The 57,671-nt window shown below is 43.5% G+C and carries 44 protein-coding genes, 1 pseudogene and 1 other annotated feature (1 of these 46 running past the window's edge); of the genes and pseudogenes, 24 read left to right on the top strand and 21 right to left on the bottom strand.

Annotation, left to right across the window (positions count from 1 at the left end):
• Positions 1-570: the 3' portion of an ArsR/SmtB family transcription factor gene (locus AAC854_RS00225; protein WP_340615357.1), read on the top strand. Its footprint begins 72 nt before the window's first position; the window shows 570 of its 642 coding nt (coding positions 73-642); its start codon lies off the left edge, out of view; its stop codon occupies positions 568-570.
• A 102-nt stretch (positions 571-672) separates the two neighbouring features.
• Here AAC854_RS00225 and mog read toward each other — a convergent pair whose 3' ends face one another.
• On the bottom strand, positions 673-1,248 hold the full coding sequence (mog, locus tag AAC854_RS00220; protein ID WP_340615356.1) for a molybdopterin adenylyltransferase: 576 nt from the start codon (positions 1,246-1,248) through the stop codon (positions 673-675).
• Between the two features lie 111 nt (positions 1,249-1,359).
• Positions 1,360-2,313 (bottom strand): transaldolase, encoded by a 954-nt coding sequence (gene tal / locus AAC854_RS00215; RefSeq protein WP_340615355.1) that lies wholly within the window; start codon positions 2,311-2,313, stop codon positions 1,360-1,362.
• A gap of 172 nt (positions 2,314-2,485) precedes the next feature.
• Between tal and yaaA the strand changes: the two genes are divergently transcribed.
• Together yaaA and AAC854_RS00205 are read left to right on the top strand one after the other, a co-directional pair.
• Complete coding sequence (yaaA, locus tag AAC854_RS00210) at positions 2,486-3,262, top strand: peroxide stress protein YaaA (RefSeq protein ID WP_340615396.1); 777 nt, start codon at positions 2,486-2,488, stop codon at positions 3,260-3,262.
• 347 nt (positions 3,263-3,609) lie between these two features.
• Positions 3,610-4,794 (top strand): Cmx/CmrA family chloramphenicol efflux MFS transporter, encoded by a 1,185-nt coding sequence (locus AAC854_RS00205; protein ID WP_340615354.1) that lies wholly within the window; start codon positions 3,610-3,612, stop codon positions 4,792-4,794.
• A 49-nt stretch (positions 4,795-4,843) separates the two neighbouring features.
• Here the strand turns inward: AAC854_RS00205 and thrC are convergent, their stop codons facing one another.
• From thrC to thrA, 3 genes are read right to left on the bottom strand one after another with little or no spacing between them, the layout of a single operon-like run.
• On the bottom strand, positions 4,844-6,136 hold the full coding sequence (gene thrC / locus AAC854_RS00200) for a threonine synthase (protein ID WP_340615353.1): 1,293 nt from the start codon (positions 6,134-6,136) through the stop codon (positions 4,844-4,846).
• Between the two features lie 2 nt (positions 6,137-6,138).
• Complete coding sequence (thrB, locus tag AAC854_RS00195) at positions 6,139-7,089, bottom strand: homoserine kinase (RefSeq protein WP_340615352.1); 951 nt, start codon at positions 7,087-7,089, stop codon at positions 6,139-6,141.
• A complete protein-coding gene (thrA, locus tag AAC854_RS00190) occupies positions 7,071-9,545 on the bottom strand; it encodes a bifunctional aspartate kinase/homoserine dehydrogenase I (RefSeq protein WP_340615351.1) in 2,475 nt (824 codons plus the stop codon). Before thrA ends, thrB begins: the two co-directional genes overlap by 19 nt.
• Positions 9,546-9,570: 25 nt before the next feature.
• Positions 9,571-9,690, bottom strand: a sequence feature (Thr leader region).
• 683 nt (positions 9,691-10,373) lie between these two features.
• Here thrA and arcA point away from each other — a divergent pair.
• The gene (gene arcA / locus AAC854_RS00185) at positions 10,374-11,093 is read left to right on the top strand and encodes a two-component system response regulator ArcA (protein ID WP_099115120.1); all 720 of its coding nucleotides are present in this window, start codon (positions 10,374-10,376) and stop codon (positions 11,091-11,093) included.
• 101 nt (positions 11,094-11,194) lie between these two features.
• Here the strand turns inward: arcA and creA are convergent, their stop codons facing one another.
• The gene (creA, locus tag AAC854_RS00180; protein WP_084728597.1) at positions 11,195-11,671 is read right to left on the bottom strand and encodes a protein CreA; all 477 of its coding nucleotides are present in this window, start codon (positions 11,669-11,671) and stop codon (positions 11,195-11,197) included.
• A gap of 616 nt (positions 11,672-12,287) precedes the next feature.
• Here creA and robA point away from each other — a divergent pair.
• Positions 12,288-13,169 carry an MDR efflux pump AcrAB transcriptional activator RobA gene (gene robA / locus AAC854_RS00175; protein ID WP_340615350.1) on the top strand — a complete coding sequence of 294 codons (882 nt, stop codon included), beginning with the start codon at positions 12,288-12,290 and terminating at the stop codon, positions 13,167-13,169.
• Here robA and gpmB read toward each other — a convergent pair.
• Positions 13,166-13,813 carry a 2,3-diphosphoglycerate-dependent phosphoglycerate mutase GpmB gene (gene gpmB / locus AAC854_RS00170; protein WP_340615349.1) on the bottom strand — a complete coding sequence of 216 codons (648 nt, stop codon included), beginning with the start codon at positions 13,811-13,813 and terminating at the stop codon, positions 13,166-13,168. The two genes, robA and gpmB, sit on opposite strands and share 4 nt — an antisense overlap.
• A gap of 55 nt (positions 13,814-13,868) precedes the next feature.
• Between gpmB and yjjX the strand changes: the two genes are divergently transcribed.
• On the top strand, positions 13,869-14,396 hold the full coding sequence (gene yjjX, locus AAC854_RS00165; RefSeq protein ID WP_086111514.1) for an inosine/xanthosine triphosphatase: 528 nt from the start codon (positions 13,869-13,871) through the stop codon (positions 14,394-14,396).
• Between the two features lie 211 nt (positions 14,397-14,607).
• Here yjjX and trpR read toward each other — a convergent pair whose 3' ends face one another.
• Together trpR and sltY are read right to left on the bottom strand one after the other, a co-directional pair.
• Positions 14,608-14,928, bottom strand: a complete 321-nt coding sequence (trpR, locus tag AAC854_RS00160; protein WP_099115124.1) for a trp operon repressor — start codon at positions 14,926-14,928, stop codon at positions 14,608-14,610.
• Positions 14,929-14,989: 61 nt separating this feature from the next.
• Entirely contained in the window at positions 14,990-16,909 is a 1,920-nt protein-coding gene (gene sltY, locus AAC854_RS00155; RefSeq protein WP_340615348.1) for a murein transglycosylase, read from the bottom strand.
• A 254-nt stretch (positions 16,910-17,163) separates the two neighbouring features.
• Here sltY and ettA point away from each other — a divergent pair, with 254 nt between their 5' ends.
• Complete coding sequence (ettA, locus tag AAC854_RS00150; protein ID WP_340615347.1) at positions 17,164-18,831, top strand: energy-dependent translational throttle protein EttA; 1,668 nt, start codon at positions 17,164-17,166, stop codon at positions 18,829-18,831.
• A 62-nt stretch (positions 18,832-18,893) separates the two neighbouring features.
• Here ettA and AAC854_RS00145 read toward each other — a convergent pair whose 3' ends face one another.
• From AAC854_RS00145 to serB, 4 genes are all read right to left on the bottom strand, one after another.
• Entirely contained in the window at positions 18,894-19,622 is a 729-nt protein-coding gene (locus AAC854_RS00145; RefSeq protein ID WP_340615346.1) for an ATP-binding cassette domain-containing protein, read from the bottom strand.
• Positions 19,623-20,302: 680 nt separating this feature from the next.
• Complete coding sequence (nadR, locus tag AAC854_RS00140; protein ID WP_340615345.1) at positions 20,303-21,529, bottom strand: multifunctional transcriptional regulator/nicotinamide-nucleotide adenylyltransferase/ribosylnicotinamide kinase NadR; 1,227 nt, start codon at positions 21,527-21,529, stop codon at positions 20,303-20,305.
• Between the two features lie 604 nt (positions 21,530-22,133).
• Positions 22,134-23,519, bottom strand: coding sequence for a DNA repair protein RadA (gene radA / locus AAC854_RS00135; protein WP_340615344.1), 1,386 nt, complete (start codon positions 23,517-23,519; stop codon positions 22,134-22,136).
• A gap of 39 nt (positions 23,520-23,558) precedes the next feature.
• Positions 23,559-24,536, bottom strand: a complete 978-nt coding sequence (serB, locus tag AAC854_RS00130) for a phosphoserine phosphatase (RefSeq protein ID WP_340615343.1) — start codon at positions 24,534-24,536, stop codon at positions 23,559-23,561.
• Positions 24,537-24,651: 115 nt separating this feature from the next.
• Between serB and AAC854_RS00125 the strand changes: the two genes are divergently transcribed.
• Complete coding sequence (locus AAC854_RS00125; protein ID WP_340615342.1) at positions 24,652-25,308, top strand: YtjB family periplasmic protein; 657 nt, start codon at positions 24,652-24,654, stop codon at positions 25,306-25,308.
• Here AAC854_RS00125 and tolA read toward each other — a convergent pair.
• Positions 25,305-26,087, bottom strand: coding sequence for a cell envelope integrity protein TolA (gene tolA, locus AAC854_RS00120; protein WP_340615395.1), 783 nt, complete (start codon positions 26,085-26,087; stop codon positions 25,305-25,307). The genes AAC854_RS00125 and tolA overlap by 4 nt on opposite strands.
• Before the next feature lie 183 nt (positions 26,088-26,270).
• Here tolA and AAC854_RS00115 point away from each other — a divergent pair, with 183 nt between their 5' ends.
• The 5 genes and pseudogenes from AAC854_RS00115 (at position 26,271) to AAC854_RS00095 (ending at position 34,923) form a co-directional block, all read left to right on the top strand.
• On the top strand, positions 26,271-26,804 hold the full coding sequence (locus tag AAC854_RS00115) for an RNA polymerase sigma factor (protein WP_340615341.1): 534 nt from the start codon (positions 26,271-26,273) through the stop codon (positions 26,802-26,804).
• The gene (locus AAC854_RS00110) at positions 26,804-27,781 is read left to right on the top strand and encodes a FecR family protein (protein ID WP_340615340.1); all 978 of its coding nucleotides are present in this window, start codon (positions 26,804-26,806) and stop codon (positions 27,779-27,781) included. The genes AAC854_RS00115 and AAC854_RS00110 overlap by 1 nt, the downstream gene beginning before the upstream one ends.
• A gap of 106 nt (positions 27,782-27,887) precedes the next feature.
• Positions 27,888-30,647: a secretin and TonB N-terminal domain-containing protein gene (locus tag AAC854_RS00105; protein WP_340615339.1), complete on the top strand. Its 2,760-nt coding sequence runs from the start codon at positions 27,888-27,890 to the stop codon at positions 30,645-30,647.
• 37 nt (positions 30,648-30,684) lie between these two features.
• Positions 30,685-32,402, top strand: a pseudogene (locus AAC854_RS00100) (ABC transporter ATP-binding protein/permease).
• Positions 32,392-34,923 (top strand): M16 family metallopeptidase, encoded by a 2,532-nt coding sequence (locus AAC854_RS00095; protein WP_340615338.1) that lies wholly within the window; start codon positions 32,392-32,394, stop codon positions 34,921-34,923. The pseudogene AAC854_RS00100 and the gene AAC854_RS00095 overlap by 11 nt, the downstream one beginning before the upstream one ends.
• A 656-nt stretch (positions 34,924-35,579) precedes the next feature.
• Here the strand turns inward: AAC854_RS00095 and dkgA are convergent.
• The 4 genes from dkgA to metC form a co-directional block, all read right to left on the bottom strand.
• Complete coding sequence (gene dkgA / locus AAC854_RS00090) at positions 35,580-36,410, bottom strand: 2,5-didehydrogluconate reductase DkgA (RefSeq protein ID WP_340615337.1); 831 nt, start codon at positions 36,408-36,410, stop codon at positions 35,580-35,582.
• Between the two features lie 25 nt (positions 36,411-36,435).
• Positions 36,436-36,648 (bottom strand): hypothetical protein, encoded by a 213-nt coding sequence (locus AAC854_RS00085; protein ID WP_340615398.1) that lies wholly within the window; start codon positions 36,646-36,648, stop codon positions 36,436-36,438.
• Between the two features lie 293 nt (positions 36,649-36,941).
• On the bottom strand, positions 36,942-37,613 hold the full coding sequence (locus AAC854_RS00080) for a DedA family protein (protein ID WP_340615336.1): 672 nt from the start codon (positions 37,611-37,613) through the stop codon (positions 36,942-36,944).
• A 182-nt stretch (positions 37,614-37,795) separates the two neighbouring features.
• The gene (gene metC, locus AAC854_RS00075; protein ID WP_340615335.1) at positions 37,796-38,989 is read right to left on the bottom strand and encodes a cystathionine beta-lyase; all 1,194 of its coding nucleotides are present in this window, start codon (positions 38,987-38,989) and stop codon (positions 37,796-37,798) included.
• Between the two features lie 418 nt (positions 38,990-39,407).
• On the opposite strand from metC, the gene exbB reads away from it, so the two are divergent.
• The 4 genes from exbB (at position 39,408) to AAC854_RS00055 (ending at position 43,872) form a co-directional block, all read left to right on the top strand.
• Positions 39,408-40,430: a tonB-system energizer ExbB gene (gene exbB / locus AAC854_RS00070; protein WP_340615334.1), complete on the top strand. Its 1,023-nt coding sequence runs from the start codon at positions 39,408-39,410 to the stop codon at positions 40,428-40,430.
• A 6-nt stretch (positions 40,431-40,436) separates the two neighbouring features.
• The gene (exbD, locus tag AAC854_RS00065; RefSeq protein ID WP_340615333.1) at positions 40,437-40,862 is read left to right on the top strand and encodes a TonB system transport protein ExbD; all 426 of its coding nucleotides are present in this window, start codon (positions 40,437-40,439) and stop codon (positions 40,860-40,862) included.
• A gap of 697 nt (positions 40,863-41,559) precedes the next feature.
• Entirely contained in the window at positions 41,560-42,774 is a 1,215-nt protein-coding gene (locus AAC854_RS00060) for an alpha-xenorhabdolysin family binary toxin subunit A (RefSeq protein ID WP_422824004.1), read from the top strand.
• 45 nt (positions 42,775-42,819) lie between these two features.
• Entirely contained in the window at positions 42,820-43,872 is a 1,053-nt protein-coding gene (locus tag AAC854_RS00055; RefSeq protein ID WP_340615331.1) for an alpha-xenorhabdolysin family binary toxin subunit B, read from the top strand.
• A 67-nt stretch (positions 43,873-43,939) separates the two neighbouring features.
• Here the strand turns inward: AAC854_RS00055 and AAC854_RS00050 are convergent, their stop codons facing one another.
• Together AAC854_RS00050 and AAC854_RS00045 are read right to left on the bottom strand one after the other, a co-directional pair.
• Positions 43,940-46,336: a family 20 glycosylhydrolase gene (locus tag AAC854_RS00050; protein ID WP_340615330.1), complete on the bottom strand. Its 2,397-nt coding sequence runs from the start codon at positions 46,334-46,336 to the stop codon at positions 43,940-43,942.
• Positions 46,337-46,430: 94 nt separating this feature from the next.
• Positions 46,431-47,069, bottom strand: coding sequence for a TetR/AcrR family transcriptional regulator (locus AAC854_RS00045; protein WP_340615329.1), 639 nt, complete (start codon positions 47,067-47,069; stop codon positions 46,431-46,433).
• Positions 47,070-47,636: 567 nt separating this feature from the next.
• Between AAC854_RS00045 and AAC854_RS00040 the strand changes: the two genes are divergently transcribed.
• Positions 47,637-48,785 carry a porin gene (locus tag AAC854_RS00040; RefSeq protein ID WP_340615328.1) on the top strand — a complete coding sequence of 383 codons (1,149 nt, stop codon included), beginning with the start codon at positions 47,637-47,639 and terminating at the stop codon, positions 48,783-48,785.
• A 108-nt stretch (positions 48,786-48,893) separates the two neighbouring features.
• On the opposite strand, the gene rdgC is transcribed toward AAC854_RS00040, so the two are convergent.
• Positions 48,894-49,805, bottom strand: a complete 912-nt coding sequence (gene rdgC / locus AAC854_RS00035) for a recombination-associated protein RdgC (protein ID WP_340615327.1) — start codon at positions 49,803-49,805, stop codon at positions 48,894-48,896.
• Between the two features lie 191 nt (positions 49,806-49,996).
• Between rdgC and mak the strand changes: the two genes are divergently transcribed.
• From mak to AAC854_RS00005, 6 genes are all read left to right on the top strand, one after another.
• On the top strand, positions 49,997-50,902 hold the full coding sequence (mak, locus tag AAC854_RS00030; protein WP_340615326.1) for a fructokinase: 906 nt from the start codon (positions 49,997-49,999) through the stop codon (positions 50,900-50,902).
• A gap of 198 nt (positions 50,903-51,100) precedes the next feature.
• Positions 51,101-51,613 (top strand): hypothetical protein, encoded by a 513-nt coding sequence (locus AAC854_RS00025; RefSeq protein ID WP_340615325.1) that lies wholly within the window; start codon positions 51,101-51,103, stop codon positions 51,611-51,613.
• 62 nt (positions 51,614-51,675) lie between these two features.
• Positions 51,676-53,631, top strand: a complete 1,956-nt coding sequence (locus AAC854_RS00020) for a bifunctional 2',3'-cyclic-nucleotide 2'-phosphodiesterase/3'-nucleotidase (RefSeq protein ID WP_340615324.1) — start codon at positions 51,676-51,678, stop codon at positions 53,629-53,631.
• 67 nt (positions 53,632-53,698) lie between these two features.
• Positions 53,699-54,472 (top strand): ribonuclease T2 family protein, encoded by a 774-nt coding sequence (locus AAC854_RS00015; RefSeq protein ID WP_340615323.1) that lies wholly within the window; start codon positions 53,699-53,701, stop codon positions 54,470-54,472.
• 11 nt (positions 54,473-54,483) lie between these two features.
• Complete coding sequence (locus AAC854_RS00010; RefSeq protein WP_340615322.1) at positions 54,484-56,121, top strand: bifunctional metallophosphatase/5'-nucleotidase; 1,638 nt, start codon at positions 54,484-54,486, stop codon at positions 56,119-56,121.
• Positions 56,122-56,372: 251 nt separating this feature from the next.
• Positions 56,373-57,671, top strand: a 1,299-nt coding sequence (locus AAC854_RS00005) for an ABC transporter substrate-binding protein (protein WP_340615321.1), incomplete at its 3' end; no start/stop codon positions are given.

Here is a 57,671-nt window from a genome sequence, read left to right as displayed (position 1 = left end):
CTGCTTGAATGTTTAGTTAACACTGAACACGCCGTGGAAAAGCTATCAGAGCTTTCCGGTTTGTCAATTGCTAATACTTCGCAGCATCTCCAGCAGCTCAAACGTGCAGGATTACTTCAGTCTCGTAAATCAGGAAAAAATGTGCTTTATCGTCAGAGCGAAGGGCCCATTATGGAAGTTATTTCGGTACTCCAGCAATATGCCGAATTTAACCGCAAAGAAATGCGCAGATTGATCGATGATTCAAACAACCAGGAAATAATTTCATGGGATGAGTTGTTGGACAGAATTAAGGAAAACAGCACGATATTACTGGATGTCAGGCCAAAAGAGGAGTTTGAACAAGGTCATTTGCCGAATGCCATCAATATCCCTGTAGAGGAGCTGGAAAACCGCTTAGACGAGATTTCTTCCAATCAAGATCTTGTTGCGTACTGCCGGGGCCCTTACTGTGTTCTTTCTGCTAATGCTCTTGAATTATTGCGTGCTAAGGGTATTCGCGCCCGGCGCTTTAATAAAGGATTCTCTGGCTGGAAAGATGCTGGAATGAATGTTGAAGTAAAATCTTAAAATCTGTGTAATCAGGCCGATGACTGGCCTGATTACATTAAAATTTGAAATCTACCGGATAGGCATGATCCATTTTTGTGCTGAAATTCTTGCAATAAAATATCAACGGCGCGCACTTTTTGGCCTGAAAGCAGTTACAACGGTTTCATTCGTTTCCACATAAGGGCCATCCAGCAGTTGGATACAATAGGGGACGCTGGCGAAAATTCCTGCGACCAATACCTTACCACTTTCGTCTTTCAACCCTTCCAAAGTTTCCGAGATGGCTTTGGGTTGTCCGGGTAGATTAAGAACTAACGCCTGATTACGGATTACGCCTACCTGACGGGACAGAATGGCTGTTGGAACGAATTGAAGACTGATTTGACGCATTTGTTCCCCAAATCCGGGCATTTCACGATCAGCAATTGCGAGTGTTGCATCTGGTGTGACATCGCGGCGTGCTGGCCCTGTTCCCCCGGTAGTTAGTACGAGATGGCATCCCAGCTCATCGACCAATTCACACAATGTTTGCTCAATCAGAATTTGCTCATCAGGAATAAGACGGGTTTCTATGCTAAAAGGTGTGATAATCGCCTTTGCCAGCCATGTTTCCAGTGCGGGCAGCCCCTTGTCCTGATAAATACCATTGGAAGCCCGATCGGAAACGGACACGAGACCAATGCGTAATACGTTCATACGAACCTCAATTAATGATAAAAATAGAGAAAATGTTATTGATGAAATGAAAAACAAAAGGCGACTCATTATGTCGCCTTGGTATAAGAAAAAATAGCGTCTCGTTTGAAATTACAGCAGATCAGCGATCATGCTCTCAAGTTTGCCTTGGTCTACAGCAAACTTACGGATACCTTCCGCCAGTTTTTCAGTTGCCATGGCATCTTGATGGTGGTTCCAGTAGAACTCAGCTTCAGTTAATGGTTCCGGGCGTGCTTTAATTTCGCCTTCATAACCCAGCTTGCGCTCAATTTCACCTTTTGCTTCAGATAGTTCTTTCAGCAATGCAGGAGAGATGGTCAGTCGGTCACAGCCAGCCAGTTCCAGAATTTCACCAGAGTTACGGAAACTTGCACCCATTACAACCGTGTTATAACCGTGCTCTTTATAGTATTGGTAAATTTCAGAAACAGAAACTACACCTGGATCTTCATGCGGTGCGAATTCTTTCTTGTCGCCATTTGCTTTGTGCCAGTCAAGGATACGACCAACAAATGGAGAAATCAGGTAGACACCGGCTTCTGCACAAGCACGCGCCTGGGCAAAGGAGAACAGCAGGGTCAGGTTACAGTTGATACCTTCTTTTTCCAATTGTTCCGCAGCACGGATGCCCTGCCATGTAGAAGCCAGTTTGATCAGGATGCGGTCATTACTGATGCCTGCTTCGTTGTACAGTTTGATCAGGCGTTTTGCTTTCGCTACGCTTGCTTCGGTGTCATAAGATAGACGAGCATCGACTTCAGTAGAAATACGACCTGGGATCAGTTTCAGAATTTCCAGACCAATGTTAACTGCCAATTTGTCGCCGGCATCGATAATTTGCTGTTCACGGGAATCGCTTTGACCACGCGCCCATTCAACGGCTTCATCAATCAGTTGGCGATATTCTGGGATTTGAGCTGCATTCAAAATCAAAGAAGGGTTGGTGGTCGCATCTTGCGGCTGATACAGTTTCATAGCCGCGATATCCCCGGTATCTGCTACTACTGTGGTCAGTTTACGCAGGGAAGTCAGTTTATCGGTCATGTTTAATATCTCATCGTTATACGTAAAATCTTTGGCAACATTGCCTCGCCATTCCGTGATAATAACATGGTCAAGCGCGGCTGTAAGGTAGGAAAATCCTATCGCTGAGATTCTCCTCTTTCCGTTCTTTTTTGCTAAAGTGGAGAAAGTCTGGATTATTAGGAAAAAAATGATGCTTATTACTATTTCACCTGCAAAAACACTCGATTATGTAAGCCCACTCGCAACAGAAAAATATAGCCAGCCGGAATTACTGGGAGAATCTCAGCAATTGATTGAGGTTTGCCGCACTTTAACTCCTGCACAAATTGGCAGCCTGATGAGCATTAGTGATAAGTTGGCGGGCCTGAATGCTGCCCGTTTTGGTGAGTGGCAGCCAAATTTCACACCAGAAAATGCCCGTCAGGCAATTTTAGCGTTTAAAGGTGATGTCTATACCGGTATGCAGGCCGAAACTTTCTCAGCGAATGATTTTGAATTTGCCCAGACGCATTTGAGAATTTTGTCCGGTTTGTATGGCGTTTTACGTCCTCTCGATTTGATGCAGCCTTATCGCTTGGAAATGGGAATTAAACTGGAAAATTCGCGCGGTAAAGATCTGTATAAATTTTGGGGGGATCGTATCACTGATCAATTAAATGCTTCATTGGAACAACAAGGCGATGAAGTTCTGGTCAATCTGGCATCAGATGAATATTTCAAATCGGTGAATACCAAAAAACTGGCAGCCAGAATTATTAAGCCTGTTTTTCTGGATGAAAAAAATGGCAAGTACAAAGTCATTAGTTTCTATGCCAAAAAAGCCCGTGGGTTGATGAGCCGCTTTATTATTCAGAATCAATTGACTGATCCTGCTCGGCTGGTGGAGTTCAATCTGGAAGGATACGCTTTTGATGAATCCCTTTCTAAAGGGAATGAGCTGGTGTTTAAGCGCCCGGAGCAGAACTAATTACTCCTATTAATTACCCCTATATTATGCTGCTGTGTTTTTGAATTTATTTGAACAATTGATATAACGTTCAGGTTTCAGTTGTCAGATTCACGGCAGCATTTTCAACTATCTAATTTGACCTTATTTAATATTTTGTATCTTCTATTGATATTTAAAGCGTGTCATTAAGTTAATTGATCTGTTTAATCAAAAACAGATTGTATCAAACTTATTAATTGGATTTGTATCTGAGCTGTTATTTCTTTTCCTTTGCTTTTAATAAATACGTCATCAAAATAACATTCAATTGATTGATTTAATATTATCCTGTAACCTGCCTCCAATTAACAACTTTGGAGTTTTCTATGTCTGTTTCAAATGTCATGCAGTCAAAGATCCCCATTGCGGTTTATCTTCTGGGTTTTAGTTTATTCGCGATGGGAAGTTCGGAATTTTTAATCTCGGGTGTGTTGCCGAAGATTGCTGAGGATTTGCAAATTTCTTTACCATCTGCGGGCATGCTAATTTCGGCTTTTGCTGTTGGTGTTTTTCTTGGTGCACCACCATTGGCTGTGGTAACACTGCGCTGGCCGAGGCGTGCAACTTTGTTGGTAAGTCAGGCATTATTTGTTGCAGCTACTGCCATTGGAATGCTTGTACCGGATTACTGGTCATTGTTGGTTGCCCGTATTGTGAGTGGTGTGGCTTACGCTGGGTTTTGGGCGGTTGCAGCGACGACAGCAGTTAATCTGGTGACTCAGGATCGTACCGCAAGGGCACTGTCTATTGTGGTGAGCGGGCTAAGTTTGGCAATGGTGATTGGAGGGCCGTTGGGAACCATGATCAGTGACATGGCAGGGTGGCGCGCCGGTTTTTGGGCTGTAGCGGCTGCGACATCAGTTATTGCGTTTGCTCTGTGGTTCATGTTGCCTGATATACAGAGAAGTAAGGATCAGGAGCCTGTATTACATACTGAATTAAAAGTCATGGCTCAACCTAAACTATGGATTGCCTATGGTACAACCATAATGACAACAGCAGCTTACATGGCGATATTTGGTTTTTTGGGCGCATTGCTTATTGATGTCAGTAAATTAGCTGTTATTTGGCTTCCGGCAGTTCTTTCCCTTTTTGGTATCGGGGCTTTTATCGGGTTGACTATTGGTGGGCGGACAGCCGATAAGTATCCATTCAGGACGCTGATTATTGGAACACTTGGCGTGATGATTATCTCTGTCGCATTGGCCTTGGGAGCAGAAAACTTGATGGCCACAATTTGTTTGGTGTTTATACTCGGCATATTTGGCTTTGTTGTTAACCCTGCGGTCATGAGCCGGATTTACACAATTGCAGCCGATGCGCCGACATTAGCTGGCGCAACCAATGTCTCCGCTTTTCAACTCGGAATTACATTAGCGCCCTTTTTCGCCGGATTATCTATTGGAGCCGGTTATGGGTTATCGTCTGTAGGCTGGGTTGGTGCATTACTTGCGGTGATGGCTCTTGTTCCAATTTTGTTTGATGCCTATTTGCATCGTAAGAAGTCATAGAATTTATCCATGTCACTCCAACAGGAATGCTGGAGTGACAAAAAGGGTGTTATTTCGGTGCTCTTTCCATCAAAAATTCACGCAGGGTAGCAAAGTCCGCAGGCATAAAGTGGGATAACAAGTCCATATCCGCACGTTCAGCCAGCTCTTGTGGCAATGGTAATGTCTGGCCGAGGGTCGCTTCGACGCTTTCTTTGAATTTCGCGGGATGTGCAGTACCCAAGAATAAGCCGTATTCTCCTTCCTGCAATTGATCACGCAGGACACGGTAAGCGACGGCAGCATGCGGCTCAGAAATGTAGCCTTTTTCCGCGAGTTCGCGCATGGTGCTCTGGGTGGTTTTGTCATCCACCACACCGTTAGCCAGGTCACTCAGTACCCAGCCTTTACGCTTGAACAGTTCTTCAATACGTGGCCAGTTATTGGGCTGGCTGACATCCATTGCATTGGAAAGTGTTGCAATGGTTTGGTGCGGTTGCCATGTGCCTTCTGCCAAATAACGGGGAACAGTGTCATTAACGTTGGTTGCCGCGATAAAACGTTTTACGGGTAGCCCTAACGATTTTGCCAGCAACCCTGCGGTTAAATTGCCGAAATTACCGCTTGGCACGGAAATGACTAATTGTTCACGCTTCTCCGCAGGGATTTGGGCAACTGCTTCAAAATAATAACAGATTTGAGCCAACAAACGGCTGATATTAATGGAGTTGGCTGAATTGAGATGCAGGGCATGTTTCAGTTCTTCATCATCAAAAGCCTGTTTGACTAATGCCTGACAAGCGTCGAAATCGCTTTTGATGGCAACCGTGTGAATATTGTTGCCTAGCGTACAGAAAAGTTTTTCCTGTAATGGGCTAATTTTGCCTTCAGGATAAAGGATCACGACCTGAACATTATCCAGACCATAGAAAGCATGGGCAACGGCAGCACCGGTATCACCGGATGTGGCAGTCAAAATAGTGACAGGCTGTTCTCCTGCAATTTGTGCAAGAATTTGTGCCATGAAACGACCGCCAAAATCTTTGAAGGCCAGCGTTGGCCCATGATATAGCTCCAGTGAAGCGATATCATCTTCAACATTTGTTACCGGGGCAGGGAAGGCAAAGGCATTTTTAACCCGGGCAGCCAATTGCTCTGCCGGGATCTCGTCACCAATAAACGCCGCCAGAATTCGTTGGCTACGGCTGATAAAATCTAATTTTAATAATTCGTTGATCTCATCACGGCTGAATTCCGGTAAATCCTGTGGAAAAAAGAGCCCTTGCTGTTTGCCCAATCCCTGCTTTACCGCCTGTGAAAAACTAACCTGCTCGCTGCTGTCTTTTAAGTTATATAGTTTCATGGTTACTCTACCTGTCGTGCGCCTGCGAGATCCAGACGGCAAATATGGACAAAACCTTCATGATTCTGTACGTAATGTTGTTGCAGCCACTGAGCGACGGCCTCTGCTACTGCCATTTCATGACAAACCGCAAAGAGTGTGGGACCTGAACCGGAAATACTGCATGCCAGTGCGCCCAACTTTTTGACTGCTTCGCGTGCATTGGCAAAACCGGGCAAGAGTTGAGTACGATACGGCTCTGCAACAACATCTTTTATCAATTTGGCAGCCAGATCCGATTGCTGGGTATGGCAGGCATGAATGAAACCGGCAAAATAACGGCCGTGATCAATGATGTCCTTGCGGGAGTAATGCTGCGGCAGGATCGCTCTGGCTTCTGACGTGGAAACTTTGATGCCGGGATAAGCCATTACCCATAACCAATTATCAAACGCAGGCACTGTCTGGCAAAGAGGTTCATCCTGAGACAATATCAGCTGTAATCCCCCCAAATAGCAGGGAGCGACATTATCGTAGTGAACACCGCCAGAAATGCGTCCTTCTAATTCTCCCATCATGCCCAGCAATTGGTTGCGGCTAAATGGACGGCCTTCATATTCATTCAAGGCCACCAAACTGGCGACCACAGAACAGGCACTGGAACCTAATCCTGAACCAATCGGCATGTTTTTCTCTAATGTCATAGCAACGGGGAGTTCTTTTCCCAACCGTTGACAAAAAAGCTGCCAGCATTGGTAGACAATATTATGTTTTGGATCGGCAGGTAGTTTGCCGACAAATCGTCCCTTATTATTCAGACTGAAACTTTCAGCTTTACTTACGGAGACACAATCTCCAAGCAATGAGCCATCAACGGGAGAAACCGCTGCGCCGAGCACATCAAATCCGACGCCAACGTTCCCGATAGAGGCAGGCGCATAAACCCTGACAACCATTAAACCCCCAATTTCCATGACAGAGTGCGTAATATATCAGCAAAAACCCCTGCTGCCGTCACATCATTCCCTGCACCATAACCACGCAATACCAGCGGTATGGGTTGATAATAACGGGTATAGAAAGCCAGTGCGTTTTCACCATTTTTGACTTTATAGAGCGGATCGTTGCCATCAACGGCGACAATTTTCACCTTACAACGGTCTTGTTCGATGATGCCAACATAACGCAAAACCTTTCCTTGTTCTGCTGCATCTGCCGCACGTTGGCTGAATTCCTGATCCAACAGCGGTAAATGTTTCAGGAACTCATCGACATTGCCACTGGAATCGAATGAATCTGGCAATACGGGTTCAACATGGATATCTTCCAGCTCCATTTCATAACCTGCCTCACGTGCCAGAATCAGCAGCTTGCGGGCAACATCCATGCCGGAGAGATCGTCTCGTGGGTCTGGTTCTGTAAAGCCTTTTTCTTTCGCCAGCAGGGTGGCCTGTGAAAGTGTCATACCTTCATCCAGCATACCGAAGATGTAGGAAAGAGAACCAGAGAGAATGCCGTTGAATTGGACTAATTCATCACCTGCATTGAGCAGATTCTGTAAGTTTTCAATAACAGGCAACCCGGCACCTACGTTGGTGTCATACAGGAATTTGCGCTTTGATTTTCCTGCGGCCTGACGGATTTGGCGGTAATAGTCCATCGACAGGGTATTGGCTTTTTTATTCGGTGTGACAACGTTAAAGCCGTCACTGAGGAAGCTGGCATATTGCTCTGCAATGGCTTGATTGGATGTACAGTCCACAATGACCGGATTCAGCAAATGATACTCTTTTTCAAGGCGGATCAATCGGCTCAGGCTGAAAGGTTCAGTCGCCTCTGATAGTGCCTGTTGCCAATTATCCAGACAAATTCCTTGCATGTCGGTTAACAAGGCCCGGGAATTGGCAATACCACAAACCCGTAATTCAATCTGTTTTTGTTTGAGCCATGTTTGCTGGCGGCGGATTTGTTCTATTAACGCATTGCCTACACCCCCCACGCCGACAACGAAGACTTCAACCACTTGCGCGGTGTTGAACAGCATTTGGTGACAGAGCCGAACCGCAGTCGTTGCCGCATTATTCTCAATAACAGCGGAAATGGAACGCTCAGAAGATCCCTGTGCAATAGCAATAATGTTGATATTAGCGCGTGTCAATGCAGAGAAGAAACGGGCAGAAATACCCCGCTGCGTGCGCATGCCATCTCCAACCACAGAGATAATGGCAAGGTTATCCATTACGTCAATCGGATCAAGCACTCCATCTTTCAATTCCAGATAAAACTCTTCCGTTAATGCTTTTTGCGCCTTCTCCAGCTCTTTTTGCGGTACACAGAAACTGATGCTGTACTCCGACGAAGACTGTGTGATCAACACGACGGAAATGCCTTTGCGAGACATAACGGAAAAGACCCGTGCTGCCATCCCAACCATGCCTTTCATACCGGGACCGGAAACGTTGAACATTGCCATGTGGTCAAGATTAGTGATGCCCTTAATCGGCATGCTCTCGTCTTTTTGATCACCATTGATGCGTTCATTGCCAATGAAAGTACCCATCGCATCAGGATTGGTCGTATTTTTGATCAGGCAAGGAATTTGAAATTGGGCGATAGGCGCAATGGTACGGGGATGAAGGACTTTTGCACCAAAATATGAGAGTTCCATCGCTTCTTGGTATGACATACTTTTCAGCAGGCGGGCATCAGCAACCGCTCTTGGGTCGCAAGTATAAACGCCATCTACGTCAGTCCAAATTTCGCAGCAGTCTGCCTGTAAACATGCCGCCAGCACTGCGGCTGAATAGTCAGAGCCGTTGCGCCCCAATACCACCAATTCACCGTTTTCATTGCCAGCGGTGAAACCTGCCATCAGGATAATATGGTCAGAAGGAATGTTAAGTTCCGCAATCCTTCTGGAAGACTCAGGAATATCAACGGTAGATTCAAGATAATGCCCATGTGCCAGGAGGCTTTTGACGGAGTCAATCACAGTCACTTTGTGACCACGGGCCTGTAATACCGCTTCCATGATGGCAATCGATAGTTTTTCGCCACAGCAGATCAGAGATGCGTTAATACTATCAGGGCACTGCCTCAGCAAGGAAATGCCATGCAGGGCTTGTTTCAGATAGGCGAGTTCGCGTTCCACGACACCTTTCAGACGTTCATAAGCAAATCCCGCTTGTTGTTCTTTCAATCCCGACAGCAAATCAGCAAAAATTTGGGTTGCATCGCTAATATTGGAAACAATATCTTGCCCTGCGACCGTTTTTTCAATCATCGCCACGAGGTGGTTGGTAATCTTTGCCGGTGCAGAGAGCACCAGGGCAACTTGCCCAAGGAGTAACTCATTCTCGGCGATATTTGCAACGCTCAGTACACGCTGATGATTTGCAACTGAGGTGCCCCCAAATTTCAGTACTCGCATTAACATTCTTCTCCTGATTTTTGTCCAAAAAAAAGCCCGTATCTTGTGGGATACGGGCTTATTATTGTTTTATGTGTATGCGTCAGCCCGCACCGCAACTCATGGTTCCGGTGGTAATCGTAGTGGTGGTTTTTGTAGTAACCATGTTTTTCGGGCTGTTATGGCGCATAGTTTCCTGTCTGTCTTTTAATTTGTCTGACCCCCTATTGGTTAAATTAAACTGTGGTCAATGTCAAATATTTTTTATGGCGAAAGCAGAAAAAAGCGTCATTTTCCGTACTGTAATTATTCAAAATATGACAAAAGGGACACACCATTATCTGGCAGGACTGGTTATTTTCTAGCATTTAATTTTACAAAAAACATATTTTGTAATTGTTTTATCTTTATGATAAAAACATGTGTGTTTAGACGTTTGAGAGCCGAGCTAACCCCTTCAGGCATTCAGGTTTTCATGATGGTTGTTAACATATTTTATTCAAACCAATAACAAAGGTTCTAAATTAAAATTAACAATTACAATTAATGTTAACGTGCTACAATTGATTTTGATATGTATCAACAAAAGTTAGTTTTTTTAGCAGGCAAATGGATTACTAGCTGTTATATTGCTGTTAATAGACTAATATAGTGCCTTGTTTAAATCGGGTTTTTCGGGTATGTACCCTCCAAAAAAAGCAACGCTCGCTTTTAGCGTAAAACATATCAAAACATTTATTTTTGGCATGAGCTGGTTTTCTGTGAATCAGAACAAGATCAGCATATTTTTTTAATAATAACAGCTTATGTCATACAGATTCTGTTTTTTAGCGATTTTAGGTAGCAACCATGCAAACCCCGCACATTTTGATTGTTGAAGACGAAATTGTCACACGCAATACCCTCAAAAGCATTTTTGAAGCTGAAGGGTATGTCGTTTATGAAGCCACTGACGGCTCAGAAATGCACAACATTCTGTCAGATAACGATATCAATTTAGTGATTATGGATATCAATCTGCCAGGTAAAAATGGGTTACTTCTTGCTCGTGAATTACGTGAGCAGGCCAATGTCGCGCTGATGTTCTTAACAGGCCGTGACAATGAAGTGGATAAAATTCTTGGTCTTGAGATCGGCGCTGATGATTATATCACCAAGCCATTTAACCCACGTGAATTAACCATTCGCGCCCGGAACTTGCTTTCTCGGACAATGAATCTGAGTCATTATTCAGATGATGTGCGTCGTCAAATTGAAAGTTACAAGTTCAATGGGTGGACGCTGGATATCAATAGTCGTTCTTTGGTTAGCCCAATGGGAGATCAGTACAAGCTGCCACGCAGTGAATTCCGTGCGATGCTTCATTTCTGTGAAAATCCAGGAAAAATTCAGACCCGTGCAGAATTGCTGAAAAAAATGACGGGCCGTGAACTGAAACCTCACGATCGTACTGTTGATGTCACTATCCGCCGTATTCGTAAACATTTCGAATCGATCCCGGACACCCCGGAAATTATTGCGACCATCCACGGTGAAGGTTACCGTTTCTGCGGTGATTTAGAAGATTAATCAATACCGCCATAGGTATTGTGCTGTATTTGTCAAAAAGCCCCGTATGTCTTATGGCATCAGGGCTTTTCTTTTTGGCTGTTGCCTGATTTGTGGAGTACTTATTCTTTCCACGGCATGATCGGCACGGCGCTGATTGCATTCTTGGGAGAACCATCGATCACTTTGTCAGAGTAAGTTAAATAAATCAGTGTATTACGTGTAGGATCATAGAAGCGCACAACCTGAAGTTTTTTAAATACTAAAGAAGTACGTTTCTGGAAGACAACTTGTCCTTTCTTGGGCGATTTCTTTATCTTCTCTGCCAATTCAATCGGGCCAACCTGTTGACAGGATATAGCTGCATCAGATGTATCTTCAGCCAATCCCAGCCCGCCTTTAATTCCCCCTGTTTTAGCTCGGCTCAGATAACAGGTAACATTTTTAACATCAGGGTCATCAAAGGCCTCTATCACTATTTTGTTATCAGGGCCAAAAAGCTTGAACACGGTATCGACAGAACCGATCTCTTCAGCATGCAGAACTACAGGAGAAAAGAGTAAGGCAGCCGCTATCACTATTTTCTTCATTGTTACCATATTTAGTCCATTTGAATTAAATAAATGCAGTGAAAATATCTACCATTAACATATAATGTAAATCAATAGTTCTAATGTAATCATTTTCACCATGAATGCACTTGTAATAAAAAATCATGGCATTATAGCTGAATATGCACTCAAAACGAGCCGATTGTGGTTTTTTAATCCCCCTCTGTTGGCTGCGTGTCTTTCTTAAATACTCTTAAAATAGAGATAATTTTTAGAAATTCCCCATAGTTGCTGAGGCTAACAGGACATCCAGTCAATTGGTTGTCGATTTATTTTTTATTTAAGTTCATAGTGTTACCTAATCCATCAAGACAGTGCTTGACATATTATCACGTCTGCCATTAATTTATTCCAAGTTTAAACTTGTTTAATTTTGTTGGTGATTTATTTGAAGCATAAGTGTAGCAACGATCGTGCCCTGTCTGAACGGTAGGTAAGCAGTATCCTAAAAATATGTTGTTATCGTTGGGGAAATATAAATATTGGTTATAAATAAGACTACGGAATATATACATTCGGAAAAATATTTTGGTTTTCAGGCTAATAAGTAAGTTGTTTTACATTTATATGATTTTCTTTTTGTCTTAATGACTTAGGGAGATGTATGGATCAAACCAACATCATTCGGGATTTGCTGCATTGGGTAGATAATAACTTAGATCGTCCATTGTCCCTTGATAATGTTGCAGCAAAAGCGGGTTACTCCAAGTGGCATTTACAGCGTATGTTCAAGGATGTGACTGGTCAGGCAATTGGCTCCTATATCCGCGCAAGGCGATTGTCCAGAGCTGCTGTTGCATTACGTTTAACCAGCCGCCCTATTTTGGATATCGCTTTGCAGTATCGCTTTGATTCTCAGCAAACTTTTACCAGAGCTTTCAAAAAACAGTTTGATCGAACGCCAGCATCTTACCGCCGAAGCGACGAGTGGTATGCCAAGGGAATATGCCCGCCTATTTTGTTGGATAATAAACCGCTGCCGGCACACAAATTCGTTACATTGGAAGATAAACTGCTTATTGGTACTGAGCATACGTGTAGCTATGTGCTTGAGCAGTGGTCTGAAGCTTGCAAAAATATGCGTTATAACTTTTGGATTAACTATTTACAGGACGCTGAAGTATTACCACCCAGACTTTATGGGCTGCACCATACTAAGCCTAGTGTGGAGCATGAGGAAGAACAGACCGTTTTCTATACCACTGCGATAGAGCCTGAATACGCTACCTTTGATACCAAAGGCAGTAGCCCGGTTATCCTGCCCGGCGGAGATTATATTTCGTTCAGTTATTTTGGTGATAAAGAGCAATTACAAGAGTTTCTCTTTACGATTTATGGCATTTGTCTGCCTGTATTAAACATCACTCGCAGAAAGGGATACGATGTCGAGCGATATTACCTCACTAACCTTGAATGGAAAAATCTTGGGAATGAGTCTCAAAACCATGTTGTGGAATTTGAGTATCTCATCCCAATTGAGCGTTAACCCTGTAATTCATCCAAGGCGGGCATATCCAGATGCGTAATATCGCCCGCCGTTTCAACAATCCAGCCCGAAGCAAGCCATGGGCTATCCTGATAATCTACCCGTGAGATAGAGCAGTTTCTTAGCCTCAGACGACGTTCTGAATTGGCCGGAAGGCCCAAAATTGAACAGACTAAACTAACCAGTGCTATGCCATGACTCACCAGTAAAGGGCGGCTTCCTGCGGGCAGATTGAGGCAACTTTCTAATGCAGCCCGCATACGCACAGATAATTCATTCATCGATTCACCTTCTGGGATCCGCCCATTTGGTGTACCATCGACAAGACTTTTACGCCAGAATTCTTCTTCCGGTGTGAGGGAATTCAGTTCGCGGTTTTCCAGCACTCCCATATGTAACTCGCGCAAACGCGGTTCCAATATGATGTCGCACCCACAGGCTTTAGCGATGATTTCTGCGGTTTGTCGTGTTCGGCCAAGGTCACTGGTGATAACATGAGTAATGTTTTCTGATTTGACTCTCTGTGCGACCAGATGAGCCTGACGCCGACCAATTTCAGTCAAAGGACTGTCGGATTGCCCCTGAATACGACGGGCCACGTTCCATTCGGTTTCGCCATGACGAACAAGATAGACCTGTAACATAGTTATTTTCCGTTATACTGCATCATGAAATAATTCAAAGGATAATTTATTTATTATGTACCACGTTATTGCAGCAACAACTAACCCTGCGAAAATAAAAGCGATTAGCCTTGCATTCGATGATGTTTTTGGCCCAGGTACTTACCGTATAGAAGATGTCAATGTAGACAGTAGTGTACCTCAACAACCTATTGGCAATACTGAAACCCGTACAGGCGCCCGTCATCGAGTTATGGCCGCCCGTCAGGTTCGGCCTGAAGCTGATTTTTGGGTTGGGGTTGAAGCTGGAATTGAAGATGACATGACGTTTGCCTGGATGGTGGTTGAGCACAAACAAATTCGGGGAGAATCGCGTTCTGCCAGTCTGATGCTGCCTGAAAAAGTACTGGAAGGCATTCGTGAAGGACGCGAACTTGGTCACGAAATGGCTGACGTAGCAGGCATTGATAATATTAAGCAGAAAGGTGGTGCAATTGGATTTTTCACCAACGGTATTTTGACTCGCACCAGTGTGTATCATCAGGCTCTGATACTGGCTCTTGTACCTATCCATCATGAAATTTACAAAGAGTTAAATAACTAGTCTTAACAGTGTGTTATATTTCACGGCACTGTTTCCAATAGCATAGCTTTTTCAGGAACATCGCTTTTCCAGAAACAAAGTTTTTTAAGAAATCGCTTTTTCAAAAACATCGCCTTTCCAAAAAATAAGCTGTTTGGGGTCATGGTTAGATGACCCCGAATAACGTTTGTCCTGCTATCTTACACTGGCTATTTTGATAAATTAATAGTGGTTATTTTAACAACTGCATTTCCAGCCACTCTTTAACATGAGCTGGCGCTGCTTTTAAGCTGTTGGAACCACGCGTAATGGTGGCAATCCCAACACTTAGCTCGTCTTTTAGTTCACGCTGGCTCATTTGCCCACGCATCAATTCCTGAATAATCCGAACCCGGGTTGATAAAGCTGTACGCTCATCGGGGGTCAATAATAGTTGTAAAATAGAATGTTGCAAATTTTGTTCGAATGCTGTTTGTAACAGCCCCACAAAAGTGAGCCAGTCATCACCATCTTCCGGGGAAATAGCCGGATCAATCAAATGATTTTGTGCCATAATTAATTGCCATACTATCTAACTAGTACGGCAGCATATCATATTTGAATTACTTCATAAATTAATAACGTTTTTGCCATTCAGCATCAGTCAGCACGTTCGACATTTTTCCCATAAAATTATGGTAAAACAGATCGTAGGCAAGCACATTTTTGACATAAGAGCGTGTTTCAGAGAAAGGGATGCTCTCAATAAAGGCTATAGGGTCAATGTGTCCGGAAGTATTCGCCAGCCAACGATCAACATTTGTCGGGCCGGCATTATAGGCGGCACTGGCAAGAATACGGTTATTGCCAAAACGCTGGTAAACCGTGTCCAAATAAGCGGTGCCAATTTTAATATTCATGACTGGATTCATTAATTGACGGCTGTTGGCATAGCCTTGAATTTTTTGGCTCTTCACCGTATGTTCGGCGGTTTTTGGCATGATTTGCATTAATCCACTGGCTCCTTTAGAAGAACGTGCTTGTGGATTCCAGGCACTTTCCTGACGGGCAATCGCCATCGCATAACTTTGTGAAATATTTTTGTCTGACGTAAAATTCGCAAACTCGTTTTGCCATGCCAGCGGGAAACGTTCTTCAAGATGATCCCACATTTTTCCCGTAATGGTGGCCTGCACACTCAATCCCGGCCAATGCTGTTCAAACGCATAACGTGCTAATTGCTCCTGCTTCAAGCGATTTTGGGATGAAACCAGGCGAACCCATTCTGAGCGAGCCAAATCATCCATGTTCCAATACAGTAATTCATGGATACGCTTAATTGCAGGCATATTGGCAATAGAAGCATCAGGCCTTTCTGATTTATTGATCATCAAGGGGTAGGAAATATGTAATTTCTGGGCAGCTACCATAGGATAAAAACCACGGTGCTCAGTCAGCTTGCGCAATATCGCATTTCCTTCCGCATTCATCCCTTGGCTGAGCAGGGTCATGGCACTCCAATATTGCCACTCATCTTGCTGCAAACTTGTTTTTGGCAGCAACAAAAGCCATTTCTCAAGATCAGCATAATTATTATCTCGCAATGCCAAACGGGCACGTCGTTCAAGCAATTTAGCAGATTGTGAGTTCTGAATAACCTCATCCCGCCATTTTGCCTGTTCCGGCGTGATATCTCCCATCAATTGCCAGGCTACGATATCTTTTAACTGCTGCCGTTCGGTATCATTCATTTTCTGTGCACGAACAAATGCAGGAATATCAACTCTGGCAAGTTCAGCATCTTTGCGGGCGAAACGCGAAAAGACAGTGATGACAACCGAACGGGTAAAATCTGTTGGTGCCACGGTTGTGGCAAATTGTTCAATCAATACAGGATCTTGTTGCAGTTTGATCAAACGGGAACCTAATTTCTGATAGTCTAATGGCAAGCGTTTGGCAAGATAGGTAACGAGAGCGGTGTTATTTGCCTTCATTGCCAATTCAATACGCTGCAAAATGAGATTTGCAGAGAGATATCCATCGCGCTCCCAAACATCGAACAGCTTATTGCAATTGTCAGGCAATGAATTGCCATTCAGCCAAATCTTTCGGGCACCATTCCATGCAACTTGCTGGTGGCCTGTAGCCCATTGGGCGAAGTAATAATCGCAGCGTCCTGCAATCGAACTTGGGGGATTGGGACTGAAGGCTAAAATGCCGGCCCAGTCACCATTATTAGCCAGCATATCAATAAATCTGGATGACAGTGAATGTGCGGGTGGCAGTGTCGGATGAGCATTAATAAAGTGCTGAACCTGCTGGGGAGTAGCAATTGCCAAATCCTGAGTTAACTGGCGATATTCAAGATAAGGATATAGTGGATAATCTTTTAGCGTGGGCATCAGGCGTGCAACCCCGGCCATATTTTTGTCATCCCATGCCTGTTTTATTTCTTGATAACGCTGGCGCTGAGCATCCAGAGAGCCAGCATGTGCTGCTCCTGCAACAACAGAAACCATACTTACAGCGATTGTAAAATGCTGCCACTTACTCATTGCCACATACCCCTCTGGAAGACTACTATCAGTGCTCAAATGCACAATGCCTAAAGGCATTGCCAAAATATAGTGTAATTATAATCATATTATTGGTGTGATTTATTACAACTGATGAATGTGAAAGGAAATGTTGGATTAACCCTAATTAGGTAACAACACGATACGTAAAATTTAGGGTAAAATACGCTCTCCAAGCCGCATAAGCGCAAATGAATCTCAAAATTTCCTGGTTAATTAAAAGGTAAACTACATTGGCTCAATATGTTTATAGTATGCACAGGGTTGGTAAGATTGTTCCCCCGAAAAGGCATATTCTGAAAAATATCTCTCTAAGTTTTTTCCCCGGAGCAAAAATTGGTGTTCTTGGCCTTAATGGTGCGGGTAAGTCAACCTTGCTGCGCATTATGGCAGGTATTGATAAAGATATTGAGGGCGAAGCTCGCCCACAACCGGGTATTAAAATTGGGTATTTGCCGCAGGAACCTAAACTCAATACTGAACATACTGTGCGTGAAGCAGTGGAAGAAGCCGTCAGCGAAGTTAAAAATGCGCTGACACGCCTTGATGAAGTTTATGCGGCTTATGCTGATCCTGATGCGGATTTCGATAAGCTGGCAAAAGAGCAAGGTGAGCTGGAAGCCATTATCCAATCTCATGACGGGCACAACTTGGATAACCAACTTGAGCGGGCGGCTGATGCTCTGCGTTTGCCTGCTTGGGATGCCAAGATTGAACATCTGTCCGGGGGTGAACGCCGTCGTGTAGCTATCTGCCGCCTGTTGTTGGAAAAACCAGACATGCTGCTGCTCGACGAACCTACTAACCACCTTGATGCTGAATCTGTCGCGTGGCTGGAGCGCTTCCTGCATGATTATGAAGGCACAGTGGTTGCGATTACCCACGACCGTTACTTCCTTGATAACGTTGCAGGCTGGATCTTGGAACTTGACCGTGGTGAAGGTATTCCATGGGAAGGTAACTACTCTTCGTGGCTGGAGCAAAAAGATGCGCGTCTGGCACAGGAAGCCGCTTCAGAAGCGGCTCGCCGCAAATCCATTGAGAAAGAACTTGAATGGGTTCGCCAAAATCCGAAAGGGCGTCAGGCAAAAGGCAAGGCACGTCTGGCTCGCTTTGAAGAACTTAATAACGTTGAATACCAGAAACGTAATGAAACCAGTGAGCTGTTCATTCCACCTGGCCCACGTTTGGGCGACAAAGTGCTGGAAGTTGCCGATCTAACGAAGTCTTATGGTGATCGCGTTCTGATCGATAACTTAAGTTTCTCCCTGCCGAAAGGGGCGATTGTTGGGATCATCGGCCCGAATGGTGCGGGTAAGTCAACATTGTTCCGTATGTTGTCTGGTCAGGAACAGCCTGATTCTGGCTCAATTACACTGGGTGAAACCGTTAAGTTGGCTTCTGTTGATCAGTTCCGTGACAGCATGGATGACAGCAAAACCGTTTGGGAAGAAGTTTCTGGCGGTCAGGACATCATGCGTATCGGCAACTTTGAAATTCCAAGCCGCGCATATGTTGGGCGCTTTAACTTCAAAGGGGTAGATCAGGGCAAGCGTGTCGGTGAGTTGTCTGGTGGTGAGCGTGGTCGTCTGCATTTATCCAAACTGTTACAAGTTGGCGGCAACATGTTACTGCTGGACGAACCAACCAACGATTTGGATATTGAAACACTGCGCGCATTGGAAAACGCCTTGTTGGAATTCCCGGGCTGCGCAATGGTTATTTCCCATGACCGTTGGTTCCTTGACCGTATCGCGACGCACATCATTGACTATCAGGATGAAGGTAAGGTGTCCTTCTTTGAAGGAAACTTCAGCGAATACGAAGATTACAAGAAGCGGACTCTGGGAGCTGAAGCGCTGGAGCCTCACCGCATTAAGTATAAGAAAATCAGCAAATAAGCTGGATAGAAAAAACGGCCTGATATCAGGCCGTTTTTTACTAATCATGACACGTTTGATAACTACTGCATTAAAACACGCTGATCCAGCATAGGCTCATACGTTTTAATGGCTTTTCCACTGGCTAACGTGATAATGCTATCTGCATGTCGTATCAGGCGGCTATCCTGTGAAGCGATGACAACCGTGCCTTTCTGTTCATGTGCAATAAACTTAAAGATGTTAATGAACGTCTGAAATGCTTGATGATCTAAATTACGTGTCGGATCATCGGCAAATAAATATTCAGGTCTTCTGGCTATGGCTTTTGCCATTGCAGCCAGTTGTTTCTCATTTTCAGACAGTTCCCTTGGGTAATAACGGCTTTTATCGCCTAATTTCACAATGTCCAACGATTTTTGTGCGATTTTTTCTGCTTGCTCACGAGGGAGCGATAATCCATAAGAAGTTGATAATAACAAGTTATCTAACAGCGTGAGGTCACTGAATAAATTGAAATCTTGGAAAATGAACCCACTATTCTCAGCATGGAATTTGCCTAATTCTATATCATCCATTAGTTTCAACTTGTTATTATTAATTAATACATCTCCTTGATCTGGTTGTAACATACCCGAAGTAATCGACAGTATTGTACGGTTAGTCGATGCTCTCGGCCCTGTTATCAAAGTAATTTCACCTGGTATAATAGAAAATGTGATATCTGAAATCATTTCATGATTAACTGTAGTATCAGTTAAACCATATGAAATATTGATAACCTCAATCGATTTAAATTGATTTAAGTTCATATTCTCAACACAATTAGGTTAAAAGATTAAAGCTTTTTCCTTAACATATGCTGTCTAAGTTTCTTCGCAATAACACTAATGTCCATCTGGTATTGTGCGAATAAAAATAGTCTATATGTGAAACATCTTCATTACTGATATGCTCATCTTATGTCAATTATTATTTACAATGACTATCTAATAAATGAGATATTTCTTAGTCTTAGAATAAAAAAATCAAGAATGTTAATTAATTATGCTTAAAAACAAGAACCAAACTAAATAAAAATAGCATAAATTCTTCTGTCTTTATTCCATTTTGATAATAAGGAAAAAAGTCATTTTATATTTCATTAATATTTTAATGTTTTCTTGGTATTACCTCCATGATTGTTTAAAATACCCAGAATATTTGTGGGTTTATTATTGTCTAATAAATTTTATATAAATAAATCAATAGGTCTGTTCATTAAATGACTTATTTCTCTGCAATTCAAGTCAAAATAGTAAAATTAAAGTATCAAAAAATATTATTATCACAATTTATTTTATTACCATTGTAAAAATAACTACACTAAACATTTAATTAAATGCTTATACAGAATAAACATAAGACAATAAAAGTTACAATGGATAATAAATTACTATCAATTAATCGTGATAATAATATAAGTGTAATCTATTTTATATATAAAGGTTAGTTACTCCATTAACATTTGTTGAACGAGTTCAACACAGTGCAGAAAACGTTGATCATAGTCTGGTGAATTGACACAAACATAGTCAATATTATTTTTCTTCAACAAACTTTCAAGTAAATCCTGAAATTCCTTGCGGTCCCGCTCACTGCCTAAACTTCTTAAGCCATCAGCTACCCACGGCGTATTGTTCTCTAAAAGAATAACTAAATCAAAGCGATACTCATCAATCATTGCCTGAACAAAAGGGTGTTCTTTTCCTTCATAACGTTTACAAAATGCCTGTGTTGTCACGAAATCCGTGTCAATAAAAACCGCTTTGTTAGCATATTTAACTGAAAAATCGATATATTGAGCATGACCTAGTGCAATTTTGTCGTAATCTGAGTATTGCAAGGCCATTTCATCGCCGCCCAGATGAGAAAATACATATTCTCGCCCGTATTCCCATGCGCTGGTGGTGTTAAACATATTGGCAAGTTTGTTCACCAACGTAGACTTTCCGCTTGATTCACCGCCAAGAATGGCAACTTTACGTACAAAGAAAGGTTTCACTTCGGTAGGAATGTACTCCCAATAGCGGAAAGGGGCCTGACGAATTTGGCTGCCGCTGATATTCATGAAAGAGCGCTGTGGGTCAATAAGTACGGTTTCAATGCCGAAATGTTCTTTATAACGGGAAACATCCTGTGCTTCACTGGAGTAGATGTATTCAGGCGTGATCCCTTTTGCTGACATAAATGCTTTCACGCCCTTACTCCAGGTTTCCCAGCCATTTGGATAGGGTTCCATGCCTTGTTCATCAAACGCGTGAATATGAATATTCTTTTGGTATTTGAATGTTTGCAGTAACCATCTCAAACGGTCACTGACCGTGGGTTGCTGGGACATTGAACTGTTGATGAATAGCTCACGATCACGTACTTCGTCATAGCAAAGTACGACGTGCAATTCATCAATTTGGCTGGATGCCCTTTGAATCAAATAAATGTGTCCCGTATGTAACGGGTAAAATTTACCAAACACGACGCCGATTGTTTTCTTTTCCATGGGATACGCCAATCCTAGATATTGATGAAGAGAAGCCAGTTTCTGTGCACTGGGACTCTTTATTTTGTCGTTAATGAGTTGGCTAAGGTAGCCTTTTGTCATACCACTGGCATCAGCAACTTGCTGTAACGTGTAACTAGCTTGTTTAATAGCCTCTTTCAAGTAGTCAAATTGTCTCATATAACCTCCCTTTGCGTTTAGTATACTAAACAAAATAGCATACTCGTCGTGAAAGGTAAAAGCAAAATGAGTGGCTTATTGAGGCTTTGGGATGAAACGCTGCTATTTCAACAACTGTAAGTGTTTAAAATTGAATAATCAAATATAGGTATAAAATTAAAAAATCAAATACTAAATTATTGGGTGATTCGTAAAATCAGTGGCAATGAGGATTGTGGAACTTTTATTGAATAGGGTTAGTCATTATACTAATAGCTATATATTAATTTATATAACCGTATGTAAGTCAAATTTCGTCATGCTCTTATGAAGAATAAACCATAGTATTCAGTAAAAGTATAGGAGTTTGATACTATAATCTTCAATAAATTGATTTTTTATCTAAATAGAGTGAATAAAAATTTATTCTGAAATTTTGTTATTTCGCTTATGTTAATTAGGAATAATCTGAGTTTTTGGGTTTCGTATTAAAATACGAAAAACTTAAATGGATGAGGAAAGAATGCTAATTTTATTGCCTGCCTTATTTAATATGTGACGGCAGGCAATATATATTATAGATAATTAGGAAAAATACCTAGATCTAAAATGAACGAAAGATTGTTTAATTATCCAGATCATCTAAAACTGATAACGCATCAGCCAGTTTTTTGACACCGAATACTTTCATGTCCGGTAATGACTTTTTCGGCATATTAGCGTGGGGAACAATTGCACGTTTAAATCCGTGCTTGGCTGCCTCTGAAATACGCTCCTGACCACTGGGAACGGGGCGTATTTCACCCGCCAGACCAACTTCACCAAATACCACGAGATCACGGGGTAAAGGACGATCACGGAAACTGGACACTAAAGAGAGCAGCAACGCAAGGTCAGCACTCGTTTCCGTCACTTTCACACCGCCCACGACGTTAACAAAAACATCCTGATCAGCCATTTGCAAACCACCGTGCCGATGCAGGACCGCCAGCAGAATAGCCAGCCTATTTTGCTCAAGTCCTACTGCTACACGACGTGGGTTTGACATCATGGAGTGGTCAACCAGCGCCTGAATTTCAACCAGCAAAGGGCGGGTACCTTCCCACACAATCATGACGGAGCTGCCTGAAGTGATCTCATCGCCACGACTCAGGAAAATAGCGGAAGGGTTACTCACTTCCCTCAATCCTTGTTCGGTCATCGCGAACACACCCAGTTCATTGACGGCACCAAAACGGTTTTTATGGCTTCGCAGGGTACGAAAACGGGAATCTGCTTCGCCATCAAGCATCACGGAACAGTCTATACAGTGTTCAAGTACTTTGGGGCCAGCCAAAGAACCATCTTTTGTTACATGCCCAACCATGATAATGGCAACGCCCCGGGTTTTGGCGAATCGGGTCAGGTAAGCCGCAGTTTCCCTCACTTGGGCTACGCTACCCGGTGAAGACTGAATATCTGCCATGTGCATAACCTGAATTGAGTCTATTACCATGAGCCGGGGCTGTTCTTGTTCTGCAATCAGGCAAATCTGCTCAATGCTGGTTTCTGACAGCATGTTCAGTTTATCAGTCGGCAATCCCAGACGATGTGCCCGCATTGCCACCTGTTGTAATGATTCTTCCCCTGTTACATACAAGGTTTTCATCTGTGCCGATAATTGACACATGGTTTGTAAGAGCAGGGTACTTTTCCCCGCTCCGGGATTACCACCAATCAAAATAGCACTGCCGGGAACCACGCCACCGCCGAGAACACGATCAAATTCTTTAAATCCGGTTGAAAAACGGGGGAGTTCTTCCAGACTGATATCTGAAAGTTTTTGTACTTTACTGATGCCCGTATCTCCGGCATAACCGCTGAAACGTTCAGTGCGGGAAGAGGAAGCGGCGGCTAAGCGCACTTCCGTAATCGTATTCCATGCGTGGCATGCGGTACATTGCCCCTGCCAGCGGGGATAATCCGCGCCACATTCGTTACAGACGAATGCCCGTTTTGCTGCTTTTGCCACTCTATGCTCCCTTAATATGGTGATTGCTGGCTGCTAACATTAGCGTTCTTCGTGCTTCAGGCCGCCACTCAATACACACAAAACACCCATCAAATCTGCATGGCGGATCGCAACTTTAGCCTGTGCATACACTTTAGATTTGGCATGATAGGCAATTCCCAATCCTGCTTTGCGGATCATTTTCAGATCATTGGCACCATCCCCAATCGCAACAGTTTGACTGAGGGGAATATCCAGCTCTTTTGTCAGCCTTATCAGGGTCGTTGCCTTGTATTTTGCATCGACAATCGGCCCTTTGACTTTACCGGTCAGTTTGCCATCTCTGATCTCAAGTTGATTGGCGACAGCCGCAAACAGGCGCAGTTGCTGGCGAAGGTTATCGGCAAAGAAAGTAAAACCACCGGAAGCGATAGCGACATGCCAATCCAATGATTGTAACTTGCGGACAAGGCTGGTCAGCCCGGGCATAAGAGGAAGTGTATCCATCACTTGCTGTAAGATTGATACATCAGCTCCTGCCAGTTGGGCAACTCGCTCTCGCAGGCTTTCTGAAAAATCCAGTTCACCCTGCATGGCCCGTTCTGTAATTGCCGCCACTTTATCGCCAACTCCCGCCAGACGGGCAATTTCATCTATACATTCGATTTGGATAGCGGTCGAATCCATATCCATCACCAACAAGCCGGGTGAGCGCAGGCGAGGGATTTGGCCCAGCGGAACAACATCCAGACGGCACTCATCCGCCAATCGTTTAATGCGGGGTGAAAGACTGCCGGCAATACGAACAACTTGATAATCATCAATACGCCATGAAGATACCACCACAATAGCGACTCCAAGCCGGTGCTGAAAATCGCTGATACGTTGTTTATTCAAACCTCGTCCATACAGCAACCAGCCGCTGTCTCCTGCTCGGTAATCCAGAGGCATAACCTCATCACCACTAAGGGATAGCGGTAACCCCGGCCATTTATGGATCTCATCCGGTAAGTAACGATAGGCCAGATTATTAGACATGAACTTCGACTCCTGTAATTCCATGCAATTTTGGCAAGCGAAAAATGCTTTTCAAACTATCCTATCAGTACAGCATCTGGCAACATGTGCTTTCCGATCATGGGATGGGATAACGATGATTAAAGCAAAGCTAAAATTTCGACTGCACAAGACGGCGATTATTTTAATATGTATAGCACTGTTGGTTCTGCTGATGCAGGGTGTTTCCTATTTCAGTCGCTCCCAACAGCAGGCCCATATGGATCAGTTTGAGGATTTGGCGAAAACATTGGCAAAACAGGTCGCATTCAGCTTGGCTGATTATATGGAGAATGGTAGCAAAGATCTTAATAATAAAAAGATTGTCGATAATCTGGATTACTTGACCAGCAACAGCCGCATTCTGGATGCCAGTGTTTATCTGGAGAATGGAACGCAGATTGCACGCAGTGGTGAGCCAGTTTCTGTCCGTGAACGATTGGCGCTGGAAGGTAAAAAATCCAGCAGCTATTTCAATCAGCAAATCGTTGTCCCTATACCGGGGAAAGATTCTCCGCGGGGTTTTCTTCGCCTGACACTGGATATCCATAGATTGGCAACAGAAGCCAAGCAGGTCGATAACACCACTAACTTACTTCGGATCATGCTCCTGCTGGCTTTGGCGATAGGCTTTATTCTGGCCCATAATTTACTGCAACTGGCACCCAGCCGTTGGCAACAGTCTCCTTATCTTCTGACTGCGAATACCAAATCAACGGATGAAGAAAACGATGAGAACGGCTCTCCCCGTTAACCGGTTTTGATATCGAAACTTATTGGTGTCACCATTTCCACCACGCCTCCGTCGAGCAGTTCATGCGGAGGTACAGGAAATGGTGCTGCACGTCTGACTGTCGCCAGCGCCTCTTTATCAAGGAGTTTTGTTCCTGATGAAGTCAGGATATTGGCTTGAACGATTTCACCTTTGCTATTGATCCTAACCAACACATGGCTGACCCCGCTGGATTGGAAGCGCATGGCTTCTCTGGGATAGCGCTTATATTTCACCAAATGTCCGTGAATGAGGCTCTCCCATCCTTCCCGTCCACTGATGGCAATGGAGGCTGAACTGGAAAAATTCGCGCTATTGCTGGCGGCATCACCGGAGATGGGGGCTGATGAAGTGTCAGAAACCGGCTGGTTTTCTGGTGTCTTGACATCAACAAGGGGGGTATTTATTGATTCTTTTCTGGCTTTTTTTTCCGGTGCATAGGCAAGTTTGCCTTGATCAATCACTGGAAGTTTTATTTTTTCAGGTTGTTTTACGGGGGATTCAATTTGTGTTGCTTCCTGTGCCGACATAATGCGCTCAGGCCCTTCAGCCTGATTAGGATTGGCTTGTTTTTCCAGCTGGTACGTGCCAAGTTGCAGCGTTATTGCAGGGGGGAGAGTGCCACTTTGGTGGGATGAGTTAACAAACCAATCAACACCCATCAGGATCAAAATCAGATGAAACAACACACTGAGTATTATTCCTCTTGGTGAAAAACTGCCCGCCGGGCTTATCATGGGGTGAAATAGATTATTTGTCATACTGCTCACAACACTTTCCCCATAACACTGCCTCCATGACAATTCTCTTGTAACATTTTGCCTCAGATATTTCTTTCTGAAGAATTATAGGCATAATGCCGATGAGAATGATATTGAATCTTATAATAATTACCGTGATTATACCCAAAAGACTTTGAGTTTTGATTTCAACACCAATAAATAATGTCCATAGATAAGTCGCTGACACATAAAGTCAGTCACGCATACCGATTGACCTATAAACAACTTATGCGTTTTTTCCATAAACGGGTTGAAAACAGTAGTGACGCCAGCGATCTGTCACACGATGTCTTTACCCTATGGCTCAATCGAAAAAAACAGACTCCTGTGCGGGAATCCCGCGCCTTTTTGTTCAAAATTGCCAACAATGTTCTGATTGATCATTGGCGCAATAAACAGAAACAGCAGGCTATTCAGGAAGAAGATAACGACATGGCGGCTTTGCAGGTTTCCATTACGCACGCTGATCCGTCAGAAATTATAGAACAGCAACAACGGCTCCAGCGTTTGTATGATGCTATCAAAACGTTGCCACCTCGCCGCCGTGAGGCGTTTTTAATGTACCGTTTCGAAGGGCTGTCTCAAAACGAAATAGCAGAAAGAATGGGGATCACCCTTAGCATGGTGGAGAAACATATTGCCAGCGCATTAGTACATTGCAAAAACTATGTTGATTACAAAGGAGAAAATCAATAATGAGCCAGCCGCCTGAGAACATGATGGATGATAATTCATCAGGCAGTATCGATGAGCAGGCTGCCTTATGGTTTATCCGCCAGCGCGGGCAATCGTTATCTGAGCAACAAAAGCGGGTATTTCAAGAATGGTTGTCTGCTTCGCCTGAACATCAAGCGGCTTACCAGAATATAGCCCAGATTTGGCGAGACTGTGATCTCATTCCCAAACCTGAATTTTCTCCTACTCCCAAAGAACGTCTGTTTTCATGGTGGCGTCCCATTGGGCACACTGTGGCAAGCTTGTTTTTACTGGCCGCTTTGTTGCTACCTTATAGTCAGCTACCTGCAATGCTGATGGATAATATGACGCTGGCCACGAATGCCCAATCCAAGAAAATGATTTTACCGGATGGCTCTGAGGTTTTTCTGAACCAACATTCACAATTACGGGTGGCATACCGGAAAGAACAGCGGCAAGTGTGGTTGGATAGTGGAGAAGCTTATTTCAAAGTGACTTCAAACCTTTATCGCCCCTTTTATGTCAATGCCGGTGGGCGTGAAATAAAAGTCGTTGGCACGGAGTTTGATATTCGCCGGAAAGGAGAATTTGTTGCCGTTGCTGTCCGGCAGGGGATTGTTGCCGTTAAAGCCCATCCTGATGCCAAGGAAGCGTATCTCCATGCTGGCGATACGGCCCGCAGCCTTGCACTGACCAAACCTCTTATCTTAGGTCACTCATCCATTGACGAAATTGGCGGCTGGCGTTATGGGCAGCTCCGTTTCCACAATCGGCCATTGTCTGATCTGTTGGCCGAACTGAAACATTATTATCCCGCCAGTGTTGAATTTACTGATCCGAAGCTGGCCCAGTTAAAGGTTTCAGGAACCATTAATCTCAGCCAGCCTGAACAGTTTTTTGAAGCGCTTCCTGTGTTATTGCCTGTCAATGTCACCTTTCGTGATAAAAATAACATCGTAATATCAACAAGAAAGTAAAAAGATGATAAAAATTATTTTTTGCAGGTGAGGATTATTCTCATTTTCGCCTCTTCCTTAATGACTTCCTTTTTATTGGCAAGAAATTTCAGGAATTGAGACAAAAATGACTGATAACAAAACACAGCTTACCCATCGGTTGACTTCGGCACTGATTATCAGTGCTTCCTTATCTGGCCTGCCCGCATGGGCAGATGAACTGCCACTTTCATTGCCTGAACAACCGTTGGCTAATGCGGTTGCATCCATTGCACGGCAGGGAAAATTGCAAATTCTCTATGATGCTTCAGCTATGGCAAACCTGCGTGCGCCGGCATTGCATGGACAATACTCAGCGCAGACAGCACTGCAAAAACTCTTGATCGGAAGTGGATTAGAACTGATTCCACAGGGAGAGGGATATATCATCCACGCTCAGGCTGTGAGCGCCAATAGCCTGATGATCCCGGAAACCAACGTGACTGGTATCATTAAATATCACCCTATTAATGATACAGTTTCCGCCCCTCAATTCATTGGTTCAGAAGAGATCCGTCAACGTTCAACCGGTGAAGGAAATGTGACTGAATTACTGAAAAGTAATCCCGCAGTGCAATTCTCCAATAATGACAGCACTTCTATGAACCAAGGGGAAATTAAACCTTCCCGTATTTCAATTCACGGGGCAAGCAGTTACCAGAATGCTTATAAACTGGATGGCGTTAGCTTCAATAACGATATCGATCCTTCCAGTGCCGGGAATGGTGAAATATTGACTCGCATTGATAGCGATGAACAAGGGATGTATGTCGATAGTCGCCTGATAGACAGCGTGACCGTTTATGACAATAACATTCCGGTGGAATACGGCGGATTTACTGGCGGTACGGTTGATATCACAAGCCGTCGCTGGCAGGGAGAAAACAGTGCTCATCTTTTCTACCGTCAGACAAAATCGGGCTGGAACAAAATTTTTCTCGATCCTGAGCTAGATTTCGACACCAGTAAAAACGATACCAGTAACCCCGCGCGTTTCCAGAACAGGTATGACAAAAAGAACTTTGGCGGCTGGTTTGAAGCGGGTATTACCGATAATACAGGGATTGTATTTTCTGCATCCCGCCGGACATCGGATATTCCTATGTTCACCACGGGGGGCGGCGGGATCATCATCAACGGTGAAGATCAATTAGAACATATTGAACAAGCACTGGGAAACCGCAACCAGCAACGCACATCTGATAACTTTTTCCTGAAATATTCATGGAATATCAGCGAAAAATCGTCACTGGATCTTTCTGCCAACTACTCTGATTACAGCAGCCATCTCTTTTCCAGCGCTGTGCTCAACTCCGGTTATGACAATGATCACAAGGGCATCAATTTTACGGCCTCGTTTAAGCATCAATTCCGGTTTGCCGAACTGGATCTGACAGCCAGCTATCAGCATTTACAAGATAAACGAACAAGTGATCAAAAAGATTATATTGAATTAATGGATTTCACTGGCGGGTGGAACAACCCCCTATATTTGAAAAATGGCGGTCAGGGCGACCTGAAAACTGAGCAAGAAAGCAAGATGGCTAAAGGTGTCCTGCGTTTCAACCCTGTTGATGTGTTTGGTATACGCCACAGTGCTACCGCAGGATTTGAAATCAACAACACGGAAGGCCGCTACAAACGTGATGAGGATTATTACCGTTATCGTTTTACGGGTTATGCACAAAATGAACAAGAATGGTCTGGTAACTTAATGAATGTAACCCGTTTTAGGGCGGGAACCCACAGTGCGAATTACACCAGCTATGCCCTGTTCATCGATAACAACATGGAATATGGCCGCCTGACGGTACGTCCCGGCGTCCGTTTGGATCGCGATGATTTTGTCGGCAAGAACAACCTCGCTCCCCGCCTGACTTCCCAATATGATCTGTTTGGGACAGGGGATACTTTGTTGATCGCAGGGGCTAACCGCTATTATGGCCGCTCCATGCTGACTTATGCTCTGTATGGGGCACAAAATGCCGGTATGCAGAACTGCAATTTTGGATGTGATACCAACCCCAATAAAAACGATTGGGAAGATGCCAGAGATTTTGAAGGATTGGATTCCCTTTCCACTCCTTACAATGATGAACTGAGTTTTGCCATCCAGCAGCAAATCCTTTCTACCACTTGGCGTCTGCAATATGTGCACCGTGAAGGCTATGATGAAGTGCGCAGCCGAACTAAATACCCAGAAAGCAGAAGAGGCTCGGATCAATCGAAAATCCGTACCTTTGACAATGGTGGCCGCAGTTCACACGATACAGTGACGCTTTCCATGCAAAACACCCAGCCGTGGGAATGGGCGCAGGCTTCTCATGTATTGACGTCATCCGTTTCATGGCAGCAGAGCAAAAGTAACACACCGAAAGATCAGGGCTATGCTTTCTTTGATCCGGCAACCAAACTGAATTCAGATAAAGTGTGGTATGACGGTAAAGTGATCGATGCCAGCAAACTTCCTTCCACCAACTTCAACTCACCACTGAAATTCAACCTTGAACTGACCAGTGTCTGGGATGAATACAACACAACATGGTTTAACCGGTTGCAATGGCATGGCCCACGTAATCAGGCTGTCCGTTACGATAACGACTACTACTTCGATGCCGAATACGGACAAGTAAGAAAATATGATAAGCAGCGTTTTTCCAGCCGATTCACATGGGATACCAAACTGACTTGGCAACCTGAGTTTGCCTATGGCGTTGGCATTTCTGTTGAAGTCAACAACGTCCTGAATACCCGCAATGTGTCGGATAAATTTATCAATGACAACAAGGTATTCAAGTCTTATGAGCCAGGCCGCCAGTTTTGGCTGCAACTCACTTATGACCTGTAACTGTGACCAGTAATAATGGCACCATAAAAAAATAACAATGAAAACAATAAATCAATTCATCTATTTGGTAAAACCATTCTGGGGGCGGCGTGCCGCCCTGTTTTCCTGGATTCTGTTGGCATTGTCCTTAACACTGACTCTCTCTTCTGTCTGGTTCAACGTTAAGATGAACATGTGGAACGGTGATTTTTATAACGCTCTGCAAAGGTTGGATGGACAAGCGCTTTACCAATTGCTGCAATATTTTGTTCTGTTGGTGAGTGGCTTGATTCTGGCGGTTGTCATGGGGGATTACCTGAAACAAAAGCTCATCATTCGCTGGCGTGAAGGCATGACAGAGCAAATCCAGCAACGCTGGTTATCCGTTAACAGCAAACATTACACATTGAAACTGACTTCCCAGGAGCCGGATAACCCAGACCAACGTATTGCAGAAGATGTACGCCTGCTTGTTGAATCTACCCTGCGTTTGTCGATTACTTTCCTGCATTCCGTGCTGACCTTGATTTCATTTGCCGCGATCTTATGGACACTTTCCGGCAGCTTTGCTTTTTCATTGGCAGGCCATGACTGGCGTCTCCCCGGTTATATGTTTTGGATTTGTATTGCCTATACCTTAGTGGGCATTGGCCTGACGCAATGGATAGGTTATCCGCTGCGTAAACTGAACATGGAAAAGCAACGCTGTGAAGCGGATTATCGTGCTGCGCTAATGAATCGCCGTCAGCACAGTGATGCTATCGCGGGGCAGCGGGGGGAGCTTCATGAACGCCACACTCTGATGGATAAATTCAAAGGTATTGCCCACAATTGGAACAATCTTATTCGCTATGAAAGAAATCTCTCCTTTTTCACCGTGGGTTATCAGCAGGTCACCGCATTGGCTCCCATTATTTTTTCCTTGCCTAAATTCCTTGCCGGAGAGCTTCTGTTGGGGGGATTGATGCAGCTACGCCAATCTTTCACCAGTGTTGCCAACTCACTTAGCTGGTTTATTTTTGCCTATAAAGAGATCGCGGCTTGGCAAGCAACGGTGACCCGGCTGTACAACTTTGTGATCTTACTGGAAAACGATACACCCCCCAGTGTTGAAGAGCCGACCGATCCGAACACATTGTTGTGTGCCAAATTGGATCTATTTACCGCAAACAGTGATCCGCTGTTAAGCGCATTTTCGATTCAGGCCCAATCGGGAAAATTAACACTGATTACTGGGCGTTCAGGCAGGGGGAAATCGACTTTGCTGCGTGCCCTGAGCGGTCATTGGCCCTATTATCTTGGAAAAATCCGGCGCCATACAGATGTATGCTGGTTGCCCCAGCGCCTCTATTTGCCCCATTCACGTCTTGATGAGCTACTTGCTTATCCATTGCAGTCAGTCATTTCAGCCTTGAAGAGCAACAAAATGCACTTTCGCTGGTGGGTCTGGAAAAACTTATTCACCAACTGACGCAGGAAAAAGAGTGGGGTAACTACTTATCGGGTGGAGAACAACAACGCCTGATGTTTGCCCGTCTGCTGTTGAATAAACCTAAATTGCTGCTGTTGGATGAAACATCCTCAGCATTGGATGAAGAAAGCGCCATTGCCATGATCAAACTGTTGAAAGTCCAACTGCCAGACAGCGCAATTGTTCTGGTCAGCCATCAATCTTTTCTTAACCTGTTGGCAGATAAATCAATTAATTTGGATGAAATGCCAATACAGGAAAAAACGTTATTACCTTACGAAGGAGTTCCGAGACATGTTTCGTAATTTACTGATAACTTCAATGAGCATTATGTTGCTGGTGGGATGTGCATCGTCAAATTCCCTCAAAGGCAATGTTGACGACGCCTTGCCCATGAGACCGGACATACAGCACTTCACATTGGATAATGGATTTAATGTCTATCTCTTGCCGCGATCTCAGAAAGGCGTTGAGTTACGCCTGCTGGTTAAGAGTGGTTCATTGCAGGAAAATGAAAAACAGCGCGGGCTTGCTCACGTCACAGAGCACATGGCCTTTAAAGGAACAACGCACTTTCCTTCTACTTCTAGTTTCACGTTATTGGAAAAGCAGGGGATTAAACTGGGTAGCCACATCAACGCGGCAACCAGCCTGAACTCCACGACTTATCGGCTATCTTTGCCTGATGCCGACAAAAAACAGATTGGCACTGCACTGGAAATTTTGTCGGATTGGGCTTCCGGGATCACTTTTGATGCCACAGCCTTTGACAAAGAGCGTCCGGTTATTGTCGAAGAGTGGCGTTTGCGCCAGGGAGTGGGCTTCCGTATCAACCATGCACTGGAAAAGCTCCGCTATCATGGCAGCCGTTACGCTGAGCGCGATCCGATTGGTTCACTGGATATTGTTCGCCATGCCCCCGTCAGCGAAGCCATTGATTACTATAAAACGTGGTATCAGCCACAACGCATGGTACTTGTGATCGTCGGAGATATTGATCGAAATGACATCATCGATCAAATCAAACAGCAATTTGCCTTTTCTGCGCCTTCAACGCCAGCCAATGATGATCCTCAGTGGAAAACTTTTACGTCTCAACGTGATTTACTGGTCAAAACCCTGTTTGATAAAGAACAGGGTTCTCGCATTATTCAATTCTCCCTTCAACGCTCACTTGATGCTCCTTTAAATACGGCAGCAAGCCAGTATGAAGACTTGTTGGATAACCTATGGCTGGCAATCTTAAACCAACGGTTGTCTATCATGGTTGATAATGGGCTATTACCTTCAGCAAGCATTAACTCTCAGGGAACAATGCTGGATGAAAATCGCCTGCAACAGTTGTTGATTGCGCATCCGGCGGGGAATGACTATTTGGGAACGACAGGGCAGGTCATGACTGAACTCCAGCGACTGGCAACGACTCCTGTCAAATCAGCCGAATTAGAGCAGGCAAGACAGGCGCTACTGACGCGTCTAAGTCAGCAGGCGGCGACAGAACAGCGTTATTCCCATGATTATTTGGCGAATCAGATAACGACGGCGCTTGAATATCAAATGCCTGTCCTGAACAAAAGACAGCAACTGAATATGAGCCATAACATGCTGAAAAACGTGACGCCTGACATGTTACAACAATATATGGCTAAAACGCTGGCACAATCTTCTGCCCGGCTGGCTTTGATTGGCCCAGATACTGATGCCCCGCAATTCAATTTGCAGGATTTTTCCCAGTTATGGCAACAGATTCGTCAGTCACAACCCGGAGAATTTCATTTAAAAATAAAAAAAATAGCGCTGGATATAACACCTCCGACGTCAGGGAAAATTATCAACACCATCGCGTTACCCTTAAAAAACAGTGAAGAGTGGACACTGAGTAATAACATTAAAGTGATTGTCAAAGCCGATAACTCACTTAAAGATGGTATTCAGGTGTCATTGCGTATCCCCGGAGGGCGTTCACTGGAAAATCACCAGAATAGTGGTGTTGTTGACTGGGCGTTGAAACTGCCGGAAAGCAGCGGATATGGTTCATTCAATGCAAGAGAACTGGCTCAGTTTTCCAAGCAACATGCTTTGGTATTGCGGCCTTACAGTGAGTTGTTGTTCCACGGTTATCGGGGACAGGCTCCGGTTGGTGAAATAGAAAACCTGTTTAAGATCATGCACTTGAAAATCATGGAGCCGCAATTTAGCGGACAAAAACTGCAACAGCAGCAGCGTGTTTTGATGGGATTAAGCAAGGTTCCTGTTGAACGCCAGTTTCTCGATCATATCAATCGAGAAAGCTATCAGAATAGCCACCTTCTGGTGCTTGAAGCGGATGGAGCATGGCGGAATTTCACAGCACAGCAATTGCAACAAACGAACCGCCAATTGTTGAATTCTCCGCAAAATATGACCTTAGTCATTTCAGGCGCGATGAACCGCAATCAATTGAAACCAACCCTTGAGCGCTGGATAGCGAGTTTGTCAGGCTCAGGGCAAAACCTACACTGGCGTGATCAGGGCATTGCTCCACGAATGCAACCCATGCAGCATACTTACCCGATTGCCAGCAGCGACAAGAGAATGATCAGTATCCAATACGCTTCATCTGCCATTTGGTCACAAAAAGAGATGCTTGCCCTACAGCTTTTGGATTCTATCATCAGTCAGAAGTTGCGTTTTGCCATGCGGGAGCAGGCTGGCGGCGTGTATGCGTTAGGTTTTTCACAAATGCTGGCAAAACTGCCATCGCCTTATTATTCCGCACGGTTAAATTTCACTTCCGCGCCTGAACGAGCTGACGAGATACCCCCGGCAAAGAAAGTTATGCCTTAAGAGTGTTCAGCCCCTTTTCAACGAATTGCCCCCAATAGGGGGCGATGAATTAAAAAAACATTCTTTAATGTTCTTCATAAGTCGCCTTCCCATAATACCGCTTGAAGCAAATGGAATAGATCACACCATGCAGCAATGCAATGAGCACTGCGCCATAGAACACGATCGGTCTGTGGGACATGGCAACGTGTACAATCGGTAACTTGTCGAAGCGGAAGATGTACATGTGAAAAGCGATAGCTGCTATTGCCAGCATCATGCCTGCCGCATTGTGGTGGATCAGGTGTGATAAAAGGAACCACCTCAGGGTAAAGAAAAAAGGGATAAGCATGAATAAAGAAATAACTATGTAAATCATCATCATTTACTTAAGTATTATTTAAGGGGTTAATGAAAATAGATATATCAACGACTGTCACAAATTCAGTTAATATTAATTATCTATTTAATATATAGATTATTTAACTTTGCAAAGTAAGTTTAGATCATCAATCATACATAAATAGTAAACATAGTTATTATTAGCAATATTTTTTTTGTTAATGAGTTATGGTGTTTTAAGAGAGACAGTTCAGATCATGCCCCTGACCTGAACCCTGCGGGAAAACAGAATTCAGGTCTATTGGAAGGGATTGGATTAGGTCGGTGGATATACATTAAAGTTGATTAAAATCATCAGGATTTGGGCCTATTCGCTTACCAATATCCAATTCAGCCATAGCAGTTAAATCTTCTTTTTCCAACCTGAAATCAAATACATCAAAATTTTCTTTGATACGGGAAGGTGTAACGGATTTAGGAATGACAATCATGCCACATTCGAGATGCCAGCGAATCACGATTTGCGCTGGCGTTTTGCTGTACTTCATTGCTAATCGTTCAACCAACGGGGAGTTAAAGACACCTTTTCCACCGCGTGATAATGGGCTCCAGGACTCAGTGGTAATATGGTGGGTGGCATTCCATGAATGAAGTTGCCGCTGTTGCATCAGGGGATGAAGTTCAATTTGGTTGATGGTGGGAACCACACCTGTTTCCAACATTATTTTCTGTAAATGTTCAATGTGAAAATTACAAACACCAATACTGCGAGTCAATCCGGCTTCTTTCAGTTCAATAAGCTGTCTCCAGGCATCCACATAATGATCCTGTTCGGGAACAGGCCATTGAATGAGATAGAGATCAACATAGTCTAGCTGTAATCTATCCAAACTTTCCTGTAATGCAGTGCTGGCATCCAGATGACGATCATTCCAAAGTTTAGTGGTGATAAAAATTTCTTCACGTGGAATGGCACTTTCTTTCAGAGCCTTTCCGACCCCTTCTTCATTATGATAACTCGCTGCTGTATCAATAGAACGATAGCCCACTTCTAATGCAGTGTGGATAGCTCCAACAACCTGCTCATTACCCGCTTTCCAAACCCCAAGCCCCAATTGTGGCATGTGATTTTCATCGACGAGTTTAATAATTGTTTGCTGACCCATTCTAACCTCCTTCAGATTTGGTGTTTCAGATGGACGCCTCATAAATGCGCTTACTGACATCAAGCGTAATATCTTGATGTTCTACAATACCATTGGCATCTTTAGGTATTTCATTGCTCAGCTGGGCGATTTGTCCTTTACCAAAAATGACTTTGGTGGGTGTAGTGTAAAATTTTGCATAATAATAACCACTCTTACTAACAGAACCATGTAAGTTTTTGGCTATGGATGTACACATATCGCTGTTTATCAATATAGGTCTATCTGTATGCTTGTTATTAATATTTCTTTACTATATTGGTTGGTTGGTTAATTGATTAAATAAGCTTGATTGATGAGTCGGTCCATCCCATTCAGAGGCAGTCATTCAGCATGTTTAATTTGGCTAAGCTCAAATTATTGGCAGTAACTATGCTTATCGGAATGGACCCTAATTGTTTAATTTTTTGCTGATAAATTAATGAATAGAAAAATAGTCGTTTTCAGTAAGGTAGCGTTTTTTTCGCAAGAACGTTAAAACGGTAAGTGTGTTTACTTATTTTTTTTTGATGATGATCTCTTGTGACGCCAGTACATCAACAGGGAAGCAGACAGCCCGCTAATCAACAGAACGACAGGCAAAATCACCAGAATATTCATGACCAGATCCTGATGTGCTTTGACAAAAGGGATCTGGTTTAAGGTATAGCCAAAACCCACGATAATAATGACCCATAAAAAGCCACTTAACCAGTTAAAAAATTGAAAGCGTTTATTATTTAGACCAGAAATACCGGCAAATGTTGGCAGGAGAGTGCGAACAAACGCCAAAAAACGCCCGATGAGCAGGGCCGACAGACCATGTTTGGTAAATAAGACATTAGCGCGTTGGCGATACTGCAAGGGAAGCTGAGCCAGCCAATCTTTGACAACACGTGTATGACCCAGCCAGCGTCCCTGTAAATACCCTAACCAGCATCCCAGACTGGCGGCAATGGTCAGCAGAAGCACCGTGGGGATGAAGCTCATGACACCTTTGGCAATTAAGGCGCCAGAAAGTATCAATAAGGTATCGCCGGGTAAAAAGGCTGCGGGTAATAGCCCGTTTTCCAGTACAAGGGTGACAAAGAGGACACCATAAATAATCCAGATGACATCGGGATTGGCGAGTTGGTTAAAATCATGATGCCAGAGTGCATGCACGATCTCGCTTAACGTTTCCATTGTTTATCCTGTGATTTTTGCAAGTAAACTAATTAATAAACAGATCTATCCCAGTGTACCGCAAAATAGGGGGATGGGGGTTGATTTGATTCAGCATACGGAATTGAAAGGGATAAAACACAATCATGGCTGCCTGCAATGGAAAGGCAGCCATGAGATTGGATCATCGTTTTGTCAGGAAATTAACGGCTTGCAAGGCGATCAAAACCCGCTTCCAGATCGCCCATCAAATCTTGTGGATCTTCCAGCCCGATGTGAAGGCGGAATAACGTGCCGGTTTTTTTCGGTGGATTGTAATGGCGTACCGTTTGGAGCAATTCAGGCTGCTTATCCAAAATCAATGATTCAAATCCTCCCCATGAATACGCCATTTTAAAATGCTTCATCTTATCAAGATAATCAGAGGCTTGTTCAGGTGTAAGCACAGTATTCAGGAGAAAAGAAAACAGCCCGCAAGAACCGGTGAAATCGCGTTTAAAATAACGATGCCCGGGGCAAGAAGGCAGGGCGGGATGATAAACTTCAGCCACTTCCGGTCGTTTTGCGAGCCACTTGGCAATTTTGATACTGTTTTTTTCCTGTTGTTTTAGACGAACAGCCAGTGTATGCAGCCCACGAGTTGCCATATAAACGGTATCGGGATCGGCAATCTGACCCAGTAGGTAAGATCGCTCTCTGAGCTGCTCCCAACATCGTGCATTGGCGACTGCGGTTCCCAGCATGCCATCTGAATGACCGATGATATATTTTGTGGCGGATTGAACGGAAATATCGACACCAAACTCCAGCGCCTTAAACAGAATGCCGGCCGACCATGTATTATCGATAATAATCACAATTTCAGGATTAACTTTACGGGCGGCACGCACGATAGCGGGGACATCCTGTACTTCCATCGTCAGAGAACCGGGAGACTCAAGAAAAAGCACCGTGGTATTGGGTTTAATCAGAGAAGCAATGTCCTTGCCAATCATCGGATCAAAATAATCAGTAGTGATACCCATCTTCTTCAGAACTTTATCGCAAAAAGCCTGTGATGGTTCATACGCATTTCCCGTCATCAGCACATGATCGCCGGTTTTTACAAAAGCCAGAATCGAATTAGTGACAGCGGCTGTACCGGAAGGGTAGAGAGCACAGCCTGCACCGCCTTCCAGTTCAGTCATTGCATCCCGAAAGGCAAAATGCGTCATTGTGCCACGGCGTCCGTAGATTAATTCGCCTTTAGTGTGGTGCTTCAAAGCATGCTGCATGTCTTCAACGGTATCGAAAATGACAGATGATGTACGTTGAATAAGAGAATTAACGGCACCCTGCGTATATTTTTTTTCCCTTCCTACATTGACCAATAAAGTTTCTAGTTTTTTTTCTGTCATGGATCTCATCCCCTCAGGTTAATTTTTGGCCTGCTTTTTTGACCTACTTTCCCATGCCTAAACAGAACGGCTCAAATAGAACTGTTCAAATAATGATTAGAAAGTTAAAAGATTTGGTGTCGGTTTGCCAAAGGGATTCGGGCAACTTGACGAAAATTCAAGGTGATCTGTTGGGAGGCTATCAGGAGGTGTGAACAAAAGTACATCGTTTTTTAGCAATTTTTTATTAAATAGTAATGATAATTACTATCAAATCGCACAATGTCTGATATCATTTGCGGCGGACTTTTTCCCCTCTTGAGCTATTGGGGTGAAAAAGTAAAAATCATGACCCCGGTCATATTAGGATTAGCAAGATGAGTAAACATGATTCACTGCTAAGTAACAGAATCTATAAAAAAGAGAGTAAGGCTAACTGATGCGTAATTTGACAGCTTCTATTCTATTGGCACTCGGATTAACAAGTTCAGCATGGGCTGATACAGCGCCAGCCGCGCCAGAAAATCAGGTTTCTGCTCAGGTAGCCGCTCCGGCAACACCAGCATCTTCCGCAGCGCCACAAGTGGCTGAACCGAAAACTGAAGTACCATCAACCACAGAAACATCAACCACAGAAACACCATCAACCACAGAAACGAAATCCGCAACCCCGGATACAGCAGAAACTGTAGTCAGCGAAACCGTGGCTACCGAAGCTGTTGTTGAACCAGTTACAAAAGAATCAGCCAACCAATCCGGTGGACTCGCAACCGATCTGTCTGTTTTGGGCATGTATAAGAATGCGGATGTGGTCGTAAAAACGGTCATGGTAGGGTTGGTCATCGCCTCCATCATCACATGGGCGCTGTTTTTCTCCAAGGGTACAGAACTATTCAAAGCGCGCCGTCGTTTACACAAAGAACAGCAGGCTTTGGCTGACGTCGCCAATCTGGATGCGGCTGTAAAAATTGCAGCGAATTTTGGCAAGCAGAGTATCAGCCGTCTGTTGTTGAGCGAAGCACAGTCAGAGCGAGCCTTGTCGGCTGAAAGCGCTGACAAGGCAGGAACCAAAGAACGAACCGCATTCCGTATGGAACGTGCCGTTGCGGGAATCAGTCGCCATATGGGGCGTGGTAACGGCTATCTGGCGACCATTGGCGCAATTTCCCCGTTTGTCGGGTTGTTCGGAACGGTTTGGGGGATCATGAACAGCTTTATCGGGATTGCCCATTCACAAACCACTAATCTGGCGGTTGTTGCTCCGGGTATTGCGGAAGCATTGTTGGCGACAGCTTTGGGTCTGGTGGCGGCGATCCCTGCGGTAGTCATTTATAACGTTTTTGCCCGTGTTATTTCTTCATATCGTGGGCAAGTGGGAGATACGGCGGCTCGGGCAGTCCTGTTGTTGGGTCGCGATCTTGATCTGGCTGAAAGCAAAGCAGAAAAAGCAGAAGCAAGGTAATAAACTATGGCAATACGTCTTAATGAAGATTTGGACGATAGCGGTGAACTGCATGAAATTAACGTCACGCCATTTATTGACGTGATGCTGGTGCTGCTGATTATTTTCATGGTAGCTGCGCCACTGGCAACGGTAGATATCAAAGTCAATTTACCGGCCTCATCTGCTAAACCACAACCCCGACCAGAAAAACCGGTATTCTTGACTGTGAAAGCGGATCGTCAACTCTATGTGGGTGAGCAACAGGTTGATCGCGATGCCTTATCCTCGGTATTGGATCAAACTACGCAATCCAACAAAGAAACCACGATTTTCTTTCAGGCAGATAAATCTGTGGATTATGAAACATTGATGAGTGTGATGGATTCTCTGCGCAAGGCGGGTTACCTCAAAATTGGGCTGGTGGGGATGGAATCTGTTTCTGCTCAATAAACCTCATTCATGCGATCCAATGATGATTTAGCGTGATAAATATGAACTGCCCAAATAGCTATTTGGGCAGTTCAGCTTTCTGTAGTCTCTCCTGTTGATGATATATACCCAAAATAAATCCCCTTGTTATTTTCAATGCAATTTGAAAGATGAAGAGTAAGAACCGGCTGAAATAGATTATAAATCAGCCATGATACTCTTTATATTAGCATTATATTTTTTATTTATTTTTATTCAGTTGAATGAAGCTCTGTGTATTAAAAACAGTCAATGGATATTATTTTTACTTCATTGGCCGACATTCATATTTTTATGTTTACGCTAGTTGAAGTTATTATCCTGTTATTTTGTTTTGTTGTAAAAATATATTCTGAATGGGGTAATGTAAAAGATAAAAAGCACATTATGTAATATATTAATAATAAATATTGATAATGGATAAAATAACTGTAAATTTAGACTTTCTAAAAAGTAAGTAAATTGAATTTGAGTTTTATTGATATGCTTAAATAATGAAAATCAATAAAGCAAAGCAATAGATAAAAAATATATTGTTAGATGAAAATATCGTCCTTTAACATTAAGGGTAACTTAATTGCACATATTGAAAAGATACTAAAATAAAAATGTTTTCAGATGGGAAAATGCGAAGTTTAATTAACTTTAAATTAAACCAGCAACAGTAATGGAGAACGATATGTTATTAAATAACGGATTGGCAGAAAATAAAATTCCTGTATCAGAGGTTCCCGCAGTTACCTTAAAAATATTGACCAGCCAGATAGAGGGAGTAACTCGTCCGGGTGGTATCTTTACTAAAGAAGATCTCATTAGTATTAAATTATATGTTAAACGTGGCTTGGCGCTTCCTTATACTTTGGAAGGAGTTAAGCAATATATTGGTTACAATGACATTGATATTGATGGTTTAAAACCCGCAGATATGACGACTTTGTTTAAAGGCATTCACGACCACACGCTGAGCTGGAGTGGTGTAGAAAGCAATGTTCAACAGCAAAGTATCGATTTGGAAAATGCCGGCAGACAAATTACTGAAACGGGCGAGGATATCATCAGTGTTATTGATCAGATGCCGATTATTGAACGTGTAAAGACAAAACTGGGTGATTTAACTGATAAACAACTCGCTGAAATCACTTATACCAATGATGATAAAGAAATCGCTGTTGAATTAGGGAATATCCTTGAAAGTATGAAGAAGGATATTGAGAAACAGCAGGAAAATACCCAGCGAGTTAAATATTCGGTAACTGATTTTAAAATCACTTTGATTGGTGGGGAATTATCAAATGGTAATCAAGCGGAAGGGTTACAACCACAGCTCGAGAACAAAAAAGATCTGATGGATAAGAATAACCTTTCTACCACCATTAAAGAGCTGCAAGATAAAATCGACAGTAAAAACAGTGAAATTGAACAACTCAAAAAAGACTACGACAAATACGTCGGTCTGGCATTTTCTGGAATGGCAGGAGGCATTATTGGTTGGGCGATTACGGGCGGTATTTTTGGTGATAAAGCAGAAAAAGCACGTAAACGTAAAAATGAATTGATTGATGAAGTTAAAGGTTTGCAGGAGCAAGTTAAAGGTAAAAGTGCATTGCAGACTGCAATTCAGGATTTATCCCTCAAATTTAGTGATATTGGTATTCGTATGGTGGATGCGGAAGTGGCCCTGAATCATTTGGATTTCATGTGGAGCACCATGCTAACGCAAATTACGACTTCAAAAGATAAATTTGCCGAAATTAATGATGCGTTGAAGCTCACTTCTTTTGTGGCGACATTTAAGCAAGTTATTAGCCCTTGGAAAGAAGTTCAGGGTTCTGCTGCTCAATTAGTTAAAACTTTCGATGAGGCATTGGCAGAATATAGAAAACTCTATAGCTGATTTCTTCTTGAATAAAGAATTTATAAAATAAAAAGGAATATTAGAATGTCTGAAAAGAATACCTCACAAAAAGAAACCCTGTATCCAGAAGTCAATATCAAGGCTCTGAATCAAGCGGCAAATACAATTTGGCTTTTGGCAGGACGACAAACATCTGGTATTGAAATTATTGGTGAAAAAGTTGAGCGAGTCAGGCTCTATAGCCGTGATCTCAATGAATCGATTCGTGATTCCCTGGCACAATTAACGCCAGTACTCAGTCAGTTTGCTGAGGGGGAGACTTTCCAAACGATTAGCCAAATTGATGAAGCTTTGGCAACCCCTGATTTGAGTGACGATGATCGCAATGCCTTACTGGAAGAACGTAATCAATTGATCGGGAAATTGTCAAAAGATATCGATAATGTGATTATCAATTTCAGTGGCAGAACCAGCCAACTGACCGGAAAAATGAATGATATTAGCAACATGGTGATTGCAGAGCGCTTGGGAGATCTTGTAGCGCAAACGGAATCCAAAAAAGCAGAATTGCAGAGCGAGATCGAAAATAAAGCAGAAAAAAGAAAAAAACTGGATGAAGATCGGGCTAAAATCATCGAAAGTCAGGACGTTATTCGTGCGAATAATATCGCTGATATGTTTAAAGATTTTATTCCCAGCGCCAGTGATATTGACAGCTTAGACTTTACCCAACCTAAAAAAGAAGCCATTAAACAGGCGATTAAACAAGGTGTTGAGATTGCCAGAAAAATACTGGGCAAAATTTCTGAAGGATTGAAATACTCAGAATTGGCAGATGCCAGAATGAAACTCACTGATCAAATCGATCAGGTAATGAAAGAAACTGACGTACTGAAAACGACATTACAGGAAACAGAATCCCGGCTTTCTGGTTTAAAAGATGTGGTACAAATCGACGCAGAACGCACCGTTCTTCTTTCAGAAGCGGTTAAACTGGAGCAAGCGTGGAACGAATTTGCGACCCAATTACACAGTTTGTCCGGTAATAAAGTTGATCAGAAGGATTTGACGAACCTGATAAATGGTCAACTGGATTTCCTGAAAAATTTGGCAGAACAATATAATAAGCTGAAATAATCGTTACTTTCTTATCTGATCGTCACTTGTCCAGAGCCTATTGAAAAATAGGCTCTTAATAATCGTTTTACTTATTCAGATAATCAAGCATCCGTTCCAGCGGATATACCGCCCGAATAACAACTTCATCCCGCATTTGCGCCCCTTGTGACAGTAGCTTTTGCGCATCCTGCCATTGTTGCGAAGAAAATGTTTTTCCGGCTTTCAGGTGATCCAGCATCAACAAGCCGAGTTCAGCAATTTCACCCATATCATTGGCAACGGGAATAAGGTCACGCATCATATAATTTGCTTTGACGATCTTCATCGCGGGATCATGATTATCGCGCCAGCGTATCAGACGATCACGCAATGCCTGTTCCGCTTGCCAATCCCGCTTATTTTTGAGTAGCCGATCAACCAAAGCATCCATTTCCCTGACAACATGGCTTTCCGGCTCCAGTGCATCGGCAAAACGATAAAGCGGTTCGTATTGATGGTAATTACCTGCCTGAAACTTGGCATGATGGCGGGAGTAATATTGGGCGGGTTCCACGGCTTCCGACAGGATTTGCAATGGCTCAATATCCGTACTGTTTGCCAGACGCGTCATTAACCACTGCGCATTGGCCTGCTGTTGCAAGCCGACAGATACGGTTGTCCATGTGTCCATTGCTTGTAAACGCTGGTACATGTGTTTTTCATTCGTCACATCTTGGGCAGACCAGAGCCGTTCAGCAATGGCAAAAGTTCGCGGCCAGAGCTTAATATCCAGCACTTCAGCCGTGACGTTCTCTGACCATAATGCTGCCTCAGCGCCTAAAATATTTTGCTGATGCTGACTGGCTGGCACAACAGGTTGCCTGCCGACAGGCATTGCCACGAGCTTTTCGCCGGTGATCGGATAGCGCACATTGCCTAATAAAATATAACCGTCCGCAGTTTTCTGTTTCTGATTGAGATTCACAACGGGCGTCGTTTCTCCCATCCAGCTATCCACAGTAAATTTGACCGTCTCTCCTTGCCAGACAATCTTATTAACGGCCCGACGTGATTTTCCGGCAAAATCAATAAAACCGCGCCATTTGCCTTTCTCATCCTCAATTAAGGTAAAACTGCCGGTAACAGGACTGCCTTTTAAACGTGGCATCGTAAATGACCAGCTTTGAGCGGTTTCATTGGCTTTCAGGTTATCATCAATATTGAGTGCTTGCGGCAGTACCTCATTACGATAGTGATAGGCGGTACTTTGAGGCTGGTCAAGATAAAACCCCGTGGACAAAATCCCCTGATAACCATCAGAGGCGGTTTTGCCCAGAGAATCCTGCCCTTGCCATGATTGGATAACGACCGAACGAGGCAGGGAAGGGTGATAGATCTCATCCCAACCCACCATTTTTCGTCCGTGCTTTGCAAGGATCTTTTCCAATTCCTGATTAAACCACGCATGCAGAGCATGGGGATCTTTCACCCCCTTTTCCTGCATGAGTGCCTGTATTTTATCGGAGGCCTGCCATTGAGAGGTATCCACTTCATCACCGCCAATATGGATATAGGGATCAGGGAAAATCGCAGCAACCTCGCCGATTAAGGTATCGGCAAACTGATATACTTTAGGATTGCTCGGATCCAGCGTTGGTTTGTGTACTCCCCATCCGCGCTGCATCTCATAAGTCCCGCGTTTACTGATCAATTCAGGGTAGGCAACGGCAATTGCTGAGGCATGGCCGGGGAAATCGATTTCAGGCACAACCCGGATGCCCAAACTACTCGCATAAGTCACAACTTCCTGCATTTGAGCCTTGCTGTAAAACAGCCCATCGCTGGCAAGTTGTTGCAGTTTAGGATAATGCTCAGAAGCGAAACGCCAGCCTTGATCATCGGTTAAGTGCCAGTGAAATACATTTATTTTGGCGGCAGCCATACCCTCTAACTGACGTTTGATTGCATCAACTGGCAGGAAATGACGGGCGGAATCAAGCATAACCCCACGCCATGAAAATCGCGGTTTATCCGAGATATTCACCAGTGGCAGATAAGTCCCTTTGGCATCATTTTGCAGTAATTGCAGCAACGTCTCCATGCCACGCAGTGCACCAAAACGGGTCGCGGCTTTCAGTGTGATACTGCGGGAATCAATGATTAACTGGTAACTTTCATCGCTGTCAGGTTGAGGAATCGGAGAAACTTTTTTACCAATAGTGATTCTGATTGTCTGAACAGGAGAAAAAGTCGCATCAGGGGGAGGCAATACCCAGCCCGTTTGGGCTTCAATTCGTTTTCGCCAGCGGGATACCGCATCCTGCATGTCATCCCCTGCAACAGTGATATTCAATTTTCTGTCAATCTTATAAAGAGTTCCCTGTTGCACTGAAATTTGTTGTGGCCACGGCATAAGGGGAAGGTGATTGGCAGAAGCCGCAATAGATGAACAACTATAATTTAATGCTGCGATTAATAATAATGGGTGAAAGGAAAATTTCATGTTGTCTTTCTCATCTTAGAGAAGGCGCTGATTTATTTTCTGTTTCAGCGCCGATTTATATTTTTATGAAAGTAGTATAATGGAGGAATAATGATTATTTCTTTATAAACCCATTATTGAGTAATGTAATTGCTGCGGTGATACGAGGCATAATATCTGTTTCCGGCAGGGGTGGGAGAAGACCTAGCGCCATTTTCCTGAGGGGTTCCGCAATGACCATAGAGATCATCAATTCACTGACAAGGTGGTAATCCAGTTTTTTCAATAATCCCCGTTGATATTGGCGTTTAAGCCAATTGGCAAGAATATTCTGGTCTTTTTCAATGCCGCTTTGCTGATATTTATCCAGCAATATTTCACGATAAGGAAAATCGGTTTGCAGTAATTTGAATAAACCTACAGCGTTTGTCGATAATGACCTCTCCGCTATTTCTGCTAAATATACTTTTAATAACTTGATGAGTTGTTGAGGGTTATTGGCTTCTTTCTCAAAAACGGGAATAAAATTATCTGTCCAGTGCATGACAACTTGTTCAAGCAAATCTTCTCGATTCTTAACAAAGCGATAGAGCGTTTTCTTGGCGATGCCGGCTTTCTTGGCAACAACATCCATCGTTGTTTTGTTATAGCCTTGATTAACAATAAGTAAAAATGTGACATCGTGAATCTTTTGGCGTATTTCCTGCTCTGGAATTGTGGGGCGACCCCGTGGACGCGAATGATTTTCTGCCATTTTAGCACCCTATGAGTTGTTAATATTTGTACCGCATTGGCGTGATTCCATTAACAAACAGAAATTACTGATTTTATTTTAAATGGAAGGATTAAATCACCTTTCACCAAATACAGAATCCAAAGGCACTTGTCAACAATATCAATTAGTTATTATAACTAATTTCATTATTAACGATCGTGAAAAATACAAATTAGCATGGAAAAGTACACATCAAATTAAAAAAAGCCTTAATTGTGGCAAAGCATATTTTTTATTACATCATTTAATATTTCTAACTAACTGTTTTAAGTCATTTATTTTTATATTTAGTACGATAAGATCATTGTATTTATGCTCACATTGTGATTCTCATCACAGGATGGCACTTTTTGTCAATTTTTGTTAGCAAAAGGTTGCCTTAAATCTTAGTATCGCTATTACTTGTTACAAATTTAACATTTCAGTAACTGGTTCATGTAAAAAATATTCCGCTCACACCTGATCATTTATTCCAGAAAAGACTCCTTGGAATGTGAATTTCTTGGCGGTGGCGAAAAAATAACAATACCAATGAGGATCATGATAATGATAAGACACAACGTAATAGCAATGGCACTTCCGGTACTTCTCATCACAGGCACTGCAAACGCGGTTGAGATTTATAATAAGGATGGCAATAAAATTGATTTATATGGTAAAGCCGATGTTCAGAGAACATTCTCCAAATCAAATCAAGAATCTGGAGATAGCTCTGTTGGTCGTGTAGGTATTAAAGGTTCAACCCAAGTTACGGATAAACTGACTGGTTACGGGCGTTGGGAATTTAATATGGGTGCCAACGGCGTGGAAACGGAGAGTGGAAAAAATACCAGAACACGTTACGCGTTCGCGGGTTTGAAATATGGCGAATACGGCTCACTGGATTATGGGCGTAATATGGGGGTCGTTTATGATGTCAACGCATGGACGGACGCATTGCCAGTATTTGGTGGTGATTCCATGGCGGCAACTGATAATTTCATGATGGGGCGTTCGACAGGGTTACTGACATACCGTAATACTGACTTTTTTGGTCTGGTGGATGGGCTGAATTTTGCTTTGCAGTATCAAGCTAAAAATGATGGTGGTACTAAAAATAGTCGTAGTGATATATCAAGGCAAAACGGTGACGGCTTTGGTCTTTCTAGTTCCTATGATTTTGATAACGGTTTCAGTATTGGTGCTGCATATGGTAACTCTAACCGTACTTCGGCCCAAAAACTGGGGAGTGATGGTGCTAAGGTACTGGCTAAAGGGAATAAAGCCGAAGCCTGGGGCGTCTCTGCCAAATATGACAGAAATAACGTCTATCTGGCGGCCATGTATGGTGAAACCCGTAACTTAACCAGATTTGGCAGCTCTGTGGACGGGCATACCATGTTTGCCAATAAAACGCAGAACATTGAGCTGACTGCTCAGTATCAGTTTGATTTTGGTCTGCGTCCATCCCTTGCTTTTGTTTATTCTAAAGGCAAAGATCTGGGCAAAGACCTGGCTGACAAGAGCGTTCTGGCATCCAAAGGTTCTGAAGATTTGGTGAAGTATGTTTCAGTAGGTGCTTTCTACAATTTCAACAAAAATATGGGCACCTATGCTGAATATCAATTTAATTTGCTGAAAGACAATGATTTTAGTAAGAAGGCTCAGATCACCACCGATGACATTTTTGGCGTTGGTTTGGTTTACCGCTTCTGATTGAGATAACTATACTGAACTGATAAAACAGATTGCTGAAAAATAACACATATTATCTCGTCGAACTGCCTCAATGGATATCACCGTTGCAGGCAGTTCGCCAGTTATTTATTTTTCTGCTTCGCCGCCCAGCGCATCAATGGTGTTTTTGATCAGTGCGCTTAATTCACCCGCCATCAGGGTAAAATCTGCATCAAATCGTTGGACAACATCTTCACGATCGATATCATCGTTTTGTTCACGCAGGGTTTCGCTGAATTTAATACGTTTAAAAGAACCATCATCTGACAGCATGAATTGAACGCGTTCCTCCCAATCCAATGCCAGTTTGGTGACATACTTGCCGGATTCAATATGGGTTGCGATTTCGTCTGAAACCAATTCTTGCTTCTTACAGCGGATAACCCCACCTTCTTCCAAAATCGCTTTCAATTCGGCTTCATCCATCAGGGCATAACCTGTAGGCAGATTACCTGAACGTACCCATTCGGTTAAGGTCAGCTCAATAGGATCGGTGAATGTCAGGGGAACGACCGGCAATGAGCCGAGTGTTTTTCTCAATAGTGCCAGATTATCTTCAGCACGTTTTGCACTGGCGGCATCAACGATGATCAGATTATTAACGGTATCGATCCAAATATAGGTTTGGTTGAAACGGCTAAATGCTCTTGGCAACAGAGTGTGGATGACTTCATCTTTCAGGGAGTCTTTTTCTGTTTTTTTCAGCTTACGGTGCTGTTCACCTTCCAGGCGAGTTATTTTTGCCTGCAACTCCTGCTTAATGACAGGGGAAGGCAGCATTTTCTCTTCCTTACGTGCGCAAATCAGAATTTGATTACCAGAAGCATGGGTCAATGCTTCACTGTGAGAACCCATTGGAGAAACCCAACCGGTTTTCATCATATCCTGACTGCCACACGGGGTGAATGCCAATGGGCTTAATTGTTTTTCCAGTTCATCCGCAGAAAGAGATATCTCTCGGTTTAAACGGTAAATCATTAAATTTTTGAACCATAACATGCAGTTACCCCATATTGTTGCGCATCATGACAAAGGTCATATTAAAACATAAGGGTGCATAATAACGAATCATGTGACGAAGCCCTAGAACTTCATTAGTTTCATATAATAACTTCCTTATTCTCATATAATAAAAAGTCTCATTGCACTCGGTGCCTGCCTGAATAGGCACTAAATAGAAAAGGTAAGCTATGCGCATAGGTATTGATCTGGGTGGAACCAAGATTGAAGTGATCGCATTAGGTGATCAGGGGGAAGAGCTGTTTCGTAAGCGGGCAGATACCCCTCGTAATGACTATCAAAAAACATTGAAAGCGATCGTTGAGCTGATTAACGATGCAGAGCGGGCAACCGGTCAGCAAGGTACAGTGGGAATTGGAATACCCGGTGCTATTTCGCCTTTTACCGGAAAAGTTAAAAATGCCAATTCTGTCTGGATGAACGGCCAAATCTTGGATAAGGATATTGCTGCTTTGTTGGGGCGTGAAATACGTATCGCCAACGATGCAAACTGTCTGGCGGTATCAGAAGCTACTGACGGGGCAGGGGCGGGAAAGCCAATGGTATTCGCTGTTATCATTGGGACGGGTTGTGGTTCCGGGATTGCGTTTGATGGGCGGGTTCATGCGGGCGGGAATGGGCTGGCAGGAGAATGGGGACATAACCCGTTACCGTGGATGGATGAAGAAGATCGAGCGTATCAGGCAGAAGTTCATTGTTTTTGTGGCAAACCGGGCTGTACCGAAACTTTTGTGTCGGGAACAGGTTTTATGAAGGATTATCTTCTATTAAGCGGGTTACATAAAACGGGCCACGAAATTATCGAAGCGGTGACACAAGGAGATGAACTGGCCGAATTGGCGATGTGCCGTTATGAAAGGCGCTTGGCACGGGCCTTGGCACAAGTCATTAATTTACTTGATCCGGATGTGATTGTGCTGGGTGGTGGAATGAGTAACGTTGATCGTCTCTACCAAACCTTGCCAGATTTAGTCAAAGAGTGGGTGTTTGGCGGAGAGTGTGCTACACCGATTAGAAAAGCCGTGCATGGTGATTCTAGTGGTGTGCGCGGAGCTGCTTGGTTGTGGCCTCAGTAATAACAGGTATCGATTGAAAATACCTGAACCCGATACCCTTAATAGATTTCAAGTTGCGTGCACCGGAGAATGAAAGCAAATAAAAACCGCAACTTGAAATATGAATAACCATGATATATGGCTTCTATCTGCACTTTTTTATTTAGCCTATCTGTATAAAGAAATCAGAATTATTAAAGTCTTACTTAAGTTAAATTTGTGACCTTATGTGTTAATTTGTTTTCCATGTTACGCGTAATAATAGGAAAGAGTGTCAGCGATGCAGGATTAGCTTCTCCACAAGATAGCCTGCTGGCTTTGGGTGTGGAATATTATTTCCCCGGCCGTGAATTCTCCGTGGGTTTCGATTACGGCTTGGCGCGTTCCAAAAACTCCGGGCTGGTGTACAAAGAAGGCAGTGGAAACTTACAGGAAAAATCGGTCAAAGGTGACTGGAAAGCCAATCTCTACGGTCTGGCTGGTAAGTGGCATTGGGATAAAATAGGAAGCGGCATGTATGCAGGATATTATCTGCGTGACGGGGATGCCAATACATTCAACTATAAAAAACAGACTTACACGGTCGGTTTAGATAAACGTTTTGCGGTTTCTAAGTACAATAGCCTGATCCTGTTTGTTGAAACGGCATATGATGATGTCCGTAGCGACAATCCGGCTTACAAAAATAAAAAACAAACCATTCTGGGTACAGGAGCACGTTTGTCTTTTTAAGCAAAATTCCACAGGGAGGGCGCATTTGGGTTCTCCCGTATCATTCTATAAAGGGGCATAGCATGATGAAGAGTGTGTTGAAAATATCAACATTAGCAATGTTGGTGGCATTCAATGTGAACGCGGCGACAGTCGATTTACGAGTGATGGAAACCTCGGATATTCACAGCAACCTGATGGATTTCGATTACTTTAAAGATAAGTCTACGGAGCAGTTTGGTTTGGTTCGTACTGCGAACTTAATCAAGGCGGCCAAGTCTGAAGCCACCAACGCAATTTTGGTTGATAACGGTGACTTAATTCAAGGCAGCCCGCTTGCAGATTACATGGCGGCAAAGGGACTGAAAAAAGGGGACGTTCATCCTGCCCATCAACTGATGAATACCATGGGTTATACCGTAGGCAACTTTGGTAACCATGAATTCAACTTTGGACTGGATTACCTGAAACAGGCCATTGCTGGTGCCAAATTCCCTTATATCAACGCGAATATCATGGATGCTAAAACCGGCAAAAACTACTTTACGCCTTATATTATCGTTGATACCCCTGTAAAAGACCGGGATGGCAAAGAGCACACAATTAAAGTGGGTTATATCGGCTTTGTTCCGCCACAAATCAGCATTTGGGACAAAGCAAATCTGGACGGTAAAGTTGTTGTCAATGACATTACGGAAACCGCGAAAAAATTTGTTCCTCAAATGAAGAAAGAGGGTGCTGATCTGATCATCGCCATTCCACACTCTGGTTTTTCCCAAGAACCGTATAAGGCTATGGCAGAAAACTCAGTTTACTATCTGAGTGAAGTCCCCGGTATTAATGCCATCATGTTTGGTCATGCCCATGGCGTGTTCCCAAGTAAAGAATATGCGGAAGTTAAGGGCGTCGATGTTGCCAACGGAACGGTGAATGGCATCCCTGCCGTGATGCCGGGGCAGTGGGGCGATCATCTGGGTGTTGTTGACATGGTGATCAATAACGACAGTAGTGAATGGAAAGTCGAATCTGCCAAGGCGGAAGCTCGCCCTATTTATGACAAAGTCCATAAAAAAGCACTGGTCGGGCGCGATAATAATCTGGCCTCCATCATCGAAAAAGATCATCAGGGAACCCGCGACTTCGTTGGCAAATTCATCGGTAAAGCCTCTGCCAACATGTACAGCTATCTGGCGCTGATCCAAAGCGATCCAACCGTTCAGATTGTCAACGATGCGCAGGTGGATTACACCAAACGCTTCATTCAGGGTGATCCGAATCTGGAAGGAATTCCTGTCCTGGCGGCAGCCGCCCCTTTCAAAGCGGGTGGGCGTAAAAATGCACCGGCTGACTTTGTGGAAGTGGAAAAAGGTGATCTGACTTTCCGTAACGCGGCTGACCTGTATCTCTACCCGAATACACTGGTTGTCGTTAAAGCAACGGGCGCGGATGTGGTTGAATGGCTGGAGTGCTCTGCGGGCATGTTTAACCAGATCGATCCAACATCCACCAAACCGCAAGAATTGCTGAACTGGGATGGCTTTCGTACTTATAACTTCGACACGATTACAGGTGTTAACTATAAGATAGACCTGACCCAGCCAGCCAAATATGACACAGATTGCCAGCTTATCAATAAAGGCGCGAATCGCATCAAAGACGTGACTTATCAGGATAAGCCGATTGATCCGAAAGCCACTTTCCTGATTGCCACCAATAACTACCGTGGTTACGGCGGTAAATTTGCAGGAACCGGAGAAGATCACATTGCGTTTGCTTCACCGGATGAAAACCGCACCATTTTGGCTTCTTACATTTCCAGAATCACTAAAGAGAAAGGCGTAGTCTCCACACAGGCTGAAAATAATTGGTCATTCCTGCCAATTAAGACAGATAAAAAGCTGGATGTACGCTTTGAAACTTCACCATCAGAAAAAGCGGCGAAATTCATTAAAGAACATGCCCAGTATCCCGTGAAGTACTTGAAAAATGATGATATCGGTTTTGCTATCTATCAAATTGATTTGGCAGAGAGAAAATAAAACTTGATATTGATGCCTGCCCTTTTGGGGGCAGGCGGACGATTTATCTGACAGTGGATCGATTGCTATGCGTTTTCTAAAACCGTTATCTCTTGTTTTGGCAATAATGGCAGCGGGATGTGCTACTTCGCCCGAAACCCACGAACCTCTGCGGGCACAAGCCCATTTGGTGGAAGGGACAGCCTGCATCGTGCCAGAGCAACCCACTGCCAATTACGACTATGATCTAAAAACGGATCATTATGGGCAGAACGACAAGGCTTCAACTGACTACTTTAAACTGGCTATTAACTACTCACCTTCATTTTGTGATTACAAAAAGGACGACATAAAACGCCTGCAAAACGAGAATGAGAAAGCCAAAGCACAGCGCGAATATGAAAAATTCGAACTGCAATGCTTCTCTGATAATAAATTTGGCTGGATACTGCATGGCTTATGGGCCGAAACCTGCGATGGCAAATCCATGGAAGAGTGCCGCGACTGGTCAGATATTCGAAAACATCCTCGTTTGTGCAAAGGGGATTTACCTGCGCTGGATTACCAAACCATTAAACCTTACCTGTGTACCTCTCCCGGCATTGATTTGCTGCAAGCTGAATGGGAAAAACACGGTGTTTGTGCCTTCGATACCGCAAAACAATATTTCAGCAAACAGCAAGCGCTTTTCAATAGCCTGATATTGCCGGAAGGCCGGCCATCCAATAAGAAACTGATTCAATTCCTGCAAGAACATAATCCAGTATTGAAAGGTAAACATATTCAGATTACTCGTGACGAATTCTATATCTGCTATAGCAAGAATTTTGACGTGATCGATTGTCCAAAGCCTGAACGTTAAAGGATAACATAATGAATTATAAATACAGATTACTTCCGATTGCGATTGGCGCCGCCTTGTTGGTAGGGTGTGCAACCAAACCTGCCTATGATCCGGCGAATGTGGTGGATGTGCGGGTTCTGGGCCTGAATGACTTTCACGGCGCATTGAAGGCCCCGGGTCCTAATCAGCCGGGTGGCATTGAACATATGTCTACCTTGATTAAAAAACTGAAACAAGAAAACCCGAACAATATCGTCGTTGCTGCCGGAGATATGATTGGCGCCAGCCCATTGCTTTCTTCCATGTTCCATGATGAACCGAGTATTGAAGCCCTCTCTTTGGCCGGATTGGAGGCAACTTCTGTCGGTAACCATGAATTCGACAAAGGTAAGGATGAGTTACTGCGTAAGCAAAATGGCGGTTGCCATCCGGTGACGGGCTGTCAGGGGCCAAAACCCTTTAAAGGCGCAGATTTTAAATACCTGTCTGCCAATGTCACCGTTAATGAAACGGGCAAAACACTTTTCCCTGAATATGTCATTAAAGAGTTTGATGGCGTTCCGGTTGCCTTTATCGGCCTGACACTGGAAGGAACCCCGGCCATTGTGACTCCTCAAGGTACTGAGGGGCTGACTTTCTCCAACGAAGTCAAAACCATCAACGCCTTAGTGCCGGAATTGCAGAAAAAAGGAGTGAAAGCGATAGGTGTCCTGATCCACGAAGGTGCTGCACAGAAACGTAAAGGTGGGCGCATTGATGTCAATGCCTGTAATGACGTGACAGGTAAGATATTGGAGATCGTCAATTACTTGGATAAAGAAGTGGACTTCGTGATCAGCGGGCATACCCATCAGGCTTATAACTGTGTGATCAATGGAAAATCTGTTACTTCAGCCGAATCCAATGGCGCACTGCTTACTCAATTGGATCTGAAACTGGATAAAACCACGAAAGATGTCGTGGATTTCAGGGCTGAAAATATTTGGGTTGATAACCGCAAATATACCAAAGATCCAAAAATCACCGAGTTGCTGTCATCCTATGAAAAAATTGCCACGCCACTGGCGAACCGCATTGTTGGTAAATTGGAAAGCAATCTGACCAAAGAGACCAGCCAAAGCGGAGAATCTGCATTGGGCAAAGTGATCGCGGATGCTCATTTGTATGCAACCACGGCGAAAGAAAATGGCGGGGCACAGATTGCATTCGTCAACAACGGTGGTATCCGGGCGCCTATGGCTGCGGGAGATATGACTTATAATGCGATTTATACTGTCCAGCCGTTTTCCAACATAATGGTAACTAAAACACTGACTGGTGAGCAGATCAAACGCCTGCTGGAACAGCAATGGGATCGCACACGTCCACAGGTATTGGCAGTATCGCATACCCTCCAGTATTCCTGGGACAGCATCAAACCGGTTGGTGATCGCGTTATTGTTAGCTCGATCAAAATCAACGGAAAACCGATTGATCTGAAAGCTAAATACCGTGTAGCGGCCAATGAATATTTGGCGACAGGAGGAAGTAGTTTCTCCGTATTTAAAGAAGGCACCGATCCCGTCTATAACGTGCCAGATGTGGATGCGGTGGTTAAATACTTCACAGAAAAATCCCCGATTCATTATCCGAAACAAGATCGAATTATTGATCTCGGTAGAAAATAGTGTGATGGCGTTAAAAGATAACGCAGAACACGCTAGATAAAATGAATAGATCAAAGATACTGTAACGGTTGTTTGATCCAGATCATAAGTGCAACGTTAATTATTATACGTTGCACTTATACATTCGAATAAATTTAGGAAAGATTTCTTATTACTGGTTTCAGTAATATTTATATCGGTAATGATAATAAGGTGACAGTAATATATGTAATGATTGTTTAATAATAAAAATAGTTATGGAGATCACTCAAATGCAGAAAATGCTGGTAATGATGATAAAGAATAAAATAACCAGATTATTAACCTGTTTTGTTAGCTTAATATTAGGAAGTATCACGTTCTCTTATGCTGCTGTTGTTCCTCTCGATGTTCAATTAGCAGATAAACAAGAAATTACCCGCAATAATTTTTCCGAGCCCGCTTCTTTAGATCCGCATAAAGCTGATGGCAGTAGTGAATTTGATATCTTGCGGGATTTTTTTGAACGCTTGGTTGATACGGATAAAGAAGAGAAAATCATCCCGGCTTTAGCTGAAAGCTGGGAAACCAAAGATAATAAAACGTGGATTTTCCATTTAAGAAAAGGAGCTAAATGGTCTGATGGTACCCCCATTACCGCCCATGATGTGGTTTTTTCTTTTCAGCGTTTGGTAACACCTGACACGATTTCCCCTTACGGTAGCTACCTGATTCAAGCCACGGTTGTGAATGCACAAGATGTACTGTCTGGTAAGAAAAAGCCTGAAGAATTGGGAATTAAAGCACTGGATGATTCAACGATAGAAATTGCCCTGGAAAGACCCAAAGCCGGTTTTCTGCAAATGCTGGCACACCCTGCTATGTCTCCTGTTAGTGAAAAGGTGATCAAAAAATATGGCAGTAAATGGACGCAACCCCAATTTTTTGTCAGCAACGGGCCTTTTAAACTGTCTGAATGGGTAGTGAATGAGAAAATTGTCGGCATCAGAAACCCCTATTATTGGGATGATAAAAATACCATCATTAATAAAGTCACTTACTTGCCATTATCCGATGATAAAGCTGACTTCAATCGTTATATGACAGGAGAACTTGATATATCCAACGGTGGGCCATCGGAATTCTTGCCAATGGTTAAGAAAAAGTTTGGTGATCAACTGCATGTTAAACCCAAACTGAGCGTTTATTATTATCTGTTTAATACACAAAAACCGCCATTTAATGATATTCGGGTCAGGCAAGCGCTGGCTTTAGCGTTGGACAGGAATATTATTACTGACAAGGTGTTAGGTAATGGTCAAAAACCCGCTTATGATGTTGTCTCTCCGGGTGCCGGAGGTATTTATTTAAAACATCCTGAATATGCTTCATGGACACAGGAACAACGCGTTACAAAGGCTAATGCGTTATTGAAAGAAGCGGGATTTAATAAAAATAATCCGCTCAAGTTTACCTTGCTATATATAACTTTTCATAATTATGAGAATTTCATATTTCCTATTCCTTTCCAACTATTTGCTGAAGCGGCATTCAAGAAAATCTTAACTCTTTTGATGAGCTGCCACATATAT

It is taken from the genome of Xenorhabdus entomophaga (assembly GCF_037996725.1).
GTDB lineage: Bacteria > Pseudomonadota > Gammaproteobacteria > Enterobacterales > Enterobacteriaceae > Xenorhabdus > Xenorhabdus khoisanae.
Note: the sequence above shows the minus strand (reverse complement) of the source record. Positions and strands in the feature narration are given on the sequence as shown.

What these genes read in the sequence shown, in the direction of transcription:
- mog (WP_340615356.1), bottom strand. Translation starts at nt 1,248, where the DNA reads ATGAACGTATTACGCATTGGTCTCGTGTCCGTTTCCGATCGGGCTTCC.
- tal (WP_340615355.1), bottom strand. Translation starts at nt 2,313, where the DNA reads ATGACCGATAAACTGACTTCCCTGCGTAAACTGACCACAGTAGTAGCA.
- yaaA (WP_340615396.1), top strand. Translation starts at nt 2,486, where the DNA reads ATGCTTATTACTATTTCACCTGCAAAAACACTCGATTATGTAAGCCCA.
- AAC854_RS00205 (WP_340615354.1), top strand. Translation starts at nt 3,610, where the DNA reads ATGTCTGTTTCAAATGTCATGCAGTCAAAGATCCCCATTGCGGTTTAT.
- thrC (WP_340615353.1), bottom strand. Translation starts at nt 6,136, where the DNA reads ATGAAACTATATAACTTAAAAGACAGCAGCGAGCAGGTTAGTTTTTCA.
- thrB (WP_340615352.1), bottom strand. Translation starts at nt 7,089, where the DNA reads ATGGAAATTGGGGGTTTAATGGTTGTCAGGGTTTATGCGCCTGCCTCT.
- thrA (WP_340615351.1), bottom strand. Translation starts at nt 9,545, where the DNA reads ATGCGAGTACTGAAATTTGGGGGCACCTCAGTTGCAAATCATCAGCGT.
- arcA (WP_099115120.1), top strand. Translation starts at nt 10,374, where the DNA reads ATGCAAACCCCGCACATTTTGATTGTTGAAGACGAAATTGTCACACGC.
- creA (WP_084728597.1), bottom strand. Translation starts at nt 11,671, where the DNA reads ATGGTAACAATGAAGAAAATAGTGATAGCGGCTGCCTTACTCTTTTCT.
- robA (WP_340615350.1), top strand. Translation starts at nt 12,288, where the DNA reads ATGGATCAAACCAACATCATTCGGGATTTGCTGCATTGGGTAGATAAT.
- gpmB (WP_340615349.1), bottom strand. Translation starts at nt 13,813, where the DNA reads ATGTTACAGGTCTATCTTGTTCGTCATGGCGAAACCGAATGGAACGTG.
- yjjX (WP_086111514.1), top strand. Translation starts at nt 13,869, where the DNA reads ATGTACCACGTTATTGCAGCAACAACTAACCCTGCGAAAATAAAAGCG.
- trpR (WP_099115124.1), bottom strand. Translation starts at nt 14,928, where the DNA reads ATGGCACAAAATCATTTGATTGATCCGGCTATTTCCCCGGAAGATGGT.
- sltY (WP_340615348.1), bottom strand. Translation starts at nt 16,909, where the DNA reads ATGAGTAAGTGGCAGCATTTTACAATCGCTGTAAGTATGGTTTCTGTT.
- AAC854_RS00145 (WP_340615346.1), bottom strand. Translation starts at nt 19,622, where the DNA reads ATGAACTTAAATCAATTTAAATCGATTGAGGTTATCAATATTTCATAT.
- nadR (WP_340615345.1), bottom strand. Translation starts at nt 21,529, where the DNA reads ATGAGACAATTTGACTACTTGAAAGAGGCTATTAAACAAGCTAGTTAC.
- serB (WP_340615343.1), bottom strand. Translation starts at nt 24,536, where the DNA reads ATGTCTAATAATCTGGCCTATCGTTACTTACCGGATGAGATCCATAAA.
- AAC854_RS00125 (WP_340615342.1), top strand. Translation starts at nt 24,652, where the DNA reads ATGATTAAAGCAAAGCTAAAATTTCGACTGCACAAGACGGCGATTATT.
- tolA (WP_340615395.1), bottom strand. Translation starts at nt 26,087, where the DNA reads ATGACAAATAATCTATTTCACCCCATGATAAGCCCGGCGGGCAGTTTT.
- AAC854_RS00115 (WP_340615341.1), top strand. Translation starts at nt 26,271, where the DNA reads ATGTCCATAGATAAGTCGCTGACACATAAAGTCAGTCACGCATACCGA.
- AAC854_RS00110 (WP_340615340.1), top strand. Translation starts at nt 26,804, where the DNA reads ATGAGCCAGCCGCCTGAGAACATGATGGATGATAATTCATCAGGCAGT.
- AAC854_RS00105 (WP_340615339.1), top strand. Translation starts at nt 27,888, where the DNA reads ATGACTGATAACAAAACACAGCTTACCCATCGGTTGACTTCGGCACTG.
- AAC854_RS00095 (WP_340615338.1), top strand. Translation starts at nt 32,392, where the DNA reads ATGTTTCGTAATTTACTGATAACTTCAATGAGCATTATGTTGCTGGTG.
- dkgA (WP_340615337.1), bottom strand. Translation starts at nt 36,410, where the DNA reads ATGGGTCAGCAAACAATTATTAAACTCGTCGATGAAAATCACATGCCA.
- AAC854_RS00085 (WP_340615398.1), bottom strand. Translation starts at nt 36,648, where the DNA reads ATGTGTACATCCATAGCCAAAAACTTACATGGTTCTGTTAGTAAGAGT.
- AAC854_RS00080 (WP_340615336.1), bottom strand. Translation starts at nt 37,613, where the DNA reads ATGGAAACGTTAAGCGAGATCGTGCATGCACTCTGGCATCATGATTTT.
- metC (WP_340615335.1), bottom strand. Translation starts at nt 38,989, where the DNA reads ATGACAGAAAAAAAACTAGAAACTTTATTGGTCAATGTAGGAAGGGAA.
- exbB (WP_340615334.1), top strand. Translation starts at nt 39,408, where the DNA reads ATGCGTAATTTGACAGCTTCTATTCTATTGGCACTCGGATTAACAAGT.
- exbD (WP_340615333.1), top strand. Translation starts at nt 40,437, where the DNA reads ATGGCAATACGTCTTAATGAAGATTTGGACGATAGCGGTGAACTGCAT.
- AAC854_RS00060 (WP_422824004.1), top strand. Translation starts at nt 41,560, where the DNA reads ATGTTATTAAATAACGGATTGGCAGAAAATAAAATTCCTGTATCAGAG.
- AAC854_RS00055 (WP_340615331.1), top strand. Translation starts at nt 42,820, where the DNA reads ATGTCTGAAAAGAATACCTCACAAAAAGAAACCCTGTATCCAGAAGTC.
- AAC854_RS00050 (WP_340615330.1), bottom strand. Translation starts at nt 46,336, where the DNA reads ATGAAATTTTCCTTTCACCCATTATTATTAATCGCAGCATTAAATTAT.
- AAC854_RS00045 (WP_340615329.1), bottom strand. Translation starts at nt 47,069, where the DNA reads ATGGCAGAAAATCATTCGCGTCCACGGGGTCGCCCCACAATTCCAGAG.
- AAC854_RS00040 (WP_340615328.1), top strand. Translation starts at nt 47,637, where the DNA reads ATGATAAGACACAACGTAATAGCAATGGCACTTCCGGTACTTCTCATC.
- rdgC (WP_340615327.1), bottom strand. Translation starts at nt 49,805, where the DNA reads ATGTTATGGTTCAAAAATTTAATGATTTACCGTTTAAACCGAGAGATA.
- mak (WP_340615326.1), top strand. Translation starts at nt 49,997, where the DNA reads ATGCGCATAGGTATTGATCTGGGTGGAACCAAGATTGAAGTGATCGCA.
- AAC854_RS00020 (WP_340615324.1), top strand. Translation starts at nt 51,676, where the DNA reads ATGATGAAGAGTGTGTTGAAAATATCAACATTAGCAATGTTGGTGGCA.
- AAC854_RS00015 (WP_340615323.1), top strand. Translation starts at nt 53,699, where the DNA reads ATGCGTTTTCTAAAACCGTTATCTCTTGTTTTGGCAATAATGGCAGCG.
- AAC854_RS00010 (WP_340615322.1), top strand. Translation starts at nt 54,484, where the DNA reads ATGAATTATAAATACAGATTACTTCCGATTGCGATTGGCGCCGCCTTG.